The organism is Dysgonomonas sp. UBA7710, assembly GCF_002482385.1.
Classification (GTDB): Bacteria; Bacteroidota; Bacteroidia; order Bacteroidales; family Dysgonomonadaceae; genus Dysgonomonas.
In genome coordinates this window covers 1-57,671 of sequence record NZ_DLFW01000043.1, presented here as the reverse complement: position 1 = coordinate 57,671, position 57,671 = coordinate 1, and the positions used below count along the sequence as shown (strand labels likewise).

Annotated in this window: 44 protein-coding genes, 1 tRNA gene, 1 pseudogene and 2 riboswitches (1 of these 48 running past the window's edge); of the genes and pseudogenes, 26 read left to right on the top strand and 20 right to left on the bottom strand. The window is 40.5% G+C overall.

Annotation, left to right across the window (positions count from 1 at the left end):
* Positions 1–1,528 carry the 3' portion of a tetratricopeptide repeat protein gene (locus B3317_RS13820; protein WP_291112595.1) on the top strand. The gene continues 692 nt to the left of window position 1, outside the view, so the window shows 1,528 of its 2,220 coding nt (coding positions 693–2,220); its start codon lies beyond the left edge, outside the window; it ends in the stop codon at positions 1,526–1,528.
* 119 nt (positions 1,529–1,647) lie between these two features.
* On the opposite strand, the gene B3317_RS13815 is transcribed toward B3317_RS13820, so the two are convergent.
* From B3317_RS13815 to B3317_RS13805, 3 genes are all read right to left on the bottom strand, one after another.
* Positions 1,648–4,047 (bottom strand): family 20 glycosylhydrolase, encoded by a 2,400-nt coding sequence (locus B3317_RS13815; RefSeq protein WP_291112593.1) that lies wholly within the window; start codon positions 4,045–4,047, stop codon positions 1,648–1,650.
* Positions 4,048–4,210: 163 nt separating this feature from the next.
* A complete protein-coding gene (locus B3317_RS13810; protein ID WP_291112591.1) occupies positions 4,211–4,705 on the bottom strand; it encodes a DUF456 domain-containing protein in 495 nt (164 codons plus the stop codon).
* 55 nt (positions 4,706–4,760) lie between these two features.
* On the bottom strand, positions 4,761–6,059 hold the full coding sequence (locus B3317_RS13805) for a cobyrinate a,c-diamide synthase (RefSeq protein WP_291112589.1): 1,299 nt from the start codon (positions 6,057–6,059) through the stop codon (positions 4,761–4,763).
* Positions 6,060–6,180: 121 nt separating this feature from the next.
* Positions 6,181–6,492: riboswitch (cobalamin riboswitch) on the top strand.
* A gap of 49 nt (positions 6,493–6,541) precedes the next feature.
* On the opposite strand from B3317_RS13805, the gene B3317_RS13800 reads away from it, so the two are divergent.
* The 7 genes from B3317_RS13800 to cobM all read left to right on the top strand — a co-directional run bounded on the left by B3317_RS13800 (position 6,542) and on the right by cobM (position 16,569).
* A complete protein-coding gene (locus B3317_RS13800; protein ID WP_291112587.1) occupies positions 6,542–7,123 on the top strand; it encodes a carboxypeptidase-like regulatory domain-containing protein in 582 nt (193 codons plus the stop codon).
* Positions 7,124–7,132: 9 nt separating this feature from the next.
* On the top strand, positions 7,133–8,065 hold the full coding sequence (locus B3317_RS13795) for a sirohydrochlorin cobaltochelatase (protein WP_291112585.1): 933 nt from the start codon (positions 7,133–7,135) through the stop codon (positions 8,063–8,065).
* 17 nt (positions 8,066–8,082) lie between these two features.
* Complete coding sequence (locus B3317_RS13790; RefSeq protein ID WP_291112583.1) at positions 8,083–10,452, top strand: TonB-dependent receptor; 2,370 nt, start codon at positions 8,083–8,085, stop codon at positions 10,450–10,452.
* A gap of 7 nt (positions 10,453–10,459) precedes the next feature.
* Positions 10,460–11,962 (top strand): PepSY domain-containing protein, encoded by a 1,503-nt coding sequence (locus B3317_RS13785; RefSeq protein WP_291112581.1) that lies wholly within the window; start codon positions 10,460–10,462, stop codon positions 11,960–11,962.
* The gene (gene cobJ / locus B3317_RS13780) at positions 11,953–13,362 is read left to right on the top strand and encodes a precorrin-3B C(17)-methyltransferase (protein ID WP_291112579.1); all 1,410 of its coding nucleotides are present in this window, start codon (positions 11,953–11,955) and stop codon (positions 13,360–13,362) included. The genes B3317_RS13785 and cobJ overlap by 10 nt, the downstream gene beginning before the upstream one ends.
* Positions 13,363–13,437: 75 nt before the next feature.
* Positions 13,438–14,625, top strand: coding sequence for a precorrin-6y C5,15-methyltransferase (decarboxylating) subunit CbiE (gene cbiE / locus B3317_RS13775; RefSeq protein ID WP_291112577.1), 1,188 nt, complete (start codon positions 13,438–13,440; stop codon positions 14,623–14,625).
* A 126-nt stretch (positions 14,626–14,751) separates the two neighbouring features.
* Complete coding sequence (cobM, locus tag B3317_RS13770) at positions 14,752–16,569, top strand: precorrin-4 C(11)-methyltransferase (RefSeq protein WP_291112575.1); 1,818 nt, start codon at positions 14,752–14,754, stop codon at positions 16,567–16,569.
* Here the strand turns inward: cobM and cbiD are convergent.
* Genes cbiD through B3317_RS13745 form a run of 5 tightly spaced genes read right to left on the bottom strand, consistent with a single transcriptional unit; the run spans position 16,559 to position 22,257 of the window.
* A complete protein-coding gene (gene cbiD, locus B3317_RS13765; protein ID WP_291112573.1) occupies positions 16,559–18,382 on the bottom strand; it encodes a cobalt-precorrin-5B (C(1))-methyltransferase CbiD in 1,824 nt (607 codons plus the stop codon). The genes cobM and cbiD overlap by 11 nt on opposite strands.
* Positions 18,379–19,377, bottom strand: a complete 999-nt coding sequence (locus tag B3317_RS13760) for an ABC transporter ATP-binding protein (RefSeq protein WP_291112572.1) — start codon at positions 19,375–19,377, stop codon at positions 18,379–18,381. Before B3317_RS13760 ends, cbiD begins: the two co-directional genes overlap by 4 nt.
* 4 nt (positions 19,378–19,381) lie before the next feature.
* Positions 19,382–20,416, bottom strand: a complete 1,035-nt coding sequence (locus B3317_RS13755; protein WP_291112571.1) for an iron ABC transporter permease — start codon at positions 20,414–20,416, stop codon at positions 19,382–19,384.
* A complete protein-coding gene (locus B3317_RS13750) occupies positions 20,416–21,546 on the bottom strand; it encodes an ABC transporter substrate-binding protein (RefSeq protein WP_291112570.1) in 1,131 nt (376 codons plus the stop codon). The genes B3317_RS13755 and B3317_RS13750 overlap by 1 nt, the downstream gene beginning before the upstream one ends.
* A 6-nt stretch (positions 21,547–21,552) precedes the next feature.
* Positions 21,553–22,257 carry a precorrin-2 C(20)-methyltransferase gene (locus tag B3317_RS13745; protein ID WP_291112568.1) on the bottom strand — a complete coding sequence of 235 codons (705 nt, stop codon included), beginning with the start codon at positions 22,255–22,257 and terminating at the stop codon, positions 21,553–21,555.
* 114 nt (positions 22,258–22,371) lie between these two features.
* Positions 22,372–22,689: riboswitch (cobalamin riboswitch) on the bottom strand.
* A 513-nt stretch (positions 22,690–23,202) separates the two neighbouring features.
* Between B3317_RS13745 and B3317_RS13740 the strand changes: the two genes are divergently transcribed.
* Positions 23,203–23,670 carry a MaoC family dehydratase gene (locus B3317_RS13740; RefSeq protein ID WP_291112566.1) on the top strand — a complete coding sequence of 156 codons (468 nt, stop codon included), beginning with the start codon at positions 23,203–23,205 and terminating at the stop codon, positions 23,668–23,670.
* A 434-nt stretch (positions 23,671–24,104) separates the two neighbouring features.
* On the opposite strand, the gene B3317_RS13735 is transcribed toward B3317_RS13740, so the two are convergent.
* Positions 24,105–24,818 carry a S24 family peptidase gene (locus tag B3317_RS13735; RefSeq protein WP_291112564.1) on the bottom strand — a complete coding sequence of 238 codons (714 nt, stop codon included), beginning with the start codon at positions 24,816–24,818 and terminating at the stop codon, positions 24,105–24,107.
* 372 nt (positions 24,819–25,190) lie between these two features.
* On the opposite strand from B3317_RS13735, the gene B3317_RS13730 reads away from it, so the two are divergent.
* Positions 25,191–26,645, top strand: coding sequence for a hypothetical protein (locus B3317_RS13730; protein ID WP_291112562.1), 1,455 nt, complete (start codon positions 25,191–25,193; stop codon positions 26,643–26,645).
* Between the two features lie 200 nt (positions 26,646–26,845).
* Here the strand turns inward: B3317_RS13730 and B3317_RS13725 are convergent, their stop codons facing one another.
* Together B3317_RS13725 and B3317_RS13720 are read right to left on the bottom strand one after the other, a co-directional pair.
* Complete coding sequence (locus tag B3317_RS13725) at positions 26,846–27,745, bottom strand: AraC family transcriptional regulator (RefSeq protein ID WP_291112560.1); 900 nt, start codon at positions 27,743–27,745, stop codon at positions 26,846–26,848.
* A gap of 420 nt (positions 27,746–28,165) precedes the next feature.
* Entirely contained in the window at positions 28,166–30,262 is a 2,097-nt protein-coding gene (locus B3317_RS13720; RefSeq protein WP_291112558.1) for a S9 family peptidase, read from the bottom strand.
* An 862-nt stretch (positions 30,263–31,124) separates the two neighbouring features.
* On the opposite strand from B3317_RS13720, the gene B3317_RS13715 reads away from it, so the two are divergent.
* Positions 31,125–31,730 (top strand): TetR/AcrR family transcriptional regulator, encoded by a 606-nt coding sequence (locus B3317_RS13715; protein ID WP_291112556.1) that lies wholly within the window; start codon positions 31,125–31,127, stop codon positions 31,728–31,730.
* A gap of 74 nt (positions 31,731–31,804) precedes the next feature.
* The gene (locus B3317_RS13710) at positions 31,805–32,131 is read left to right on the top strand and encodes a DMT family transporter (RefSeq protein WP_291112554.1); all 327 of its coding nucleotides are present in this window, start codon (positions 31,805–31,807) and stop codon (positions 32,129–32,131) included.
* A gap of 166 nt (positions 32,132–32,297) precedes the next feature.
* Here B3317_RS13710 and B3317_RS13705 read toward each other — a convergent pair whose 3' ends face one another.
* The 3 genes from B3317_RS13705 to B3317_RS13695 form a co-directional block, all read right to left on the bottom strand.
* Positions 32,298–33,560: a hemolysin family protein gene (locus tag B3317_RS13705; protein WP_291112552.1), complete on the bottom strand. Its 1,263-nt coding sequence runs from the start codon at positions 33,558–33,560 to the stop codon at positions 32,298–32,300.
* 73 nt (positions 33,561–33,633) lie between these two features.
* Positions 33,634–34,299: a DUF2461 domain-containing protein gene (locus B3317_RS13700; protein WP_291112550.1), complete on the bottom strand. Its 666-nt coding sequence runs from the start codon at positions 34,297–34,299 to the stop codon at positions 33,634–33,636.
* Positions 34,300–34,695: 396 nt separating this feature from the next.
* Positions 34,696–35,736, bottom strand: coding sequence for an FISUMP domain-containing protein (locus B3317_RS13695; protein ID WP_291112548.1), 1,041 nt, complete (start codon positions 35,734–35,736; stop codon positions 34,696–34,698).
* Between the two features lie 521 nt (positions 35,737–36,257).
* On the opposite strand from B3317_RS13695, the gene B3317_RS13690 reads away from it, so the two are divergent.
* The 3 genes from B3317_RS13690 to B3317_RS13680 all read left to right on the top strand — a co-directional run bounded on the left by B3317_RS13690 (position 36,258) and on the right by B3317_RS13680 (position 39,068).
* Positions 36,258–36,827, top strand: a complete 570-nt coding sequence (locus B3317_RS13690; protein ID WP_291112546.1) for a hypothetical protein — start codon at positions 36,258–36,260, stop codon at positions 36,825–36,827.
* Positions 36,828–36,944: 117 nt separating this feature from the next.
* Positions 36,945–37,898, top strand: coding sequence for a TIGR01777 family oxidoreductase (locus tag B3317_RS13685; RefSeq protein WP_291112545.1), 954 nt, complete (start codon positions 36,945–36,947; stop codon positions 37,896–37,898).
* A gap of 153 nt (positions 37,899–38,051) precedes the next feature.
* Positions 38,052–39,068, top strand: a complete 1,017-nt coding sequence (locus B3317_RS13680) for a threonine aldolase family protein (RefSeq protein ID WP_291112543.1) — start codon at positions 38,052–38,054, stop codon at positions 39,066–39,068.
* Positions 39,069–39,327: 259 nt separating this feature from the next.
* Here B3317_RS13680 and B3317_RS13675 read toward each other — a convergent pair whose 3' ends face one another.
* The 3 genes from B3317_RS13675 to B3317_RS13665 all read right to left on the bottom strand — a co-directional run bounded on the left by B3317_RS13675 (position 39,328) and on the right by B3317_RS13665 (position 41,517).
* Positions 39,328–40,134 (bottom strand): metal-dependent hydrolase, encoded by an 807-nt coding sequence (locus tag B3317_RS13675; RefSeq protein ID WP_291112541.1) that lies wholly within the window; start codon positions 40,132–40,134, stop codon positions 39,328–39,330.
* A gap of 12 nt (positions 40,135–40,146) precedes the next feature.
* Entirely contained in the window at positions 40,147–40,686 is a 540-nt protein-coding gene (locus B3317_RS13670; RefSeq protein ID WP_291112539.1) for a hypothetical protein, read from the bottom strand.
* A 321-nt stretch (positions 40,687–41,007) separates the two neighbouring features.
* The gene (locus tag B3317_RS13665) at positions 41,008–41,517 is read right to left on the bottom strand and encodes an RNA polymerase sigma factor (protein WP_291112537.1); all 510 of its coding nucleotides are present in this window, start codon (positions 41,515–41,517) and stop codon (positions 41,008–41,010) included.
* A gap of 478 nt (positions 41,518–41,995) precedes the next feature.
* Between B3317_RS13665 and B3317_RS13660 the strand changes: the two genes are divergently transcribed.
* From B3317_RS13660 to B3317_RS13650, 3 genes are all read left to right on the top strand, one after another.
* On the top strand, positions 41,996–44,581 hold the full coding sequence (locus B3317_RS13660; RefSeq protein ID WP_291112535.1) for a hypothetical protein: 2,586 nt from the start codon (positions 41,996–41,998) through the stop codon (positions 44,579–44,581).
* Positions 44,582–44,609: 28 nt separating this feature from the next.
* Positions 44,610–45,104, top strand: coding sequence for a DUF2269 family protein (locus B3317_RS13655; protein ID WP_291112532.1), 495 nt, complete (start codon positions 44,610–44,612; stop codon positions 45,102–45,104).
* Between the two features lie 230 nt (positions 45,105–45,334).
* On the top strand, positions 45,335–46,399 hold the full coding sequence (locus B3317_RS13650; protein WP_291112530.1) for a glycosyltransferase family 9 protein: 1,065 nt from the start codon (positions 45,335–45,337) through the stop codon (positions 46,397–46,399).
* Positions 46,400–46,483: 84 nt separating this feature from the next.
* Here the strand turns inward: B3317_RS13650 and B3317_RS13645 are convergent, their stop codons facing one another.
* Genes B3317_RS13645 through B3317_RS13635 form a run of 3 tightly spaced genes read right to left on the bottom strand, consistent with a single transcriptional unit; the run spans position 46,484 to position 48,565 of the window.
* Positions 46,484–47,326 (bottom strand): M48 family metallopeptidase, encoded by an 843-nt coding sequence (locus tag B3317_RS13645; RefSeq protein ID WP_291112528.1) that lies wholly within the window; start codon positions 47,324–47,326, stop codon positions 46,484–46,486.
* A gap of 28 nt (positions 47,327–47,354) precedes the next feature.
* The gene (gene mscL, locus B3317_RS13640; RefSeq protein WP_291112526.1) at positions 47,355–47,765 is read right to left on the bottom strand and encodes a large-conductance mechanosensitive channel protein MscL; all 411 of its coding nucleotides are present in this window, start codon (positions 47,763–47,765) and stop codon (positions 47,355–47,357) included.
* A 56-nt stretch (positions 47,766–47,821) separates the two neighbouring features.
* The gene (locus tag B3317_RS13635) at positions 47,822–48,565 is read right to left on the bottom strand and encodes a hypothetical protein (RefSeq protein ID WP_291112524.1); all 744 of its coding nucleotides are present in this window, start codon (positions 48,563–48,565) and stop codon (positions 47,822–47,824) included.
* 106 nt (positions 48,566–48,671) lie between these two features.
* On the opposite strand from B3317_RS13635, the gene gldG reads away from it, so the two are divergent.
* From gldG to B3317_RS13595, 8 genes and pseudogenes are all read left to right on the top strand, one after another.
* Complete coding sequence (gene gldG, locus B3317_RS13630) at positions 48,672–51,065, top strand: gliding motility-associated ABC transporter substrate-binding protein GldG (RefSeq protein WP_291112522.1); 2,394 nt, start codon at positions 48,672–48,674, stop codon at positions 51,063–51,065.
* 386 nt (positions 51,066–51,451) lie between these two features.
* Positions 51,452–53,449 carry an NAD-dependent DNA ligase LigA gene (ligA, locus tag B3317_RS13625; protein WP_291112520.1) on the top strand — a complete coding sequence of 666 codons (1,998 nt, stop codon included), beginning with the start codon at positions 51,452–51,454 and terminating at the stop codon, positions 53,447–53,449.
* Positions 53,450–53,542: 93 nt separating this feature from the next.
* Positions 53,543–54,685, top strand: a complete 1,143-nt coding sequence (galK, locus tag B3317_RS13620; RefSeq protein WP_291112518.1) for a galactokinase — start codon at positions 53,543–53,545, stop codon at positions 54,683–54,685.
* 152 nt (positions 54,686–54,837) lie between these two features.
* Positions 54,838–55,347 carry a DUF6913 domain-containing protein gene (locus B3317_RS13615; RefSeq protein WP_414647502.1) on the top strand — a complete coding sequence of 170 codons (510 nt, stop codon included), beginning with the start codon at positions 54,838–54,840 and terminating at the stop codon, positions 55,345–55,347.
* An 83-nt stretch (positions 55,348–55,430) separates the two neighbouring features.
* Complete coding sequence (gene dapA, locus B3317_RS13610) at positions 55,431–56,324, top strand: 4-hydroxy-tetrahydrodipicolinate synthase (RefSeq protein ID WP_291112514.1); 894 nt, start codon at positions 55,431–55,433, stop codon at positions 56,322–56,324.
* Positions 56,325–56,414: 90 nt separating this feature from the next.
* Positions 56,415–56,488, top strand: a tRNA-Arg gene (locus B3317_RS13605).
* A 115-nt stretch (positions 56,489–56,603) separates the two neighbouring features.
* Positions 56,604–57,377 (top strand): phage integrase SAM-like domain and Arm DNA-binding domain-containing protein, encoded by a 774-nt coding sequence (locus B3317_RS13600; protein ID WP_291112512.1) that lies wholly within the window; start codon positions 56,604–56,606, stop codon positions 57,375–57,377.
* Positions 57,365–57,671, top strand: a pseudogene (locus tag B3317_RS13595) (site-specific integrase); the annotation flags it as partial. The gene B3317_RS13600 and the pseudogene B3317_RS13595, both read left to right, overlap by 13 nt.

The window sequence follows — 57,671 nt, the reverse complement described above, 5'->3', positions numbered from 1 at the left end:
ACTAGTCGTAGTAATGCAAATGTATGACGTACGCTGGCCGTTATATCCCGAATTACAGAATCAACTGGATACACTCTCCGAAAAGCCGGAGTTCCGGAAAGCCGTATTAAGGACTATCATACAATTGATCCGTTCCCGTGAAACAGAACAGATAACCAAAAAGATCAAGGAAGAAATACTTCCCGAGATGATGAAATTTAATAATCTGGCAGGAAGGAAACTCAATATGGATGAACTGATGGGAGGCGATACCGACTTCTCTGAAAAGAATCCCGAATGGCAAAAAGAACTGGAAGAATCCGGCCTGGGAAAAAAGCTACAGGAATATTCCAATCTGCAAATGGAAGGCGCCGACGTATTCCACTCTACATTTTCGGGATTAAAGAATTTTTCTTTCTTCTCCGATATGGGTAACTGGTTTTTACCATTTGATCCTTCTTACTCCGAATTTTCCACCTTATTTCCCGCGGAAAAGAAAAGCGCTCTGTTACAGGCTGCTGTTGTGGATTCGGGACATATGTGTAATTCCGATAAATATTCATTCTGTCTGAGTCTTTTGCAAATTCCGGCTACCCAGCGCGAAATGATGCTCGGACGTATGGGGGCCGAATCGGAAGAGATAAAACAGCTTCAAAAGGAAGCTAAAGAAATGAATCCGGCTGTTGATGAAGAGGTGGTGTCGAATCAATATATTCAGGATTTGTACCGCTTTTTCAAATTGAATCCTTACAGAAACAGTTTCTATGATATATTCAGGCTTAGCCTCAATTTTTATGATAAGAAATCGATAGCTCCGCTTATCTCAGATATAGAAGATATGAAGAAGATCGCATTGTACTGTTTTGATAAAAACAATTTCGGTGAGGCCCTGAATATCTTCAACAGGCTCATAGCTATAGATAATCAAAGCGATGATATATGGCAGAAGATTGGTTATTGCAGACAGATGATTAACGATCTGGAGGGCGCTCTCGATGCCTATCTGCAAGCTGATTTACTGAAACCCAACGACTCGTGGATAATTAAGCGTATCGCCCAATTATACCGTTCGCAGAAACTACCTGAACTATCACTCGAATATTATAAGAAAGCAGCGAAGCTGACACCCGATAATATAAATATAGAATTGAATATTGGCCATTGTTATCTGGAGCTGGATGATTACGAACAGGCGTTAAATACTTATTTCAAAGTAGAATTGCTCGATAGCAAAGGGACAAAAGCTCAGCGCCCGATTGCATGGACAGCTTTCCTGCAAAAAAAATATGATCTGGCCCAAAAATACTATACCCGGATATTGTCGGGCAAGCCGACAGTACATGACTATCTGAATGCCGGTCATGTGGAACTATGCATAGGAAACAAGAAGGAAGCTGTCGAATATTATAAGCAGGCATTATATCAGGACAATGATTTTGAATTGTTTCAGATGCTTTTCGATGCGGACAGAGGTACTCTCATTAACCATGGTGTCGACGAGAGGATATTTCCTTACTTATTCGATCAGATAAAATATAAAATGGGGTAAGTTTGAGATTAAATCTGTTAGATGATTTTTTAGCCGGTTACTTTTAATATTAAAAGAAAATAGAAAAGCCTTTGAAGAAATATTTCTTCAAAGGCTTTCAAAAATCTAACCAAAAGCTTTTATTTAAAATAAGAAGCGTCCATAAGAACAAATTCCGGCTGGTCGGCTTTGCGTATCGAAAGCATTACCGGATCCCATTGTGTAGGCCATCCTCCGAATATTGCTCCCAATCTTACTATCTTGATAGCATGAGGGCCTTTTGCCAGAGCGATGGATTTGTCACTGCGGGAGAAACGGCGGGCAGTACCATTATTATCCTTCTCATTAGAGATTAAGTATGTACCGTCGATCCATAATTCACTATCTGTATTGAAATAATATATTCCGTCTTCAGGAATATTTATATAGCCGGTCAGGATATGGGAATAGAAATCGTCGGCATACACTTCCACATAGTTTTTAACTCTGTATTTGGCATCCTGAGGTGCGGCTATCTGTTCGGTTTCAACCGGTGTTTTACCATTCAGTTCAGCAACCGTTCTTGCATACCCTTTGTAATACTCTGCTTTTAGTCCGGGTTTAGCATCTTTCTCCTTTTCTACTGCAGGAGCGAACGTTTGTTTCTCTATTGTAATAGTACGCACAGGGCTCATCTTATCGGAAAGCAGTACCGAGCGTATTTTCAGTGTCGTATTCTCAGTGAATGTCAACGGTTTTGTAAATACTTCCGATTTTAGTGTAGGTTCACTGCCGTCTGTCGTATAAACCATCCTGGCCGGTTCGGTTGTCTTGAAGTCAAGTGTCGCCTGATCTGTAAATGCTACGAAATTACACGAGAATGGCGCACTGACAGAGTCACCCCAATATTTTATCGTATAAGGGCCTTTATCCTCCGGCATAGGTATGTAGTAATCGATACCGTGCATATCGAGACGTACACGTTGGTTATCGATACGTCGTTCGAAATCCTGATAACTCTTTTTTTCTTTTGCAGACCATGTTAATTCAGACAGGGCTATAGCGCGCGGATACATATCGAGTTCCATTTCCTGTTCGGTGTAATTATATTCGTTCCACATATTCGCTTGAGCTCCAAGTATGTGGTGTCTTTTATCTTCAGCTATCATTTCGGGGATTGGTTCATAATTGTAGACCTTTTTTAATGTCAGAAGTCCGCCTATCGTTACTGTCTGAAGATTAGCATCTCCTTGATATTTATCCACATACAACCATGCTCCCGGGGTCATAATTACATCATGCCCCATGTTTGCCGAGGCAATGCCGCCTTCTTCTCCCCGCCAGCTCATTACAGTTGCGGATGGGGCGAGTCCACCTTCGAGTATCTCATCCCAACCTATCATTTTCTTATTGTGTTTCAACAGAACTTTTTCTATCCGCTGCACAAAGTAGCTTTGAAGTTTTTCCTCTGCACTGTGTTCTTTATTGCCTTTCAATCCAAGTTCCTTGATACGGGCCTGGCACTTAGGGCATTTCTCCCAGCGTATTTTCGGGCATTCATCGCCGCCTATATGAAAATATTCACTCTCAAACAAAGGAACTACTTCGGCAATCACATCTTCAAGAAACTGGAATACAGAATCGTTTCCTGCGCAGAAAACATCGTTTGCAACACCCCAGATATTACGCACTTCGATTGGTTTTCCGGTGCATGATAATTCCGGATAGGCATGCAGTGCCGCCACAGCATGGCCCGGAAGCTCTATTTCGGGTATTACCTCGATGAATCGTTCTTTGGCATAGGCTACCACTTCTTTCACTTGTTCCTGTGTATAGAAGAACGGCCCGTAGGTATTTCCTTCACCTTCGGTGCGAACGGCTCCCATTTCAGTCAGTTTAGGGTATTTCTTTATTTCGATGCGCCAACCCTGGTCTTCTGTCAGATGCCAGTGGAATTTATTGATTTTGAACATGGCCAATACATCCAGTTGCTTCTTGAGAAAGTCTACATCGGCAAAATGGCGGCATACATCGAGGTGCAACCCACGGTATTTGAAGCGGGGTTCATCTTTTACGGTTACAGCCGGAATGTTCCAAGCTATGTTTTTTACCAGAGTAGGGCTTTCTATTTCGGCCGGTAGCAATTGCATAACCGTTTGCATACCGTAGAATAATCCCTGAGGTGTTTTTGCCTGTATGTCTATGCCCTGATTAGTTATGTCTAATGTATATCCTTCGTCGTTGACATCCAGTTCAGGAGTGATACTCAGATCGATATAGCCGGAAGCTGGTTTATCTTTTACTGTTTTGATATCGTAGCCTGTCGAAGCCTTTATCTTTGCGGAAAAATAAGCAGCGACCTTATCTATATCTGCATTACCGGAGACGAAAACTATACTTTTTGAAAGTTTAAAAGTATCCTCCTTTTGTGTCAGTTCTAGCGGGATAGGAGTAATGTTTATACCTTGGTTGTAGGGTTTCTCCACAGTTGGTTCCGGGCCGTTACACGACGTTATCAGTACCATGGCTGTCAGAGAAAACAAAGGAACTAGTTTTTTCATTAGCATAATGATTTAATTTTAATTAAAGGTTCTCTATAATACATACAAATATAAGCATCGTTTAGCTTAGTTGTATTTTAAAACTGTTAATTAACATTTGAAAAGTATACCGTCTCAAATGTTAAAACCTGAGAAGGCTACCTATACAGACTCTATAAAAGCTTCAGAAAAAGATACCGATTACCTCTTTAAAAAAGTAAAAAGCAAGAATGAAAGCTACAGCCAGTTTCATTACTGTTCCGGCCATAAATCCAATGAAGGCTCCAAATCCGGCTTTAAGAGCGGGTTTCGGTTCTTTGCCGTCTATCAGTTCTCCGATGAAAGCTCCTAGAAACGGGAAAAGGATGATACCGAAGGGTTGAAGAAAGAACAGACCGAAGATAATTCCTATTGCACTACCCCAAATACCTTTCTTTCCTCCGCCGAATTTCTGGGTACCCCATACAGGAACATAAAAATCCAGTATTTGTACAATGATGACAACAATGGCCCATATGATTAGAAACCGGGTGGAAAATTCAACCTTCGATGTGAGGTGTAACAGGAAGATACCTGCATAACTGAGCGGAATACCCGGTAATACGGGCACGATACAGCCCACTATACCCGTGATAATGAGTATTGCACCTATTATGGTAAGAATGATATCGATAGCCATCCATTATATATTTCTACAAATATAGTAACTAAATAGATGTATAGGAGTCTCTTTTTTAAAATAGATCCATCAGATTATTCGTATCGGCCCAGTAAAGATGTGTATAGCCTGCGATAACATTCTTATAACGCAACAGTTTGGTATCTGTGGGTTGCCCTTTGGCTGTGTATTGTTGTACAACGCTTTGTTGCTCACTTTTTATGGAAGAATAGTGGAATTCGTGTCCTTTGAGTAATACGCCGTTATATTCGAATTGCCTGTAACCCAGTTTGAGCCTCATATTCTCCATTGTGGCTTTTTGGTCGAAAATGTTTACCATCGGGTATTCAATACCGTTTTCATCAGATATGGACGAGGAAAGGTACATCATGCCTCCACATTCGGCGAGTGCTTTACCTCCGGCTTCAACGTAATGGCGGATACTGTCCTGCATCGTCCGGTTATTACTTAGTTCGCTAAGATATAACTCCGGGTACCCTCCGGGCAGGTAAATAAAATCGGATTCAGGTAGCTGCTTGTCGTATAACGGGCTGAAATAAGACACTATACCTATCCTTTTCATGTATTCGATATTTTCATGATACATGAAGTTGAATGCTGCATCACGGGCTACGCTTATTCTTAACCCTTGTAAGGGCACATTAATTTCTTTTGTTATTCCTATATGCGGTTCTCTTCTTGCAGTAATGGACAGGAGTTTATCTATATCTATATACTTTTCTATCAGGGCAGCAGCCTTGTCCGCGAAGTCATCGAAGCGGTATTGTTCGTCGATATTCAATCCCAAATGGCGTGATGGTATTTCTATATCAGTATTCTTAGGCAGATAGCCCAATGGTTCAAGTCCTACATCGTGGCAGGCATCTTTTAAGAAATTGTAGTGACTTTCGGAAGCTACAAAATTGAATATGACGCCTGTAATATTTATCTTATCGGAGAAATTCTTGAAGCCATAGAGTAGGGCCGCCGCCGAATAGGCCATTGATTTTGCATTCAGGACTAATATGACAGGTATATCCAGTTTCTCTGCTATTTGCGCGCTGCTTCCATTCATGCGGTCGTATCCGTCGAATAGCCCCATGACACCTTCGGTGATACAGACATCTTTATCCGACGAATATTTATTATACAAATACTTTATATGGCTTTCTGACGATAAGAACAGGTCGAGATTGACAGATTCGTTTCCTGCCGCCAGGACATGATATTTCGTATCTATATAATCCGGCCCGCATTTAAAGGGTTGTACGTTCAGTCCTCTGTTCCGGAGTGCTCTTAATAAACCCAAAGTAACTGTGGTTTTACCGGAGCCGGAAGCTATCGCCGAGATAAGGAAATTGGATGTATATGTCATGATTCTTCTTTTTCTTCAGCAAAAGTATAAAATATGGGATATGAAACCCGTATCGATGTATAGAAAATAATATACTTACAAATTATTTCCTTAAATACTTTTTTCTGATATTTTAAAAAATTAACTTTGCTGCCGCTAAGGTGATGTAATCAGACATCCGTCTTTTTACATAAAAGGGAATCCGGTTAAAGTCCGGAACAGTGCCCGCTACTGTAAGCTCTTTTCAGTGAGCAGTTAACAGTCATCAGTTAACAGTTATGCAATCTGAAAACAGTTTTTGGACAATACTCAAACCACTGATTGACAGTCATCAGTCATCAGCTATCAGTTAATAATTTTTGTTAACTGTTAACTGCTCACTGTTAACTGAAGATTGGGAAGGATGTTCAAAAATGGAGTAAGTCAGGAAACCTGCCTGGTATGCATAAATTAAATATTCTCGGGGCCAAGAATATAATACTAACATTATACTTCGCATTTTAATGAGAAAAAAAGTATTGGTTACAGCCATCCTGTGCTGTATTGTAAGCATGACGTTTGCCCAAATGACCTTAAAGGGGAAAGTCGTGGATGAAAATGAGAAACCTGTTGCGGGTGCCAGTGTATGGATCGAATACACCACATTGGGAACTTCGACGGACGAGAACGGTGTGTTTAGTTTACAGAGAGTACCCGAAGGAAAACACACATTAAGAGCCTCTGCTCTCGACTACAATGGAGATAAGATTGATATTGCTTCTTTTCGGGGAGATATCTTATTCGTCTTGAAGAAATCCCCACTGAAACTCAATGAAGTAGTAGTGACCGGAACAGGTACACATAACCGGCTGAAAAATACTTCGGTGGCAATGGATATGATTACCAAAAAGGAACTGGAGAATATCAATGTTCCCACGTTCGATAATGCCATGATGGCTATCAGTCCGTCATTTGTTGTCGAACCGGGCTTCGGTATCGAAAATATTTTTGATTTCGTGGACGACAAGCCTTTCGGGGCAAATTACGCTACACTGTCTCCCGGACGGGTTTTCTCTGTGAGTTTGTCTTTAAAGTTCAGTAAATAATTAGGATATATGAAAAATATTTTAGCAACTATACTATTATATATTACAGTATTACCGATTCTTGCTCATGGTGGTGGAAATTATGAGCATTCCGATTTTTTCAAGACGATGAAGCCGGGGGATAAGGCTGCTATTCTGATGGTACATTTTGGAACTACACATGCCGATACCCGTGAGCTTACCATAGATGCAATGAATGATAAACTGAGGAAAGAATTTCCTGAAGTGGAACTGCGTGAAGCTTATACTTCGCGCATAATTATCAAACGCTTAGGCGAACGGGGCATAAACAAACAGAATCCGTTAGAGGCATTGAAACAATTACATTCAGATGGATATACTCATGTTTTGATACAGGCATCTACGATTATCGATGGAGTGGAAATGGAGTCACTGGAGAAGAATGTGAACGAAATGGAGTCTTTATTTAAAGATATACGTGTAGGTAATCCCTTGCTTTACACCCCTGAAGATTATGACAAGGTGACAGAAATACTGACAGACGATACTGACAGTAAGATAGCTTATGTCTGGGTAGGACATGGAACATACGATGCAACTACGGCCCAATATGCAATGCTTGATTATATGCTGAAAGCAAAGGGTCATAAAAATCATTTTGTAGGTACGATAGAAGGGTATCCCGCTTTCGAAGACATGCTGGCGCAGCTGAAAGCTTCGGGTCTCAAGAAAGTTGTGCTGACTCCTTTTATGTTTGTGGCTGGTGAACATGCAAAAAATGATATTGCCGAAGACTGGAAGAATGATTTGGAAGAAGAAGGATTCACAGTAGAACTACAGTTGAAAGGCTTGGGGGAAAATCCAGCGATACAGGACTTGTACATTTCCCATCTCAAATTTAAAACCGGTCACCGTAAAATAGGGATAATGAAGAAAAAAGCCATTTATGAAGTTACAGGGGAAGTAATGCATTCACATTAATAAAAAACAAAAAACAAATGAAAAAATATCTATATATAATCATCGGTACCATGATGATAGGCAATGTATTTGCCCAAAATAAAAAGATGACAGACACGATCTTCTCTATCCGGGAAGTAGAAGTTGTGGGTACTAACCTGAAAAAGAACGAAGTAGGCAAACTCAATGTACCTCTCCAATATTTGCCGCTTTCTGTAACCACAGTGTCGGCAAATACCTTGGATATGAGGGGTATTGTGAATATACAGGATGCTGTAAAGTTCTTGCCTAACACCCGTATGCGTACTACCTATGGTGCATATCAGCAATTTGAAGTTCGGGGATTCGATTTTACGCCGATAATGATAGATGGGGTGAGAGACGAACGTACTTCGATTACCAATTCAGCACCTTTACCCGATTTGTCTTCGGTAGAGTCTATCGAATTGCTCAAAGGTCCGGCTTCTGTTCTGTACGGCCATTCTACAGTTGGCGGTGTTCTTAACGTAATTAGAAAAGCGCCGACATCAAAGAATACATTGAATGCCCTGATGAGTTACGGGTCATGGGATAATAAGAGGGCTATGATTGATTTTGGAGGAAAATTTTTCGGACCGTTCAATTACAGGGCTGTCGTTAACTGGTCGGATAACGAAGGTTACAGATATACCAACGACAAACGTTTCTCCGGCTATTTCGCTTTGGGCGGACAATTGGATGCTAAGCAGGAACTGGATATACGGGCCGGTTTTAACCGTGACTGGTATGGAACGGAGATTGGCCTGCCCCAGTTTATGGCGAATGATGTTTATAATGCTGATGGTAGTAAATATTTGTCGAAAGGGGATATGCTTCCCGGCCTCAACAGGCGGTGGAGGTACAACAATGAATCAGATTTTATGATAAATAACGGCTCGAATATTTCTGTCCGCTACAGTAATAAGGTATCGGAATCATTGAAGATTGAAAACAGATTGGCCTATAATTACGATAATATAGACTACTTCAGTACCGAAACTTTGACATATCGTGAAAGTGGAGAGGATAAGCCTATATACGATCATCATTATATAAGAAAGAGTAAAGACGGATTACGTGACTCTACAGTCTATATTCAACTTGATACGGTACAGCTCACATATCCATTACGTTTTGCTTATACAGTGCATGTGATAAACGAACAGCTTGAGGCATCGGGGAAAATTGAGTTTGACAACGGTATGAAATATAATTATTTGGGAGGATACAATTTTGTTTATTTTCATCGCAATACTTATCGTGGTTATGGCGGTACAAATCCTCAAACAAACAAAACTTATCAACTTTCCGATTTAATTGACGGACCCGGTTTGAACTCTAAAGTTCCTGTTTATAATCCCCACAGTATGGGATATATGGACCCTCATTTTAGCGCGGGAACCGCGACACGTAATATTACAAATGGTGTTTATCTACAGAACTTACTGGAACTCTCGAATCAGTTTAAAGTCATGGTTTCCGGCCGTTTCGATCATTTTTTGTTTAAAACAGCTACAGCCACAATAAATCCAATATCTAAAGAACGGAAATATTCAGATCAACCTGAATTCGACAAAACTACAACTTCCGCATTTACATACAGGCTTGGCGCAGTTTATTTACCTGCTACAAATCTTTCTGTATATGGATCTTTTGCCAATTTCTTTATGCCGTACCGGGATATAGTAAGTTCTAACATTATCTATATCAATGCTGATGGTAACAGATTCGAACCCAAAGACGGAGATCAGGCATTCAAACCCCAGACGGGATATCAGGGGGAAATCGGTGTGAGATATTCTCTCCGTAACATCTTACAGGCGACAGCAAGCGCATTCTATATCCGCAAAAACAATGAGAAGAAAACATTGAAGACAGGAGTGGTCGAAGACGGAGTAACAAAAAGTGTAGTAGGAGTTGTCGGATCATCGGAATCGAAAGGCTTTGAGTTGGAACTGACCCTTACTCCTGTAGACAATGCAGCCCTGTCTTTCGGTTATGGCTATACCGATGCTACTATCCGCGATATAAAGAAGAATGAATACTTGGAAGAAGAGGTGCAAAAAGGAATGCGTCTGGCTGGAATTCCTAAAAATACATTTTTTGCGGCGGGGAACTACCGGATATCTAAAGGGGTGTTCAGCAATCTGGGTTTCAATCTGACAGTGTCATACACGGATAATGTATACAGAACAGTCGATAAAGGTGTCGTATATCCCGCATATTGGCTGACCGACCTGGGTGTTTCATATAAGCTGAAAAATGGAATACAGCTAAGGGCGAATGTCAATAATGTATTTGATGAGAAATATTATAATCAGTCTTTAGGTACACAGATGGTGCCGAGCATGCCTCGCAACTACCTGTTTACTCTGGCATACAGTCTGTAATCCGGATATGTTGAAAAATATACTATATTCTATTCACAGGATACTGGGGACAATCCTCAGTATCCTGTTCCTCGTTTGGTTCCTGTCCGGATTTGTAATGATATACCATACATTTCCAAAAGCGACCGAGCGGGATAAAAACAAGCATATGTATCCATTGCAGGGAGATATGCCGGCCCTTGATTCCATACTGGCTAATAATATCCCGAAGGATGAGGAAATATCCGCACTTTCGCTGAAATCCTATGCCGGAACTCCTTTTTTTGAAGTAAAAACATCCGATAGTATTTACCGGATTCCCGCAAGTCCGGACATGGAATTGAAAACCCCGCCGGATTATCAGGAAATTAAAGCCTATGCCCAACGTTGGTGTCAGGCGGAAATTGTCAGGGTAGATACTTTGCGGGAATTGGAGCAATGGATTCCTTTCGGGCCCTTACGAAAAGATTTTCCTATCTATAAATTCTACTTCGGAGATGAAGGGAAGTCGCAGTTATATGTTTCGTCCGTATCGGGAGACGCCTTGCAGTTTACAGACAAAGACAGCCGCTTCTGGGCATGGCTGGGCGCGATACCCCATTGGGTATATTTTACATCGCTCCGTCAGAATTCGCAGCAATGGATGGATGTTGTCATATGGCTTTCGGGAATAGGTTCCGTTATGTGTATTGCCGGGCTGATACTGGGCATCCGTTCGTATATAAAAGAATATCGCCGGAAGAAAAAGATGAAGAGCCCTTATCGGAAGTTTGCATATAAATGGCATCATATATTGGGCTTCATGTTTGGTATATTTGTTTTTACCTTCGTTTTCAGCGGCATGATGTCTCTGGCCAAAGTGCCCGGATGGATGGTAAAAGTACATGATCTATCGGCTGAGAAAAGGCTGTATTCAAAACAAAAAATAGAGTCCGGTACTTATACCTTGGATTACAGGCGTCTTTATGAGAAATATCACGGCCAGATAAAATCCATAGAATGGAGTTCTTTCGGCCAAAAGCCAATATACAAGGCTGTAATAGATGACCGTTTGCATACAATCGATGCTTCCGGTACATCTGTGCTTGCCATGCAGCTGGACGAAGCAGCTATTAAGAGCCGTATCTCATTGCTTCATAAAGAACCGGCGGTTATATCCTTAATGGACGAATACGACAACTATTATGTAGGATTGACAGATCACCTGCCTCTCCCTGTATATAAAGTACAGGTCGAAGATGCCGACAACAGTACATATTACATTAACCCGAAGAATGGGAATACACGTTATTTTAATAATAATACCAAAGTAAGACGCTGGTCTTATCAGGCTTTACATAGTTTTAAATTTAAATTTCTGGCAGAACGCCCTGTCCTTTGGAACATAGTGATGTGGACAACTATGATTGGCGGAACATTGGTTTCCCTGACGGGAGTGTGGTTAGGATTCAGGTATATAAAGAGGAAAATAAAGAGATTAAAAAAGTATATTTGTTCAAAGAAAAAAAACAATACGAATATATGTCAGTAGGAAGAATTATTGTTGCGGGGATAGGCCCGGGTTCGCGGGAGGATATTACTCCTGCCGTACTGGATGCGCTGAAGATATCGGACGTAGTTGTAGGTTATAAATATTATTTCCGGTTTGTAGAAGATATTCTCCGTCCCGGGACGCTTTGTATCGACACGGGAATGAAGAAAGAACGGGAACGGGCAGAAGAAGCTTTCCGCCATGCCGAAGAAGGGCGTACCGTTTGTGTTATCAGTTCGGGCGATTCCGGAATTTACGGAATGGCTCCTCTGGTGTACGAAATGAAAAAGGAAAAGCAAAGCGATATAGCCGTCGATGTCTTGCCGGGTATCAGTGCTTTCCAAAAGGCAGCGGCTCTACTTGGTGCACCAGTCGGACACGATTTCTGTATTATTTCCTTATCCGATCTGATGACACCGTGGGACAGGATAGAAAAGCGCATTATAGCCGCGGCCTCCGCCGATTTTGTAACGGCAGTTTATAATCCGAGGAGCAATGGCCGTTACTGGCAACTATACAGGTTGATAGAAATTTTTCTCCAGGAACGATCACCCGAAACCCCGGTCGGCTATGTACGTCAGGCGGGACGGGAGGAGCAGGAGGTGGTCGTAACCACTTTAGGGGAGTTGGACCCCGAGGAAATAGATATGTTTACCATAATTATTATCGGGAATTCCCAGTCTTATATTTTCGACAATCAGAACATTGTAACACCGAGAGGATATTATCGGGAGTCTAAAACAGATGATGTCGGTATCGGGCAGGATATAATGATCCGCAGTTTCAGAACCATAGAAAGCGAACTGAAAAAGAAGGATATTCCTTTGGATAAGAAATGGGCTTTGCTGCATGCGATACATACGACTGCCGATTTCGATATGGAGAATATACTATATACGGATGAAGGAGCTGTTGAGAAACTCCATAATCAATTTATATCGGGAAGGGTAAAAACGATTGTTACGGATGTGACTATGGTTGCCTCGGGTATTCGCAAAGGGGCATTGGAGCGTCTTGGCGTTGAGGTGAAATGTTATCTGCATGATGAGCGTGTTGCGCAACTGGCAAAAGATAAGGAGATTACCCGTACTCAGGCAGGTATCCGTCTGGCGGCGGAAGAACATCCCGATGCCTTGTATGTGTTTGGTAATGCCCCTACGGCATTGATGGAATTGTGCGAACTCATACGCAAGAAGAAAACGCATCCGGCAGGTATTATCGCTGCTCCGGTCGGTTTCGTAAATGTCCGGGAATCCAAGCATATGACCAAACCCTTTAAAGATGTGCCGAAACTGATCGTTGAAGGACGAAAAGGTGGAAGTAATCTGGCGGCGACACTGGTTAATTCCATTCTTACCTTCGATGATGCGGAGCAATTGAAACCGGGCAGGGATGTTTAACTTGATCCCCTAATCCTCCGGAGGGGGACTTGCAAATAGGGTAATAGATAATACATTAATTAGAAAATATGACGAATGAAATTCTATGTTATAGGTATTGACGATAACCAGTCTCAACATTTCTCTCCTGAAATAACAGATGTGATTAACTCGCATACTGTTTTTTCGGGTGGAATACGCCATCACGAAATAGTGAGGCCTTTCCTTCCGGAAGATTATTCGTGGATAGAGATAACTGTTCCCCTAAACAAGATTTTTGGGCAATACCGGACTTATGACGAAATCGTGGTGTTTGCTTCGGGCGATCCTCTTTTTTATGGTTTTGCCAACACCATTCGGCGGGAGTTACCGGAGGCTGAAATACTGTTGTATCCATACTTCAATTCCTTGCAACTACTGGCTCACCGCCTGTTGATGCCATATCACGATATGCATATCGTTTCGCTTACCGGACGCCCGTGGCTTCGTTTCGATGAGGCGTTAATCTGCGGATATAATAAGATAGGGGTGCTTACCGACAATAAGGAACATACACCTGCGGCTATCGCCGAACGAATGCTGTATTATGGGTATGATAATTACAAGATGTATATAGGTGAATTGTTGGGGAATAAAGAAAAGGAGAATGTAACTGCATTGGAATTATCCGATGTTACGGGAAAAACATTCTCGTTTCCCAATAATCTTATTTTGCAAAAGACATATGAACGTCCACGCCCTTTCGGCATCCCTGAAAGCGAGTTCGATTTGCTGAATGGCAGGGCTAAGATGATAACAAAAATGCCGGTGCGCCTGCTTTCACTGAGTTTGCTGGATTTGAGAAGTAAGTCGGTATTCTGGGATATCGGTTTCTGTACAGGTTCGGTATCTATTGAAGCTAAGATGCAGTTTCCTCATTTAGATGTTTTCTCTTTCGAAAAACGGGAAGAAGGACAAGAACTTATGGAAAATAACTCCCGGAAATTCGGTACGCCGGGCATAAATACCATCATAGGTGATTTTGTGGAAACGGATATTTCTGACTTTCCCCGTCCCGATGCTGTTTTTATCGGCGGGCATGGCGGACGCATGAAGGATATAATGTCGAAGGTATTTTCGGTATTAGTCCCGGGAGGAACAATAGTATTCAATTCTGTATCAGCCGAAAGCAAAGAAATATTTTTGGCAGCGGCAAAGGATAATGATTTGGTAATAAAGGAAAGCATCACTGTTGCTGTGGATGATTTTAATGCTATTGAAGTGATGAAAGCACAAGCCCCCTAAATCCCCCGAGGGGGACTTACAGAGATGGTATATGAAATTAAAAATTAAGAGTGAAATTAATAATTGCGCAAGCATCTTGTAACTTGTAACTGCCCATAGGGCGAAGTAACTCGTAACTGAAAACATATGAAATACGCTATAATACTAACATCTGAAACTAGCCTTCCTTTAGCTGAAACCATCAGGACAGAATTAGGTGAAACTAATATATACACAAAAGCCGGCTTAAAAGGAACGGATCGGATTTCTTCTATAAACGACTGTGTAAAAGACTTATTCGGCCAATCGGAGGCAATCATATTTATAGGGGCTATGGGTATTTGCGTCCGTAGCATCGCCCCTTATATCAAAGACAAGCATACCGACCCTGCCATTGTAAATGTGGACAGTACCGGGCGCTATGCGGTGTCCGTGCTTTCGGGACATGTGGGAGGTGCTAACGAACTGACAAAGAGGATCGCCAACATTACAGGCGCTGAAGCGGTTATCACTACCCAAAGCGATAATACCAACCTTTGGGCGCTGGATACAATCGGTGAAAAATATAATTGGGTAACGACTTCCAACGCAGATAATTTCAATGAACCGCTTACGGCTTATGTAAACAGAAAGCCCACCGCGCTATTGCTCGATATTGTGGACGAAGGAACTGAATTTATGGAGCGTACAGTTCCCGGGCATGTGAAGATATATTACAAGTATGAAGACATTGATTTACGGGAATATGAATTGCTGATAACAGTTTCTCCATACCTTTATCCTGATGCGGGCATAGCTGTTATCAGCTATCATCCGAAAGTACTGCATCTGGGTATCGGATGCCGCAAAGACTGTAATCCTGAGGGTATAAGCGGATATATTGCGGATACTCTGTTGCAAAAGCATATTGCTATCGCTTCCATAAGCAGTATTTCGACTATAGATATTAAAAAGGATGAGCCTCTGCTTCGTGAGTTACAATCGTATCTCGGGAATATCCCGGTACGTATATATAACGCAGAGGAACTGAAAGACATAGAAGTACCTAATCCATCGGATAAGGTGAAAGAAGTAACAACAGTTGCCGGAGTTTCCGAGTCCACAGCCATTAAAAGTTCTGACGGAGGACCTCTTATATTGGAAAAACAGAAAGGAGTACTGAGTCAGGGCAATGATTTTACTTTTGCTATTGCCGTCGGACGTATGGCAGTCCGGCAAGGACATATCGAGATAGTAGGCGCGGGGCCGGGTGACCCGGATTTGATTTCGGTGAAAGGCCGTTATTTTCTTGAAGCCGCCGATCTGATTTTATATGCAGGAAGCCTTGTTCCGGTGGAGCTTACTTATTGTGCAAAACAAGGAGCGGTTGTGCGTAGTTCCGCTTCGATGGATCTGGAAGAGCAATTTGATTTGATGAAAGAGTTTTACGATAAGGGTAAGCTGGTAGTACGTTTGCACACGGGTGACCCGTGTATTTACGGGGCTATTCAGGAGCAGATGGCTTTTTTCGATAAATATAATATGTCTTATCATATCACTCCGGGCATATCGTCATTTCTGGCTGCTGCAGCTGCTTTGGAATCACAGTTTACGATACCCGAAAAGGTGCAGACTATCATACTGACAAGAGGGGAGGGGAGGACTCCGATGCCGGAAAAAGAAAAGCTTCATTTACTGGCGCGCTCACAAAGCACGATGTGTATCTTCCTGAGTGCAACTGTCGTAGAGCAGGTACAAAAGGAACTGATGGAACATTACCCGCCCGAAACCCCGGTAGCAGCCTGTTATAAGCTCACATGGAAAGATGAGAAAATATACCGTGGGCAGTTAAAGGATCTGGCTAAGATTGTCAAAGAAAATAACCTGACGCTGACTACCATGATTGTAGTAGGTGACGCGATCGGAAACAGGGAAGGATTGTCGAAATTATATTCTCACCAGTTCAAGCATCTGTTCAGAGGATAATATTCCCATCTTCGTCTATGAGCATAATTGTCAGCTTTCCGTTTGGTAAAAGCGGAACGCACGTATCATAACATCGTTTGATAAGAAGTGTAAAAAAAACTTCCTCTTGGGTAGTAATAATATCCCATAACTGCCGGGCTAGAGTCATTTCCTGTATCGCTGCAATTGTTCTTTCGGAGCAATTACTTTCGTAAGCTAAGCCGGTAAGGAACTCTTTGTTCATCACCGTTTTTTTACTGTGTGTATCCAGTGAGCCTTCGGCAAGTTTCACGGCCTTCCCGAGCATAATACCCAACGTCAGGCTTTTGAAACCGAGGTCAGACGCTATCTTTATTGTTTCGCCGATGAAATTCCCGTAATGGATAAATGCCTGTGCAGGCAGATTAGGATATCTTTGTTTCACGAAACGTTCGCTCTTTGCTCCCGAGTTAATCACTACCCGCTCGCATCCCAGGGCTTTGGCTACCTGCATTTCGCGGCGGATGGAGTTGATGAATGCTTCCGAAGAAAAGGGTTTCACTATTCCCGAAGTGCCGATAATAGATATTCCGCCTGTGATACCCAGTTTGGGATTGAATGTTTTCAGTGCGATTTCTTCTCCGTTGGTAACGGAGATAGTGACATCTACACCTGTCTTTGAATCCCCGTCCGGCAATTTGTCCTGATTATGGCGCAAGACTTTGAAGATTTCCCGCTTTATCATCATACGGGGCGTCTTGTTGATGGCCGGTTCACCAATTTCTATATCCAGTCCGGGAAGTGTTACTGTACCCACACCTTTTCCCTGTAAAAAACGGACGCCTTTATGAGTATCGCAGAGTTGTACCGTAGATACTATTTCGCATCCGTTGGTAATGTCCGGGTCATCTCCGGAATCTTTTATGACTGAACAACTGACTGTATTTTCTGAAAACCGTGTGGTAGCAATAGGAATGCGTATCCATTCGCCGTTTGGCAGTGTCAGGCCGATTTCTTCCTGTATCTCATTGGTGAGCAGGGTTGTGAGCGCCGCTTTAGCAGCAGCAGTGGCACATGTTCCTGTAGTATATCCTGTCCTTAAATCGAAGAATCCGGGTGCATATTTTTCAATTTCTTTGCGTAGTCCGTTTTCGCCATAAACGGAAATGAAAGAAGGGGATAGAGGGGGCCGTTTGACGACTAAAAAGGGTATATTCAGTTTGCGGGCAGCATCCGCTTTTTCGTTAAATCCACCGGAGTCGCCACTTTCTTTTGTTATAATTGCCTGTGGCTTTATTCTTTCGAATAAGGGAGTTTCATCCTCTCCCTGTCTGTAATATAATATTTTGTCATATGGAAAATTGTTTGCCTGTGCAATAGTGCGGGATTCTTCCCTGTCCAGAATTCTGAACCAGCAGTTGTGACGTTTCCAGTACGGTTTAAGTTTTGCTATCGTATTTACTCCTGTCAGCGCAAGCAGGTTATCTATCTTATTACTTTCGAGATAATGGATTGCATCGTTGTAAGAATCGAACCAGAGCAAATCGTCCGTATGTTCCGGATAACTGCGTTCATACCTGACTACGGGTATTTCCAATTTTGCGGACGCGGAAGCTATATTCCCGTGCAGGTTCCCGGCAAAGGGATGCGCTGCGTCTATAATAAGCTTAATGTTATTCTCCTTACAGCATGTAATCATAGACTCTTCATCGAGGCCTCCGGAGAGAAGAATAGCATACACACTCTCCACTTTCTGCAAATCGCCTTTCGTGGAATAATAATATGGTTTGGCCGCTCCATCGCACACCGATAGGGCTTTGCGTCCTTCTGTTGTTCCTCCGAATATAAGTATCATAGCCGATGTATATTGTCCAGTAATTCTTCAATGCTGGAAATTAATAAGTCCGGTTGCTCCGGTATACAAATTTTTATCCCGTTATCTGTAATATCAATGTAAGAATCGGTGTTAAACTGCCGCGAAGCCAGTATTCCATTCCGTTGCAGCGCTTTTCTGACCATTGTATATTTTTGTCCGTGCCCAAGTAGTTTTATCTGTCTGTCGGATTCATTTTCTATTCTAAACAGTCCGGTGTCCTGGTCGAAAATAATCCCTTTTCTGGCAAAGAAACTACTCAGACTGCCATCCAGGGACAGATCTTCGGGTGTCCCTGTCTTTATTCCGCTCTGCTTGTCCATCAGCCATATTTTATCAGCTATCTGGAGCGCCAGTTCCAAATCGTGAGTGGAAAGGAAAATAGTTTTATTCGTCTTGCGGGATAGTTGGTGCAGCAATTGCATGATTTCTACTTTGCTCGGGAAATCGAGAAAAGCAGTAGGCTCATCCAGAAGGATTATCGGTGTTTCCTGCGCCAGCGCTTTCGCAATCATCACTTTCTGCCGTTCCCCGTCACTCAGTGTATGAACCATCCTGTGCGCCAGATTTTCTATTTTCACCATCGCGATGGCCTTATCTACGATCTCTCTATCTTCTTTATTCAGTTTTCCCCAGAATCCTGTATATGGGCTGCGTCCCAAGCCGATAAGTTCGCGGGTGCTCATGTTTTTTATATCAAACTTTTCGGTCAGGACTACACTGGCGAGGGTAGCAAATTCCTTTTCGCTATATTCTTTTATTTCCTTTCCGCGTATATAGATACTGCCCGACAATTTGGGCTGGAAAGCCGAAAGCGTCCGCAGCAAAGTAGACTTGCCTATCCCGTTGGCTCCGAGCAAGCAGGTAAGTTCCCCGCTGAAAATGGATGAAGTTATACTTTCGGCGACAGTGATGATATTCTTTTTTGAAGAATATCCTATCGAAAGATGCTGTATATCGATTGTCTTTTGTTTCATCTTTCTATTCCGTTATCTCATTCTTACGTTTTCCGAATAATACCGATATAACTATCGGCGCACCTATGAGTGCCGTCACCGAGTTGATAGGTAATGCCCCTTCAAATCCCGGCATGCGTGCTATAAGGTTGCACAGCAGGGCAAGGGATGCCCCTGTGAGTGTGACGGCAGGCATCAGTATCCGGTGGTCGGACGAGACAAATATTGTACGGCACAGATGAGGTACGGCCAGTCCCAGAAAGACGATAGGCCCGCAATAAGCTGTGATAATAGCTGTGATGACACACGAACAGCAGATTACATACAGGCGGGCACGTTTTATATTCAGCCCTAAATTACGGGCATAACCATCGCCGAGCAGCATAAGGTTCAGTGTCTTGATAAGCAGGAATGAAAGCGGGATAAGTACGGCCATTATGAGGACAAAAGTATAGACCTGATTACCCGATACTTTCGCGAAACTGCCCAGTCCCCATATTACATATGCCCTGACATCTTCATCGTTGCTGAAAAATTTAAGGACGCCGATAATGGCGGTCGCTATATAGCCTATCATGACTCCGATGATAAGGAGTATGACATTTCCCCTTATCCGTTGCGAAATGGCTATTATGATTGCCATCACAGCCATAGCCCCGGCAATAGCCGCCACAGATACAGCCACTTCCCCGAAAAAGCCTAAAGTACTCAATGCCGTTCCGGCAATGCTTCCCGACAGAAGGATAATGAAAGCTACACCAAGGCTTGCTCCCGAACTGATACCCAGTTCGGAGGGACCGGCCAGGGGATTACGGAATACGGTCTGCATCTGCAACCCGCTTATGGATAAGCCTGCTCCCGCAACCAAAGCCGTCAGTGTCTGGGGAAAACGGGATTTCCAGATTATATTCTGCCATATCAGCGGTTCATCTCCTGTTCCGGATAATATATTCCAGATAGAACCTACGGGTATGGAGATAGTTCCCAATACAAGGTTGAGTATGAAAAACAGCAGGATAGAAACAAAGATAAGTATAAGTAAAAATATATGACGTTTCATTATTTCAATAGTTCATAATATACAGGTGTGTGTTCGGGTAACAGCTCGGGGTGGAATATCTTTATCAGGTCGGCCAGTACAACTTCCGGTTCTACAGGCGTATTTTCATAGAAGGGCTTTTCCCTGAGATTGCAATAGATAAGCTTTTTGTCTTTGTATGCTTTGAAGTCGGCGTAACGTGCGTCGCTTTGTTTCAGCGCTTCATAGCTGAATGTTCCGTTGTGGCTGTTTACCATACGCCAGTATTCGGCATTCGCGCCCTGAGAATATACAGTTTCGAAATCCACATAAAATCCGCCCGATTCATCATCGTTTTTCATAAAATAGGATGCTCCCGCATCGCGGAAGAGTTGCGCCAGATAACTGTTTCCTCCTACGACATACCAATTGCCCGAATGCAGTTCTCCGCTAAGCACCGCCGGCTTATGCGCCACCGGTCCGGCCAGTGATTTCAGTTTATTATATTTTTCTTCTATTTCATCGAATTGTTTACCGGCCTGTTCTTCCATTCCCAATAAAAGCCCTGTAAATTTTATCCATTCGGCCTGCCCCAGAGGAGACGATTCTTTATATCCTAAAAAGCTGATTAAAGGAATATCCAGATTGCGGATAGCATCATAACCTCCACGCTTGAAGGGCGAAACAAGGATAATGTCGGGATCGAGAGCCATAACCACTTCGTTGTCAAACTCGCCTTCGATACCGATTTTGCTTGTTTTCCCGGTTTTTAATTGTTCGTTTAGCTGAGGATTAAACAGGAAATGGGTGCTGGTTATCCCCGCTATTTTGTCTACAGCGTTTAATTTGATAAAATTGGAAATTTGCAGGGTGGTCATACATACCACGCTTCTTACGGGGACTTCTATAATCTGGTATCCGGCAGGTATGCCGGTTTTATCTTCCCCTCTTTTCAATAAAGCATATTGATATTTGGTATCGCTTTCGCCGGAAGGATCGTGTATATCCACCAGTTTGTAATTTCCATGTTCGGATACGGTAAAGCCTTTTGCATATTTGATATTTAAAGTATCGTGCGAGCCGGAAATATTGTTGCTGTCTTTCTTATTCGGGTTGCATGCTATGAAGCAGCCAAAAGCAAGCAGGATTATTGAACGGGTAAGGATTTTCATATTTGTTTATTTGCGGATTATAATTAGTGAAAAGTAAGGGAATTTACGATTGAGTATTTCTTCCCTATTCTGAGTATAGACTTCTTTGCCGGAGATTCCTGCATTTTCAAAATAGTGGAAAGTGATGTCCTGAATATTTTCTAATGCTTCCTTTATTACCTGTTCGCACTGGGAAGCCTTCATCAGTACAACGGTTTTGCCGGTTTTGATCTTTTCTTTCAGGCTGTTTAATGTTATGATACCCGGAATAACTTCGAGTTCTTCCTCTTGTTTCACAATATGAATGTTGGCCAGAGTGCCACAGGCTATAAACGCAGGCACGCCTGCGATGCGGCTGACCGGTATATTCTCCTGTGTAAGATATTCGCTTATGTAATAGATGGTAGAGTAGAATCCGGCATCGCCTTCGGCTGTAACAGCTATTTTATGCCCGGTTTTATACTTATCCGATATTTCTTCCGCCACTGCCTTATAACTCTCAATGGCCAGTGAACGGTCTTTGTTCATAGGTACATTGAATATGTTCAGCTTTGATTCGCCGATGCCCAATTGCAATAAGACATCCTTTGCCCGTGAGGAACTTTTTCCTCCGGGAAGGGCGGTTGACGGACAAAATATTAAATCTGCTTTTTGCAGGGCTTTCAAACCTTTCAAGGTTATCAGTTCCGGGTCTCCGGGACCGAGAGATACGAACATAACAGAATCAAACATCTTTAAGATTCATTTTATAAGAGTTAGAATCAGATGCCTTTAGTGTAGGACTAAAATAGACGAACAGGTATGTGTGTTGTCTGTAAATAGTATTTAAGCCTAAACCTCGAGCTTTCAACTAATAATGTTCCGGCAGGTTTTCTGACTTGCTCCATTTTTGAACGGCCTTCCCGACATTCAGTTAACAGTGGGCAGTTAACAGTAAACAGTCAAAAAACTGTTAACTGATAGCTGATGACTGATAACTGTCAATCAGTGGTTTGAGTATTGTCCAAAAACTGTTTTCAGATTGCATTACTGTTAACTGATGACTGTTAACTGCTCACTGAAAAGAGCTTACAGCAGCGGGTCTGTTCAGGATTTGCACCTGATTCCCTTTTAATTACTCGTCCGGCAACGCGGATCTGTAACACCAAAACTTAGTGCAAAGATATGGAAATAACTTTATAAAGATTTATATAATGTATATGAAATAACTTTATCTATGTATTTAGCCCTTAACTGATAGCTTATAGCTCTTTGATGTATTGAAGTAGAAAAAATAGGGAGGAAAAGTGGACATATAAAAAAAGAAGAAAATAGTGTCAGGTTTGTCAAGTTTTAACCTCTCTAACTTCCTCGCGGGACTGGATTGTAAAGACCTATGAATTACCACGTCTTTTAAGATGTGAATAAAAGGTTCCTTGAGACAGACTTTAGCCGGAAAGGATTTGGCTAAAGCCTATTAAAATTATCAATCCTATCCTCTATTTAAAAGTGGAGAGAATGAGGAAAAGTTGTCAGGTTTGTCAGGTTTTATATTTAATAATGTTGCCTGAAACCGATTATAATAAAGGCAGCGAGCCAATCGATTAAAATATAGTTAATTTTATAATCCTTATTGCGTTTATTTGGTAATATCGTTTAATATAGATATTTTTATGCCGTATTTGTTAATTAACTATTATGGCTAAACTTATAATTAATTCCTATGCCGATTTTGAGCAGTATGTAGGAAAAGAACTGGGAACTTCTGACTGGCTGAAGATATCTCAGGACCGTATCAACAAATTTGCAGAAGCTACGCTTGATTATCAATGGATTCATGTGGATGAGGAAAGAGCGAAGGTGGAGAGTCCTTTCAAAAGTACAATTGCGCATGGTTATCTCATGGTATCTATCCTGCCTTATCTTTGGGACCAGATAATAGAGGTGAACAATATAAAGATGCTGATAAATTACGGTATCGAAAAGCTGAAATTTAATCAGGCAGTAGTTGTCGACAGTGAAGTACGTCTGCGGGTTACTCTGGCATCGCTTGTTAACCTGAGAGGAATAGCCAAAGCCGAATTGAAAGTTGTTCTGGAAATAAAAGACTGTCCGAAGAATGCATTGGAAGAAAATGTAATATTTCTATACCACTTCAATAGTTAGCAAGAAATCTTACAGATAATATAAGGGAGGGATACTTTAAACGATATAGGGTATCCCTTCTTATGTGATAGAGTATGAGTTTTCGTTTTTTAGGCATTTTCTCCGGATGGCAGGGCTGTTAAGTTCTGATTTTTTTTACCCTCTGTGTCATGTTGAACGGAGTGAATTGAATTGAAAATCGGCGGAGCCAAAATCGCCGAAGCGAAGGCGAGGCAAACATCTCCTTAATCGAAAGAGATCCTTCGTTCCACTCAGAAACAACGTTCGGCAGAGCGAAGCGGAGCCAATGACAGCAGAAAATAACAGAACAAAGTAGAGAACTTAATAGCCCTGCCCCGGACGCGTATCCCGTCCATGAAACTAAGGGCGCAGGCTGACGCGCGGCAAGTGAAGCCTCCCCGATAATTACGCGGATAAATGTTTGATTGATTGCTTTATATTATAGTATTGTAGTTGATACAGGCCTTCACTATCGCTTTCCATTGTATACTATCTATGGGTACATCTTTTGGATGATATTTCTGATTGTATCCGGAAAGCCGTATATAGTCATCAGCCACATCGGATTTATCCAGATTCTTAATGGTGAGAAATTCTTCTCCATCGATGGTAAGATATACGATATACATTTCACCCCAATATATGTCGTTGGTGTGATTTGCTGTTCTATAACATACGATATCTCCCGGTTTAATCAATGGGTACATGCTGTCTGTTTTCACAAATCCGGCGCCATCACATGAACTTAAATTGGGTATGGATAGATATCCATGGCATTTATGCGATCCTTTATAGGAGAATATGGGTATAAACTCCAGAGGAGATTCTGCCTTGAGCAGATTTTTGTCAGAGACAGTCGCCGGGTCTATATTCATTACAGCGGCATACTGTTCCCGTACCGATTGTAGGTTGTCGTATAACCAGAATATCGACGATTTTATCATTTCACCTTCACCCGAAATAAGCCATTCCAGATTTATTTCAGGGTATGCAGCATATATTTTAGCTATTGTGTCGCCGGTTATGCCGCTTTTCTTGTCGAGAGTACCGTTAGAGACTCCAGTCTGGTTGTAGAACTTATTTTTACTAATCCCCCGTTTGTCTATAAACTGTATAATTCTGTCCTTTTGAGTTAGGTTTTTGCTCATTGAGTGTAATCGATAATGAATTATGGCTATACCTATTGAGGTATAATTGCAATATAGTTTGTAAGATTTCTAACAAAAATAACTTTAATTCTTGAAATACCAAAAAAGTTAATTTTTTTTGCTTGTGAAATAAAGATAAAGCAAAAAATGGTTAATGTAGAATTATTTCATATTATTTGCTTTTAATTGAGAAATATTTCTTTAAATTTGCGGAAATTTTAATAGGAAATCACAAAATATACAAATACGCTTCTTAGTTACTATGCAAAATAATAACTTGTATTTTAATGGGTTATCCCATGGCTAGGAATATTTCTATATGGAGAGGAGCTACATACATAATGATGCAAACGAAAATAATTTTATTCATATATGAAAACTTGCTCAAGAACACTCAGATTCACTTTATTGGGGTTTGTTACATTAGCACTTCACACAATTGATCTGCAATCGCAGGTTACAATAGGATTGGGAGAGGCGCCCGCCAAAGCAGGACTATTGCAGCTAAAAGAACAGGAACCGGATGCCGATAATGTAACATGTAAAACAGGAGGCTTTATTTTGCCTCGAGTGGCATTGGTAAATTTGAAAACCTTAGAGCCGTTTGTTAATCCGACAGAGACAGGGTATGATAGTGAGAAATCGAAAAATATAGGTCTGCTGGTTTATAATATGACTAAAACAAGTCCTTTCATTCCCGGGCTATATTTATGGGACGGGGAGAAATGGGGAATGTTGAAAGCGGCTTCGGATAGTATACCTACCAGGGATAACCCGGGTAGTGTTCCTGTAGAGACTGCTCCATCCAGTATGACAGATCCTGCCGGCTTAAAGCTTTCTAATTCTTTTATTGTTGGCTTTAATAAAACAATTGATATTCCTGTTATGAAGGCCTATGCTGTCTGGAATCAGTTGTTGAATCTGAATGAAGTCGGGTTGCAGGGAACCGTTAGCGTTGAGTTATTATGGGAAGATAAAAAAGACTTGATAAAGGAAGTTACTCTTGCATCAGGGGATAAAGGCGCAGCCTCAATGCTGAGGGTTACAACCAATAGCAATAATCTGCAGGGGAATGCGGTCGTAGCTGTGAGAATAAATGATGTAATACGCTGGAGCTGGCATATATGGGTAACGAATTATGACCCTGAAGTATTGGCCGGAGAGAAAGTGTATAATGATATAATATTCATGGACCGCAACTTAGGTGCGATAAATACGACGCCGGGCAATATCGGTTCATTAGGCTTGCTTTATCAATGGGGAAGAAAAGACCCGTTCCCCGGTTCTTCAGCTGTAGATGATAATTTAGAAATCGCACTTTATACTTTTTCCGGAGGTAATGTTGCTATAGGAAAGAGCAAAGTGAGTAATAGCCTTAATATGCCGGCTTCTATTATTAATCCATATACATTTTATTATAGTACTGAGGGTAATCAGGATTGGTATAGTAACTCGGGTACAACTAATAACTATTTGTGGAATGATACAGATAATACTAAGGGTACTTATGACCCTTGCCCGAAAGGCTGGCGTGTACCACGCAGCGGGACGGGAAGCAATTCTCCCTGGAATGGTTTAGGGGGCAGTGGCCCTGCTTTCGATAAAGGTAAGGGAGAGGAATGGCCTGTAGCGGGATATTATCCGGCGGCCGGATACCGTGACCCGGCTACCGGGAATCTGACAATGGTGGGGCTGGAAGGGTATAACTGGTCGGCAACGGCTTTTTACAGTACCGTATATAGACTGTTTTTTAAACCCTATTACATTCAGGTCGACGCAACAGATAATAGGGCTAAAGGAAGTTCGGTACGTTGCATAAAAGAATAATTCAGTATAAATATTATCTACTCTGTGTAGTTTTTTTAATTTGTCTTAAGGTTGGGATGGCATATGCGTGAGCATGTGCCTTTCTGTTTTCAGAAACAATTTTTAGCTGAAAAATAATGAGTCCTGCGAATCTCTCGACTCACAGGACCCAACCTTAACACAAACTTTACAAAACTACATATATATTATATTGTTTATTCTTATTTATCCATCCTGTATTGTGTAGGAGACAGACCTGTATGTTTCTTAAAAAATCTACTTAAAGAAGTCTGATTCGAAAAGTTGGTCTTTACGGTTATCTCCTGTATATTCAATGCCGGATTCTTTAACAGCGATTTTATCTCCATAATGCTATATTCTACGATCCAATCCTTTGCCGGCCTGCCACTAACATCTTTTACTACCGAAGTCAGATATTTGGGCGTTATATGAAGTTTCTCTGCATAGAAAGCAATCTCTCTGTTTTCTCTGAAATATTGCATTATCAGAAGAAAGAAATCGTATGTGATCTTTTCTTTCCGGCTATCAATATCCCTAATGGCATTTTTAGATAGTAGATTGTTCCTGTAATTATTATAAAGATCAAGATAGAAAAGCCTCAGCAGATTGACTATATATTCCCTCTGGAATAGATTGTCGGCCGGTTTCACCCAGCTATATATAAGATTGTAGTATTCAGAAAACCGGTATACTTCATCTTTGGATAGCTTATAGTGATACTTCCTTCTCATATGTATAAAGAATAAAGGAGAAAGGCGTGCGACTCCACTAAGAACATCGTTTATTAACAGATGCGATACCGTAAAATAATTGATCGAAAAATCAGGGCTCTTACTTTTCAACGAAACTATTTGTCCGGGGAGAATCACCATTAACTCACCTTTCGACAAACGGTGTTCGTGCATATATACATCTATTATAGCGGATCCTTCTGTACAAAGTCCTAAGATTCCTATGGGAAGATATGTCTGGGTATATGTAACGGGAAGAGCGCTCTCTCCCATACAAATATTAAAGTCATATCCAAAAGAATATACAGAGTTTTTCTTGTCCTTTGACAGAGATCTTTTTTCTCCGTACATTTTCGTCTTGTCTTCCATCTCAGTCTTGTCTCTCCTCTAATATCGGGTGCAAATATATAACATCATTCTTTACAATTTTCATCTAGTGGAAATATGGTATAACATTTAGGAAGTATGGTATCCTTTTTGTCTAAAATCTCTACAAAAGATATCCTTATTGACTCGGAATCGGCCAATCGTACTATAATTATATCCATTTTCCATCTCTATTCTTAGTGTAAGTCTCGACTGCAAATTTAGTAAAACAAGAAGAATGATATATAAATAATAGGATATATTATGAAAATAATATAGATTTTATTTAATATGGAAAACGAATGAAAAGAATTCTTATATCTATATCCTTTATATCGTAGTTCAAGTCTGTATTTCTATAAAAGCAAAAGCTTATCAGACCACCTGTCTGATAAGCTTTTTTATATAATGAATCTTAATATTCTATTTCAGATAAGTGTCGAACCAACGGAAGAACTCTCTTTGGAATAATATACCGTTTTGAGGCTGTGCTATCCAGTGGTTTTCATTAGGATATATAAGCATGCGGGCAGGAATGCCTCTCAACTTAGCAGCATTAAATGCCATCATGCCCTGGGATGCCAGTATGCGGTAATCCAGTTCCCCGTGCGTAATCATTATCGGAGTATCCCATTTCTCCACAAATTTGTGCGGAGAGTTAGCATACGAACGTTGTGCGATAGAATTGCTCCTGTCCCAGAAAGAACCTCCCAGATCCCAATTGGCGAACCACATCTCTTCTGTCTCGAGATATTGTGCTTCCACATTGAAGATACCGGCATGGGCGAGGAATGCTTTGAACCGTTTATTGTGGTTGCCCGCCAGCCAATATACGGAGAAGCCACCATAGCTTGCGCCTGTACAACCAAGTTTGTCTGCGTTCACAAAAGGCTCTTTAGCCATAGCATCTATAGCCGAAAGATAATCTTTCATATTCTGTCCGCCATAATCTTTACTGATCTGCTCCAGCCATTCCTGTCCAAAACCCGGAAGGCCTCTGCGGTTAGGGGCTACGATAATATATCCGTTTGCAGCCATCATCTGTAGATTCCAGCGATAGGACCAAAATTGGCTCACTGTACTTTGAGGTCCGCCCTGACAATATAGAAGGGCCGGATATTTCTTATTCGGGTCAAAGTTTGGCGGATAAACAATCCATGTCAGCATTTTCTTTCCATCGGTGGTGGCTATCCAACGTTCTTCTACTTTGCCCATTTTTAGCTGGCTTAGTATTTCTTTATTCTCAAAGCTCAATTCGGTAGCTTCTCCATTGGATGTATTTACCGAATATATTTCATTTGGCGCCGACAGTGAATGGCGTATTGCGATCAGTTTGTCTCCGGCTATACCGAAAGATTCATAATCGTAGTCACCTTTTGTTATCCGGTTTATTTCTTTAGTATGTACAAAAGCTTTAAACAGGTGAGTTTTAGCCTCTACGCATGATACAAAATAGATACTCTCGTTATCGTTCCAAGCCAGATAATCTGTATTATAATCAAATTTTTCGGTTACATAGATCTTCTCGTTGGTAGCCAGATTCATAACAAACATCCGGTTCTTGTCGGATTCGTATCCGTCACGCTCCATGCTTTGCCATGCAATGTATTTGCCGTCGGGAGAGAAAACAGGATTGATATCATATCCCATCATACCTTCGGTAAGATTCTTTGTTTCTTTGGTATCTATATTATAAAGATAGATGTCGGAGTTGGTAGACAAGGCGTATTCCAATCCTTTTTTCTTACGGCATGTATATGCTATCGATTTGCTATCGGGGCTCCAAGCCAACTGCTCTGTTCCTCCGAATGGAAGCATAGGGCATTCGTAAGGTTCATCACCTAATATATCTGTGCCCTCCGTCATTTTTGTACCATCATAATCGGCAACAAAGCTGTGAGGGATTTCTTCTACCCATTCCGACCAGTGTTTATACATCAGGTCATCTATAATACGTCCCGATGCCTCGGGCAGATCGGGATATTTATCGGCAGTACGTTCTCCAAACTTTATGTTTTTAATGTATAGAATTTTCTTTTCATCAGGCGAATAAGAAAAACCGTTGACACCGCCTTCTATATCGCTTATCTGCACCCGTCCACTGCCATCGGAATCCATTTCCCATATCTGCGAAGAGCCGCTTTCGCTACTAAGAAACGCTATTTTGGAGCCTCCTTTTATCCATATAGCATTATTCTCACTTTTGGCAGTTTGGGTAATCTGCTTTTTGTCCGAGCCATCGATATTCATCGTAAATAACTCCCGGTTAGTCTTGTTTTGCTCGATACTTACATAAGTAACTCCGTAAAGTACTTTTGATTTATCAGGAGAAACCTGTACATCCGAAACGCGCCCAAAACTGTAAAGTACTTCGGGGGTCATGATGCCGTTTTCTACTTTTACGGTCGCTTTGCCGATCAGGGGTGCATCTTTTTCCGTGTTTTCTATTTTTGCGGAAAACTTACCGCCACACGAAACTACTGATGCGCCGAGTAATAATGCCATAATTGATTTATTCATATAGTTTAATTAATTTTATATGTTCAAAGATATTTGTTTTTTACAATACACACAACATATAAGACTACAGACATGGGGCAAACTCACGAAAATTGGCAACTATAATTACCTGTCGTCTTTTTGCATCAATTAACTGTATAATGTTAAAACCTTACACTTCTGACACATTTTCCATTATTTTTTATCTTGTCTGTTTTTATTCATTAACTATGTATAGTTAAAAGGTAACAGATATATCAGTCAACAGTTATCAGTTAACAGCTAACAACTCGTATCTTGTATCTTGTTTACTCGTATCTCATATAACTTAAAACTTACTACTTATTCCAATACATCACCCGCTCGCGCAGACGTCCCGTCTGTGTGTTGCGTAGCAAACATTTTTGCCCTGGCAACAAGACACGACTGGAAGTCCGTGCCGGCAGGGCCGCAGGGCACAGAAATAACATTTGCCGAAGCGAAGGCGAGGCAAACTCGTAACTTTCAAAAAAAGGTAACACATGTAACAGTCTTTTCAACCTTTGTGTCCTTTGTGATTCCTTCGTGTACTTAGTGGTTGAATCTCTTTATCACAAGGGGCACAAAGAGTTACACAAAGAACACTATGTAAAAACCTGACAAACTTGACAACTTTTCCTGCTTTTTACTTTTTCCCGATCTTTAAATTGTTAAACCTTGAATCTTTAAATCCTCATATCAATCTTTGGCTCCGCCGATTTTCAATTCAAAGAACTATAAACTAACAGCTAAAGGCTATAATTATATAGATAAAGTTTTCCTCTTATGATAGATATTATAGTTAAAGTTTGGTCAATCATTTTAAATATTATATTTTTGTTGAACAATTGTTCAATGAAATAGTATGAATACAGAAGAGCTTATATTGAAAAAAACATTTGGACTCTTGTTATTAAAGGGTTTCGATGCTACTTCCATTACCGATATTCAGGTTGCTACCGGTTTGTCGAGAGGGCTTCTTTATCATTATTTCAAGAATAAGGAGGAGTTATTTATACAGGTGACGGAGAAGTTTTTCATTCAGATATTTGATTTCGATATCCGTAAGGCTAAGGATTACACAGTGACTGAATTTATTGGTTTTATGTGCGATCGCTTTTGTAATATCAGCAAGGTAATATCCGGCATCGTGGAGGAAACCGGTAGTATCAAAGATGTTTCGATGCTTAATTATTACTTTTTATTTTATCAGGTGATGCAACGGGATGCCATTTTCAGAAATAATTACAGGACAACAACCGAGAAAGAGCGTACTGGGTGGGAGTATGCTCTGAAAAATAGTATCGAAAGGAATGAAATACGGATAGATATAGATGTAGATGTTTCAGCGAACCAGTTGTTTACGCTTACGGATGGTATCTGGTTTCAGGGTATTTTTTCATCAGACGGGCAAAGTGTTATCCGGAATCTGGAAAACACTCTGAGACACTATATTACATTATTAAAATAAGGATTGTATATTTTTTTATAATTACATTGAACATTTGTTCAATGTATTAAGGAACGCTTTAATATAGATTTAATATGAGTTGGGTTTATTTATTACTGGCAAGTGCTTTCGAAGTAGGTTTTACATTTTGCATATCAAAAGCAAAAGTCGTGCCTGCGCCGCAATCCACATATTGGTATGCCGCATTCGGAGTCTGCTTGGTATTGGGAATGGGATTATTGGTAAAGGCGACTCAAACAATACCGATGGGTACGGCTTATGCCATATTTACAGGTATAGGTGCAGCCGGGACTGTGCTTCTGGGAATAATTGTGTTTAAAGAGCCAGCCAATCTGATGCGGATATTTTTTATCGTCACATTGATAGCGTCGGTAGTTGGATTAAAAGCAGTATCTCATTAATACTACAGGTATGTACTGATAGTATCCCGCAAAGAGGTTAAAGCGCAGGAAAGACCATAAGCACGCAGCGTTCCGATTATCCTGCTTTCGACTATTTATTTTGCGTCTTCGCATCTTTGCGGGAGTGAGAACCGCCTGATGCTTACCTGTTAATTTTAGACAGTTGCTATGGCCTCTTCACCAGTACTTTGTCGATACGTGCGCCGTCCATATCTACTATTTCGAAAGAGAATCCTTTCCAGGTCAATAGTTCGCCTGTTTTCGGTATATGTTCCAGCAGGTCGAGTATCAAGCCGCTAAGTGTGTTGTATTCATATTTGGAATACAGATCGCCTTTCTTGAAATAAGTAAGGAAATCATAGAATGAACATTGTCCGTCCACAAGGCAGCTTCCGTCCTGTCGTTGCACTATGTCGGGTTCTTCGTGCGGATCGAGTATTGTTCCTACCAATGCTTCCAGAATATCTTTGAGGGTGACGATACCGCGTACAATACCGAATTCGTCACAAACAAGGGCGTACTGTACATGCTTCATCTTCATCTCTTCCAAAGCACTGTAAACTTCCATATTTTCGTGGAAATAATGGACGGGACGAACTACCTGCATGATATCAAAATCAGGGTCTTCTATTTTTCCGAACATATCTTTCAGGTGAACGACACCTTCTACATGATCCAAATCTTTATGCCCTACAGGATATTTATCGAACGGATTATTATGTATAATCTCAATTATTTCCTGATTGGTCATATCGGTGTCTATCCATACTATTTCACCCCGGTAGGTCATAATAGATTCCAGATCCCTGTCACCAAGCGTGAAGACGCGCTCTACTATATCTTGTTCCACTTCCTGCACCTCCCCTCCTTCGGTTCCTTCCTGGATCATCGACTTTATCTCTTCTTCCGTCACCTTTGTGTCAGTGTTTTTAATTCCCGACAGGTTAAATATCACGGAGGTACTTTTGGAAAGGACCCATACGAAAGGAGATACAATAATGGAAAGATAGTGCATCGGACGAGCTATAAACTTGGCTATCTTTTCGGCGGCACTTAAGCCGATCCTTTTGGGAACCAGTTCACCGAAGACAATCGTAAAATAGGTAACTACAATGACAATACTAACCTTTGCGATGGTCAGTACATACTGATGCGGAATACCTGTGCTGCCCAGTACTTTGGCAAAATCATCAGCTAGTACATCTCCCGAATAAAGACCGGTCAGAATCCCTATTAATGTAATTCCGACCTGCACAGTCGACAAAAAACGGTCGGGATGATTCGCCAGATTTAGAGCGGCCTGAGCAGCCTTGTTGCCTCGTTTGGCTTCGTTACTGAGGCTTGACTTACGGGCAGATACAACTGCTATTTCCGACATTGAGAAGATACCATTCAATAGTATCAGTGCAATAATGATTGCGATTTCCATATATATTCTTTATTGATACCGTAAAGATATTGGCTATCGCTATTTTTTCCAAATTAAGAAAAAGGAATATTTGTTAATCCTCCGTTATCAAATCGTTCAGAAACTCGCTTAAAGGTTGCATCAGTTTATACATGTCTTTGATGTATGGTATCAGGTCGTCACTGAATAGCTTCTCCGTCGGGATCGGCTTATACGCATAGAAATGTTTCAGTTTCAGGTATTCGGCCGCAGGATGGTTCTTATCGAATCCATTGGGTACACGTTGCAAGGCGTCTTCGTCCCGGTAAAGATCTCCGATCTCCTTTTTGAAGCGCTTTTCGTTGAGTATTTCCTGAAACAGTTCGAAATCGTCGTATATACCCCGCCTTACTTTTTTCAATTGGTCGGGCATCAGCATATAATGTCCGCACGAAATAAAGCTTTCTTCCGGGTCGATATGCAGGTAATAGCCTGATGATTTATCCAATGCACGCGGGCGGAATACTGCGCCGAAGTGTGTTTTATATGGTGATTTATCTGCGGAAAAACGCACATCCCGGTAAATACGGAAGATACATTTCTTCGGTTCCGGTAATCCTATTTCGGGGTCGAATGTGGCTATTACCTGTATTGTCTGCCCGACCAGTTTTTCGAAGTCAGCACGTGCACGGTCATACCATTTCTTATTTTCAGTAAACCATTCGCGATAGTTGTTTTCCTTTAGTGCGGCGAGAAAATCGAGAGTATCCTTTTTCAGCATGATCTATATTGTTTCGTTTGAGAATATATGTATACGGTTTTTTATAGGATGCAAGATACTTATTTTTTACATAGCCGACTCCCGGTATTGAATCTTTTTTAGGGTAAACACGCGAAAATTGGCCGCTATAATTATCGGTTTGTTTTTTGTATTTGTTAACTGTCTGGTGTTAAAATCCGATAAATGAAGGTAGGCTCCCGACACCTTATAGGGTAGTAGTGACATCCGCCTTGCCGGGCTATTTTTACAGCCGTTTATTTATGCCGGATTGTCTAAGGGGTATCTTTCTTACATCTAACTGACAACCGAGCCATGTTATTGCAAGTAGTGTGCGAGACGTTTGTTCCGTTACCCCAGATATACAGCGCGCACGCCTGGTCCCCCGGCTGCCCCCGGCTAGACGTGACGAAAGCGGCGTCTTGGATTAGTAAGGGATGTGAACTGATACCAGTTATCAAAACGCTGAAGCCCCCCTTCAGGACAAATCGAAGTTCCCTGATTCTGGGTACCACCTGTAAATGGTTCGCCCGGACTTCTCATGGCAGCGCCAATCCGGTCATCCACATTACCGGCTTCGTACGCGTATTCAAGGGTATTGGTCTTTATCTCTTCGGTCAACTGTCTCCACTCATAATCGCTTGGCACATGCCAGTCCGGCGGGCACACACCCCGGCGTACCGGCTGGGTTGAACTTCCGGTCTCATTGACAGTCGGATACGTGACAGTTATTCCTGAACCATCCCCTGCATTGATAACGGCAGGGAAGTTATACCAGATACCGTAACGTTTGTATTTGCTCTCCCATATGGTCTGGGCTGTGGACAGGTCGTATGGATCGCTAAACGTCACAAATTGGTAATATTTGGCCTCCGGAATTGTGTTAAGCCCTTCGATATAATCCGGATAACCGTCCGCTACATTTGGTATATAGCGGAGGTTCTCAAGCATCCACTCCCCGGCAGCGCCAAAAGTGCGGTAGAGGTATTTTTCCCCGTCACGCGGATCGGTGAATTCATGGACGTCAGGAGATAAAAGGTTCGTGCCTTCTTGTCCCAGATATTTCCATTCAGTTCCCGTCCATGTATATGCTCCCTTCTGTATCATAGGACGGGGACATACATCCATATTCACATTATATACTGTCAACCCCGTATGGGCTGATAAATCCCAGATTTCCGAGGCTGCTGCGCCTATAGAGACGGGCAGGCTGTTTGCCCCTGTGGCAGCGGTGGGTTGCAGGTTAATCAGCTTGACACGGGGAAGCATTATGCCTAATGTGGAGGTTACACCGCCGTCAGCGGCGTCTTTCTGCTTGAGGTCGAGAATAGCGCCATCGAGGGGCTCCTTGCCTGCGCCGATGGTCACCTGTCCGTGCAGGCTGATTAAGGCGGAGAGCAGCAGCATAAAAATCGTAATTTCAAGCCTTTCTTGTTTCATAATTTATTGTTTAAATTTATTACCTGTGAATAAAAAGTTGTACGGCCGAAGTATAAGCCGTACAACCGGAGTTTGTGTAAATATTGGAAGTATTAGTTCCTCTTTTTCTCTCTGGCAGAATAAGGCTGATGCCCAAATTTTCAGAGGGGAAAATAGAGGAAAAGGTTGTGAAATTATTTTCGGCATCATTGAGCACATGAAAAAATATACTTTTATTTCACAAAAATATATGGCAATTTTGTAGAAATTTTGAATTTTTTGAATTAAGGTCTGAGCAGATGGCAAAATTTTCTTTTTACCCGACCAAAAGTTACATCTCTTAAATAGAAAGAGGTGCTTCATTCCTCTCAGAATGACAAGATACGGGGAACGGACAGTTTTTTTCTTAACTTAATGACATATTAAATGTATGTAAAAATAAGTTTTATTTTGTTATACAGTCTGATAATCACCGCCTTTTTCCCTTTGTAATGAAAGCATTTTCCATACATTTATCTGTTAAACGATAAAATGATGCCGCCATGGAACTATTAGAACCAAAAAGACTATTTATTCTGACTTTATCTCTCTTCGTTTTCACTGTTGCATACTCCCAGAATAAGGATGATGACCGCATATATTGGAGTGATAGGCAAAAACTGATTGTCGACGATTTCGGCATCAAAACCAGAAACCTCGAAAGTGGGGCAACTTCGGCAGATTTCGCTATCGACTATGATGTAAGCCGTTTCAACTTCGTAAGTAAGAATTTCAATAAGAATGTTCGCAACTATATGATTAAATCGACTTCTCAAATTGATACTACCGGCAACGTGCAGCAATATTTGCTTTACCAGCAAACACTTTTCAACTTGAGCGAAATATATGCCCGCGAACTGAGAAAAGCATTAAAAGAAAATCGTAAACTACTGATTTCGGGGACTAAGGTTGCCGATGAACTGAACTGGAAAGTGATGTCGGAATTTCTCGATCGCAGGAGTAAATACACACAGGAAACCAATTCGGCAAGTGATCCGGTTAAACAAAAAGAATGGGAAGACCAGATTGCCTATGAGCTGAACGAACTGAAAGATTTTGCCTATGGGAAGTAGAAATGCATAATCAGAGACGGAATAAAAAAGAAAAACATTAACGGGTTCCGCTAAACATTAAGATGTATATTGCTGTTTTATAGTAGATAAGTAACTTATTGCTCAAAAAAGACAGCTATGCATATTTTTATTACCGGGGGCACAGGGCTGATTGGTACGGCTTTGATTAAGACACTCATCAGGCAAGGGCATGATGTTATGGTTCTGAGCCGTAATCCTCTTAAAGCTGAGAAAAAACTTGATAAACAGGCGAAGTTTTGTACTTCAATACAGGCTATGAAGTCTCTCGACGGATATGATGCTGTCATAAATCTGGCGGGAGAGCCTATTATCGGGAAACGCTGGACTAAAAAGCAGAAAGAGCGTTTATGTAATAGCCGCTGGAGTATAACCCGCCGGTTGACAGAGTTGATAAAAGCCAGTGATATACCTCCTAAAGTATTTATTTCAGGTTCTGCTATCGGGTATTATGGCGCGCAGGATAACAGTATACTGACTGAGAAGTCAGGATTTAACGATGAATTTACCCATCGATTGTGCAAAAAATGGGAAGAACTGGCGTTGGCTGCTCAAAGCAACAGGACGAGGGTTTGCATATCACGTACGGGAGTCGTTCTTTCAAAGGAGGGGGGGATGTTATCCATTCTGACTCTGCCTTTTCGTCTGGGTCTGGGATGTACACTCGGTAAAGGTACCCAGTATATATCGTGGATACATATACAGGATATGGTAAATGCCATTATTTACCTGATGGATATGCCTGAAGCCCGGGGTATATTCAATCTTACAGCTCCCAATCCGGTGACAAACAAGCGTTTCTCAAATATATTGTCAGCCACTCTCTACCGGCCGCGTATATTTCGTATGCCTGCATTCATAATGAAACTTGTTATGGGCGAGGCGGCCACGATGGTGGTTGACGGGCAGCGGGCAATACCTCAGCATCTTACCGATTTGCATTATCGCTTTACTTTTGAACATCTGGATGAGGCATTGAGCGCATTATTAAAAGGGCGAAAGTATAAAAAACAACTTGTCGGGTCCGGTTCCCCAAAGGGCATAAATGGTTAATTGCCATTTATTGAATGTGCGATTTATTTCAAGCATTACATTCTGTTTTTTCCTGTTAAGATATTACATTTGTAGTCAGTTAAGTAAAAGTGAGTATCTAATGATTTAATAGATCAACAAATAGGTCTGCGACCTTAATAACTACAAATAAAGATGATATACAGTTTTGCAAACGATTATGCGGAAGGATGCCATCCTTCTATATTAGAGGCCTTGACAAAAAGTAATTATTCTCAGCAACCCGGATATGGTGATGATGAATATAGCCGTAATGCTGAAAGGATAATCAGGAAATTGACCAATAGCGATGCAGATGTGCATATGATTTCGGGAGGCACTTTAGCTAACCTTACAGTATTGGGTTCTATTCTTCGCCCTTTCGAATCGGTAGTAGCCGCCACCACAGGGCATATTTACGTCAATGAAGCCGGAGCTATAGAAGCTACGGGACACAAGGTTGAAGCTGCTCCCACAAGTAACGGGAAATTACGTCCCGAAGATATAAAACCGTTTCTGAATAAGATAAGAGGACATCATGTGGTGCGTACGAGGGTCGTATATATATCAAATTCCACAGAGCTGGGGACAGTATATACAAAACAGGAACTAACTGATTTATATATGTTCTGTAAGGCTAACGATCTTATCTTATTTATGGATGGAGCCAGATTGCCAATGGCTTTGACCGCTCCCTCTAATGATATGACTTTGGCCGATATAGCAGCACTGACCGATGTATTTTATATCGGAGGCACTAAATGCGGCGCATTGCTCGGTGAGGCGGTTGTAATAACAAATCCTGAATTGAAGAAAGATTTCAAATTTCATCTGAAGCAGCGGGGGGCACTTACCGCAAAAGGTCGGGCAATGGGAATACAATTCGATCAGCTATTGCGGGATAATTTGATCTTTAATCTGGCCGGCCATGCCAACCGTATGGCGGCAAAAATGGCCGCTGCATTCAAAGCGAAAGGATTTTCCTTACTTATTGATTCGGATACGAACCAGATATTTCCAATATTACCAAACGAATTATTAAAGCATATGCAGGATAATTACGGATGCCTGGTATGGAGTATTGTGGACGAAAAGCAAACGGCTGTAAGATTTATTACCTCATGGGCTACTCCGGAGGGTATAGTAGATGAATTTGTTGAACAGCTAAAATGAAAGGTGGATTATCCTGACTTATATAAAACGAAAAAGTCCGCAACATCACATCGCTGACTTTCCCAACCTTAACACAAACTTTACAAAACTACACAAACATAAAACCATTATAAGGGTAAAATGTTCGCTGTATACTTTGATTTAACAGTGTTAAAATATTGGGAGATTATTATTATGCTGTAAATCAGATATTCGTTTGGTAAGGCTATTTTTGTTTTTAATCTCTGTTAACATTATGTGGCGCGTTGATGGGGCAAATTTAAAAGTAAATTTTTAGACTGCTGTCGAATTTGTCCATTAATTTATAGAGGTGTTTCCCCAGAATACGTTCCTGCTCTTTTTTCGAGTTTCGTTCCATTTCGGCATAAGTTGCTGCTGTACTTTTTGTATAGGCATAATCATATTGCCGGCTATTTATCTGTATAAGTATCAATATAAAAGTAAGAGATAGGATTATTGAGTTAATTATCTTCGATTTATTCCTTAGGACTTTGAATACAGGGACAGTAAGATTAATGATAATACAACATATGATTAGCAGAAATATGTCATAATTGTTCCACCACCATATCTTTCCGTATCCTCCGGTATAGTTTTCCCCCGGCCACCAAAGCGCTATCCCTCCCCATGCCGAAGCGGGAGTAGGCAGGTCTCCGGCCAGATGTGCCCAGAAACCCAGAACAAAGGTTATGAAATAAATTGCATGGTCTTTCATAAAACCGGCAAAGTGTTTATCTGTTTTCTTTAATGATTTTCGTATAAGGTAAATGCAGAGTATAAATAATATTCCTAAAATGATACTGGCTGGCAAAGAATGGAAGAATGCATGGTGCGAATACCAGAATTTACTGCTATAAACAACCTTGCCGGTATCTGATAGCCCGAATAATTTACTAAATGTAGCATCGAAACGCGACCACATACTGATAGCATCTATATCGGGGAGTATACCGCCGATAGTACCCGTCAGTATTATTTTTACTTTTCGTAATGGTGTGGTCTTTACGAAAGTTGAAGCGCAGGTCGCTACGGCTGCTCCGGACAAGGCGTGGGTAAGTATGTCCATAGGGTGGGGTGGTTATTCGGATTGAGTTGGTGCTGATATTTTGCTTACACGGTCATTTATACTTTCTAAGAGAGCCTCTTTGTTTGCAAGCGATAAGAAACTGTTTATATAACCTAGGGGTACAGGCACTTCATCGTTACTCTCTATAATCACCGTCGAACCTGTGAATTTATTCTTTTTTATATATGCACGGCCTATATTAGCATATGATACATAGTTTTTATGCATTTGCATTTGTCCCTTCATTTCGGAGAAAAACAGACCTTCATCCGCCAGCCGGGCTATTTCTATCTTCTTGAAAAGATTGGCATAAGCTCTTATTCCAAACAACATTGTTATTATTACAAATAATAAGGAAATAAGCACAAATCCTGCTATAGATCCAATTGTACTTTCTTCTGCCGATCCGGTACGAAATGCTTTGATACCGTCTGAAATGAAAAGAAATGAAAAGATAATGAAGGCACATGTAATGAATAAAAAGATAGTACCGAAAATATAGTCCTGCCTTTTGTTCGAATAGTATATGATATCGGTTTCTCTCTTTTTCATTGACATAGGTTTGTATCTGATGATTTTTCAAATATACGATAAATTTTTACTTTATACTTTATCGGCGTATATCGTAATATGAATATAAGCTTATATATAGATATGAATAAGCGCAGATTCCATATTTTACTCTGAATTTTTTGTTGTAATTACGAAGGTTTAGATGATAAAGATTTAAATCCGGATTCTAATTCAACGAGAGAGCGCAGAACAGATCAATCAGAGATGTATATAAAAATTAATGTGATAATTTTTTTTTGCGGGAATGAAAAAAGCCTTCCGTATTTACCGGAAGGCTTCAATATTTATTCATTTGCGAAATTATTTATAATCTTTCAGTATCTCCTGTAATCTTTTGCGCGCAAAAAATATCCGGCTTTTTACTGTTCCTAGTGGTAAGTTTAATGATTTAGCTATTTCATCATATTTGAAACCTGCAAAATGCATAGAAAACGGCGTTTTATAATCGTCATTGAAAGTGTCCAGTACATTCATTATTTCATGGTATGTGAAAGAACCTTCCGGTGAGCCGAAGCCCGATTCCTGCGGCAGATTTAATTGGTATAGATTGTCTGAGTTTTCTAAAACAGTTTGAGTGCGTACGACACGACGGTAGTTGTTTATAAACAGATTGTGCATTATGGTAAAAACCCATCCTTTAAAATTGACATTATCGTAATACTTGTCTATATTACTCAAGGCTTTCAGTGTAGTTTCTTGAGTAAGATCTTTAGCTTCATCACGGTTGGTTGTCAGGGTTAATGCATAATTTAGCATGTTGCTTTGCATTAGTACCAAGTCGTGTTCCAGTGTTTGTTTGCTAGTTTTCATTACTCTTCTGGTTTTGTAAATGTTTTGTAATTTTTTCGTTTTTGATATTACAAAGATATATGTTTTTTTTTGCAATTGATTGCATCGACAACTAAAAAATATATATTTCAATTGTTAAAATATATATAAGAATAAATTATTAATAATCAATGATTAAATTGATTTATATATATGTTAACATTTGTATTGTGTTGCAGGTTTGTTGATTGCGTTAATTAACATACAGTTTCTCTCGTTGTCGTTCGTTTCTATAAAAATATGATGTATTAACTTGCAATGAGAGAACAAGGAATCGTGAATTTTTGTTCTCTTAATGCGTTTCGTTTAATAATTGTTGAAAGATAAGGTGGATGCAGCTTTATTAGAAGGTTTGATTTTAATGCCGAATAATTGTTTGAATTTTTTGTCGGGGCAACTAGGGGATAATCTGTATTAATAGTAACTTTGGTCATTTAATGTGTAAAGGAAATACTTAATCGTGAATAATTTGTCGAGATACAATAAGAAATATACAGCTATATTATTTATCTTTTCGATATGCTGGTTATTGCAGCCTGCAATCCTATTGGCACAGACTGGAGGGACTAATAATGATACAATACCGTTATATTCGGGTGATACGATACGGAAGTCTATTTATTCGCAGCAGAAGAAAAATCGAAGTTGCGTCTATGACTTTGTTTGGGGAAAACACTACAGAGAATTGTATACTATTCCCGTTTCGGTGGGGTCGTCGACGTTAAATTCCTTTTTGGGAACCCTCGAAGTAACAGGTCAGGCTCCTGAATTCCACGGGCTTTATATGGTTGATAAACGTGGGCGGAACTATCTGGTGAAGCCTTTGGGTGGTTCGTCCAGTTTTCTCCAATCTGAATTCTTTCAGGAAATGTATAATAAAAATGACTTTAAGGATACATATCTCGATAGTTTTATAGGAGATGCATATACTATCGTAAATCCATATACATTTATAGCTTCCGACTACATGGCTAAAGTTCTGGATTTGAATTCAAATAACCCGCGCCTTTATTATATTGCCCGGAATGCTACGCCGGATACTATTGTAGATGGCACGAAGATTCAGGATAAGCTTGTAAGTATAATGAATGTTCCTGATCTTGCCATAAGAAAAGATATTATAGGGACGCACGATTTGCTGAAATATATGCAGGATGACAAGTCTCATGTTGTAGACCAGGATCTTTATATCCGTGAACGTTTATTTGATATGTTGATCGGAGATTGGAACAAAACTCCTGAGAATTGGAACTGGCAGAGAAGTGTAGTGGATGATAAGATCGTGTATAAACCTATTGTGATAGATCGCAGTCATGCTTTTATGAAAGTAGATGGCTTACTGACAGGCCAAATGTTGAGTGTGCTTTCTCTCGGTTTTATATCTGACTATAAAGATCATATCAGTAACCTGAAGAAGTTTAATAAATTGGGCTTTACACTTGATGTGGCCCTGACGGCCCAAAGTGAACGGAAAAACTGGCTCAGGCAGGCGCAATATCTGAAAAACCTATTGACAGACAGTGTTGTAGATTATGCTTTTACCCGGTTGCCTAAAGAAATACAATGCGAGGAAATAAACAAGATCAAGCAAAAATTGAAAAAACGAAGAGACGATCTTGGAGAAATTGCTGTGGAGTATTATAAAGAACTGCAATTTAATCCCGTAATCACCGGTACGAATAATAATGACAGGTTTGTAATAGATAAATTTCATCGCGACAGTATACAAGTCAATATATATGATAGAAATACCGGTAAACTCGTATTCAGGCATAGGTACACGAAAAGAAACTCAAAAGAAATATGGTTGTATGGAATGAATGGAGACGATAGTTTCGAAGTGAGGGGGAATGAAAGGAATAAGATACCATTGTATGTATTGGGAGGAAGAGGAGATAACAGATACAGTATACAACCTGAAAGCAAAATAAAAGTATTCGGATATAATTCTCAGAAACAGATATTAGACTCTGTGAAAGAGGCGAAGGTGATTATTACTGATAATGATAAAATACATGATTATGATTACGAAAAGACGCGCTACAACAGTATCTCGTTCAGCCCGTGGGGGGTGTATGACTCTGACTGGGGCCTGAGCCTGGGCAGTTTTGTGACATATACCCGCTATGGTCTGAAACGTTCCCCTTTTTCGTATCAGCACCGTATAGGCTATAATTATTTGAAGGGGTTTATGTATAAAGGTATTTTCCCGATGTATGACGATCGCAAAAGTATTTATTTAGATGCTTTTGTCGGTTCTCCTACAAACTTCTCCAACTTCTTTGGATTTGGGAATAATACGGATGGGTTTAAAGATGAGAAGAAAGTATATAACCGTGTGAAGGTGGGGCAGTACTCATTAGCGCCGTCCTTTCATTATATATTGGCGAAAGATCATCAGCTCATATTGTCATCCTCATTCGAAATGTTTAAAATCAAACAGGTCGACGGCAGGTATATCAATGAATTTTACAATAACGATTATTCAATATTTGACACCCGCTACTTTGCTGATTTAAGTGTGTCGTATGAAATAGATAAGGAAATTTCCAATATTGTTCCCACTTTTACGGGATCGCTTACTGCCGGATGGAAAATGAATATACTCCATCCCGAACGAAACTTTCCATATGCAGAACTTGATCTGTCTCTGAATGTAAAACTTACAGACCGGATTACCTGGGCTACAAAGATGAAAGGGAAAGCTATATTTAACGATAAATACGAGTTTTACCAATCGGCTTCTACCGAGTTGCGGGGATATCGCGACAGCCGTTTTATCGGTCGTCAATCTTATTATCAATATTCAGATTTACGCATAGATATGGGGAAAATAAAGAATCCCTTCACTCCCCTTAAATACGGTTTATTCGCAGGATTCGATTTTGGCCGGGTGTGGTATCCGTACGAGTCTTCGAAAAAATGGCATGCATCTTATGGTGGCGGTGCATGGGTGACCATTATCAATAAAATAACCACTAAATATTCATGGTTTGGCTCGGGCGACGATTTCCGTTTTATGTTTGGCTTGGGAATGGGATTTTGATATCTTTGGGTAAATAAAGGATATAACCATGAAAACACTGGGACCAAAAGGTATAAAGTACCTGAAAATACTGCATCTTCTTCTGGCTATCATGTGGATTGGCGGAGCATTGGCAATGTCGGTTCTTGCTTTGACAGGCAAGCCTGAAACGGGTGATGACCTGTATATGTTTTCGCGCATGCTGCAAATTATAGACGATTACCTGATTATTCCCGGTGCAATGGGAAATATACTGATAGGTATCGTTTATGGTATATGGACAAAGTGGGGATTCTTCAAACATCGCTGGCTGACTGTGAAATGGATACTGACTATTGTTCAGGTCTTGTTCGGCACATTTGTATTAGGCCCCTGGATAAACGGGAATGTAGAACTTGCACAGACGCTGGGCCAGGATGTACTATCCGGTTCCGACTATTTCCACAATCTGGAGATGACACGTATATGGGGGACGGTGCAGACAACTATATTGCTTAGCTTTATTGTCATATCGGTTTTGAAGCCATGGAAAAAAAGCAGATAGGGCAAATCGGAAATCGTATTGATAATCTTAATGGACTCTGACATTTACTGTATATGTGACATAAATAATAACAAATAAATACGTTTTTGCTAAATAATCTCAACTTGTTTAGACGTAAATAGCTTTTTTTTGATTTTTTTGTCCTTTTTATTCAATTTTATGGCAAAATATGACATGCATTGTGCTGTTTGTCTATATATTTGCTGCCAGAGAGTTTGAGTAAAATACATATGAGCTTTAAGAGCATTGTAAATGGCAAAAGACGGGCCATTATGCGTGGATTAACCAGAAATATAGGTCGTTCCGCGCTTAATAAGGATGCCCATGGTATATCTAATTCTGATATTAGAAGAGTTTTAATCTCAAGGCCAAACAGCCGGTTGGGAAACCAACTGTTGATAACACCTTTGGTGCAGGAAATCTCCGGCACATTTCCCTATTGTAAGGTAGATTTGTTTGTCAGGGGAAATATCTCTTTTATTTTATTCGAGAACTATAAAAGCGTTGACCGGATAATTAAGTTGCCCAAAAAACCTTTCAGGGAATTGTTTAAATACATGAAAGTCTGGTTCTCATTGAAGAGATATAATTATGATATTGTAATAAATGTAGATAAGAATTCTTCATCCGGAAGGCTTTCCACACAATTTTCGAATGCCCGGTTTAAATTTTTCAATGATGTGGACGAAGATCTTCAGATGAAGTATGAAGATTATGGGCATATGGCGAAATTTCCGGTGTATAACTTTCGGAGTAATCTTATCCGGTTGGGATTCAACGGGATAGATATTGATAAACCGATACCCGTTTTGAACATAAAACTGAGTCCTTCCGAAATTGCTACGGGGAAAAAAATATTAGATAGTCTCGTTGATAAGGGGAAAAAGACAATCTCTATTTATACTTATGCTACAGGTGATAAATGTTACTCAAAAGATTGGTGGCTCAATGCTTATGAGAGACTTAAAGCCGAATATGGTGAAAGATATAATATTCTGGAAGTTTTACCTGTCGAGAATGTTTCACAGATAGACTTTCAGGCTCCATCATATTATAGTAGAGATCTCCGTGAGATGACCGCTCTTATTAATAATACGGAAGTCTTCATTGGCGCCGATAGTGGTATTATGCATTTGGCAAGCGCGGCACAAACTCCTGTTGTGGGATTGTTTTCTATTACAAATACGGATAAGTATAAACCTTATAATGAGGGTAGTATGGCTATAGATACCAATGCGATGGATATTGATGATATTGTGAATGCAATAGATAAAATTCTTGCGATGAAGAAATAAGCTACTTTCCTTATCGGATTAAAAACGAAGGAGCCGGAGATAATAAATTCTCCGGCTCTTTTTGTATTTATTATTGGTGCATTATCAGAAACTCCATTTCTCCGATGTTTTAGCCGCCCCCGTTTTGCTTGTTCCCCCTTTGTAATATTTCAGAGCTTCGGGGAGGTCTTTCTGTATTTGTTTGATACGAGTTTCGTCCGAAGGGTGGGTACTCATAAACTCCGGCGTACTGCTTCCGCTTTGGGACATGCGTTGCCAGAATGCAGATGCGGCACTGGGGTCATAACCGGCCATAGCCATAAATATGAGCCCGAGTTGGTCAGCTTCAAGTTCTTGCTTGCGCGAATACGGCAACAGAATTCCATATTGTGCCCCTAATCCTAATGCCGCCGCCGCTACCTGTTGTGTAACCGCGGATGTTCCTCCAAGGGCTGCCCCGACAGCCGCAGTACCATACTGCGTAGCCATCTGGTTGCTCATACGCTCGTTAGCATGTTTTGCAACGGCATGTGCAACCTCATGTCCTAAAACTACGGCCAATCCTGTTTCGTTCTGAGTGTATGGTAATATGCCTTCATACACTACGATTTTTCCGCCCGGCATACAGAATGCATTTACATCAGCACTTTTTACCAGATTAAACTCCCACGAGTAATCTTTTACCTGATCGGCGTAACCGTTATTTTTCAGATAAGTTTCTACAGCATTAGCTATATTGCGGCCTACTTTCTGTACCAGAGCCGTATTGGCTTTGTCTGTAGATATAGGAGCCGACTTTATAAATTCGTCGTATTGTTGCAGGCTAAGAGTAAGCACTTCACTGTTCGAAACCAGGTTCAATTGCTTCCGTCCCGTTACCGGAACACTTCCGCATCCTGTGAATAGCATCGTATAGCCGAGGAATAATATGAGACATTTCTTTATCATAATAGCTTGTTTAGTTTGATAGGTTAAATTATTTATTATTCTGTTCTTTCAGTAAATCCCTTATTTCTGTCAACAGGGTCTCTTCTTTAGTCGGAGCCGGAGGTGCAGCCGGTTCTTCCGCTTTTTTGGTTTGTAAAGCATTTATTCCTTTGATGGCAAAGAAAATAGCTGTTGCAATTATTACAAAGTCCAAGATAGTCTGTATAAAAGTACCATAGTTGATACTTACTGCCGGAATATCACCTACCGCATCTTTAAGCACGAATTTTAAATCTGTAAAATTTACTCCGCCTAAGATAATCCCTATTGGAGGCATTATAATATCACTTACCAGAGATGATACTATCTTTCCGAAAGCTCCACCGACAATGACACCGACAGCCATATCCACCACGTTGCCGCGCATCATGAAATTCTTCAATTCTTTTAAAACTGCCATATTCTTTTTATATGTTTTAGTTTGTTAAATACTACAATTAAAATTAAAACACAAACTTAATATATTTTGTTTAATTTAATTTTAACGGTCATTGGTTTATTTTCATCCGATATTGTATAGTCTTCTACACATATACTATCGGGCAGATTTATCATGAAAGGAATCAGGTTCGGATTTGGGGTAAAAGAGCCATGTCTGCCATGGTTAAGTATGTATCCTTCCATATGTATGGTATCGTTATGTACACTATAGTCTATGGCCAGCATATTACCCGGCAATTTCATATACATACATACAGGCGCGCTAAGTCTTACTTTTTCTATAATCTCTTTATGCTCTTCTCCGGAGAAGAATGTGTTTTCGGGATCAGAATCCAGAATATTTTCAACAGGCATATAATGATGGCTTACAAAAAACAGCCCTTTATAAAAAGAATATACAAGAAATTGATTATTGGCTAGTGCGTGTATATATATTTCTGCATCTTTATATTTTACTATTTTAGGTGGAAAGGGTAGGGATATCTGTTTATCGATATGTTCCCTTATTGCATATTCCTGTTCATGGCTGGTCTTCATTGCCAACAGCATTTTTCCGTTGGCATACTTTGATATTATGACCGGATAATGGATGCTGCCTCCTAAGATTTCTATCAATTGGTACAGGGATGGGTCATACAGAAACAGCTTTTCGAAATTGTAACCCCTGTTTATATTTATTACTTCTGTGGCCTGAGGTGATACATAGCTGTACAGGTCTGTGTCGAAAGATTGCTTGTTATATTTCAATCTCTTGTACATCTGCCATCCGCCAATAAGAATAGTGATTATCAGAACAAATAAAATAACTATCTTTATCCCCCGTTTAGTCATAGATAAGTAAAAGAATGTATTCTTACAAAGATATATGAAAGCTTTAGTATTAAGAGAATTTAAGTCTGTTTTTTGCTCTCCTGCGGGTGCTTTTTTTGCTTTGGCTTTTCTTTTAATAACAGGAGTGATGCTCTGGGCATTTTCGGGTAGTTATAATCTGATCGATGGCGGGTATGCCGATCTGAACCGTTTCTTCGGTTTGGCACCCGTGTTATTTGCAGTTCTGATTCCGGCACTGACTATGCGCCTGTTCTCCGAGGAAAAGAAAAACAAAACGCTCGATATTCTGAAAACGAGACCGGTGAAGGCTTCGGAAATATATTTCAGTAAGTTTCTGGCTACTGTTATTTTTGTATTGGTTACTCTCCTGCCTACTACCGTTTATGCCTGCTCTTTATATCAGCTTGCAAATCCTGTGGGGAATATCGATTTGGATAGCATAACGGCTTCATATATTTCTCTGATATTAATAGCTTCGGTATTTATTTCCATCGGCTTGTTCGGATCGGTGATTACAAAGAATCAGGTGGTTGCGCTCATCGTATCCGTTTTCCTTTGTTTATTTTCTTTTTATGGATTCGATCTGCTATCGGGCTTTTTTCTTTCTGGAAAAATACAGGCTTCGGTAGCTTCTTTCGGATTGGCGGGTCATTATAAGTTGATGCAGCGTGGGGCGATAGAAATCAGGGATTTGGCGGTTGTGATTAATTATCTGGTACTATTCGTTTTGTTGGCTGTTTTATGTTTGAGGCAGAATAAACCGCGGCTGCTGATTGCTTTGGCGTCGGCAGTATTGATCTTAAATATAGTATTTTTCTTTACTCCAAATTCCAGACTAGACTTCACCGCGGATAAACGTTACACATTGAACGATTATACCAAAGATATATTAGAGCGGGTGGGAGACGGGAGTTTATTAAAGGTGAATGTTTATCTGACCGGCGACTTAAATTATGGCTTTCAGCGATTAAAAGATGCTACAACAGATTTGCTTTCGGATTTTAACCGCTTTGCGGATGATAATATCGATATCAGATATATAAATCCATATGAGAGCGGCAAATCATTGGATGAAACATTTAAATCCTTTGCCTCAAAAGGAATGACCGGTATTATACTGAATGAAGTAGACCGTGAGGGGAAAGCCAGCAGGAAGATGATCTATCCTTACGCGCAGGTTACAAACGGGAGGGATACACTGGTAGTCTCTTTGCTCAAAAATGTTGCAGGCAATACGGCTGAAGAAAACTTGAATGCATCTGTTGAAAGTCTTGAATTCGAATTTATAGATGCTATACGGTTGCTAAGCCAGGAGAATCCTAAAACCATAGCTTTCATTGAAGGACATGATGAATTGTCCGGAACATATGTATATGATGCCGAAGAATTACTGTCTAAATATTATTCCGTCGATCGTGGTGAAATAGGCAATGATATACGGATACTGGACGAGTTTGCTGCGATTATTATTGCCGGCCCTCTATCAAAATATACCGAGGCCGAAAAGTATATTATCGACCAGTATATAATGAATGGGGGGAAGGTATTGTGGCTGGTAGACGGCGTGTACTATTCGCATAGGGATTTGGCCTTGACGGGACAATCGGCTACAATGAAAAACGATGTAAACCTTGACGATCTGCTATTTACCTACGGGGTGCGTATAAACCCCGATCTGATACAGGACAGGCAATGTGTATCCACATATCTGATCACGGATGAAAAGACACAGGCCGGGACACTTTTACCCAGCTTTTTTCAACCCTTGCTGATTTCGTCTCCAAACCATCCTGTAACTAAGAATATAAGGGATGTAAAAGCCGGTTTTACGAGTTCGGTAGATGTGGTAAATAATTCGCCTGCTGTGAAAAAGACCATATTGCTGACAAGTTCGGCTAATGCCCATTTGATGCAGGTACCTGAAATGATCGATTTTGATGTGGAACGTGTACAGGATATACCGGATTATTTTAATCAGCCGTTTGTGCCTGTAGCGGTGAGCCTCGAAGGTACATTCGCTTCGGCGTTTACAAACCGGTTGATCCCCGATAGCATAGAGGGAGGGGATAAAACTATAGGCCGGAGTAAGGAGACTAAGATGATAATCGTTTCGTCTTCCGATATTATCAGTAACGAAGTACAGGGACAGGGGCAAAACTCCCGGATATTGCCAATGGGATATGACCGTATGTCTCAGCAGCAATATGGTAATCGTGATTTTATCGTGAATGCCGTTAACTGGTTGACAGATGAGGACGGATTGATGGCGTTACGCACAAAGCAGCAGCGACTTTATCTGTTAAATAAGAAAGAAGCCTTTGAGAGCAGAGATATGTACATGGTGCTGAATATCGGATTGCCTGTTCTTTTTATGGCTTTCCTGATGGGAGGGATTTATTTCTACAGGAAAAGAAAGTATGAAAAGTAAGCAACTTTACTGTTGATTAAAATAGAATTGATTTATCTATAATAGTATGGCTGCTGGCCGTTAATTTATTGAAATATTGAACGGAAAGCGATAAATGAAAAAGTACAAAAAGTGTCAGGTTTGTCAGGTTTTTAGTTCTGCGGAGAGGTTATAGCAAAATCGAAAAATGGAGAAAAACTGACAGATGAAAAAAAAGTGTGAAATGTGTCAAGTTTGTCAGGTTTTTAGAAAATAGTTACGAGTTAAGAGGTGAAAATTACCTGAATGGAAAATGTGCATTCACTGTTTATTGCTAACATATATCCATCAATTCTGAAAAATAACTAATTATTTGTTTGATAAACCTATTTCTTTCTATATTTGTATATACACTTTTAGCATTAATAATGGATCATATAAAACAGCAAATAGAGGCTCTCAGAGAGGAGCTGAATAAACATAATTACGACTATTACGTTCTGTCTGCACCTACAATATCTGATTTCGAATTTGATAAGAAATTAAAGGAATTATCTGAGTTGGAAGCTTTGCATCCCGAATATTTCGATGCTAATTCCCCGACTCAGCGTGTAGGTAGTGATATAAATAAGTCATTCAGGCAGGTGACACATAAATATCCTATGCTTTCGCTGGGAAATACTTATACCGAATCCGAAGTGACGGATTTTTACAACCGTGTAAAGAAAGGGCTGAACGACGAATTTGAAATAGTATGTGAGCTCAAATATGACGGTACATCCATATCCCTGACATATATAGATGGTGAACTGACACAGGCGATAACCCGCGGTGACGGAGTACAGGGGGATGATGTGACAGCCAATGTGCGTACTATCCGCAGTATTCCATTACGTTTGCGTGGCAATGATTACCCTGCCGAATTTGAAATACGCGGTGAGATACTGATGCCCTGGTCTGTATTTGAAGATCTTAATAAAGAAAGGGCGGAGCAGGAAGAGGCGCTTTTTGCCAATCCGCGCAATGCAGGTTCCGGTACATTGAAGCAACAAGATCCCAAAAAAGTAGCTGCCCGTAAGCTCGATTCTTACCTTTATTATATGCTGGGAGAGAATCTGCCGACTGATGGGCATTATGAAAACCTGATGAAAGCCAAAGAATGGGGATTCAAAATTTCGGATGCAACAAAGAAGTGTAAGACTCTGGACGAAATATTTGCCTATATTCATTATTGGGATATCGAACGCAAAAATCTACCTGTAGCTACCGATGGAATAGTATTGAAAGTGAACTCGCTTACACAACAACGGAATCTCGGATATACCTCGAAGTTTCCACGTTGGGCAATAGCGTTCAAGTTTCAGGCCGAAAAGGCGGTGACTACCTTGGAATCTGTCTCTTATCAGGTGGGTAGGACAGGGGCTGTTACTCCTGTTGCCAACCTGAAGCCAGTAAAACTATCGGGTACGACAGTAAAGCGTGCTTCCCTCTATAATGAAGATTATATAAACCTGCTCGATTTACATATTAACGATCAGGTATATGTGGAAAAAGGCGGTGAAATCATACCCAAAATAACAGGGGTGGATATATCGAAAAGAGGAATATTCGATGAAAAGGTAGAATTTACCAAAAACTGTCCTGAATGCGGTACTCCATTGGTGAAGGACGAAGGAGAAGCTATTTATTATTGTCCGAATGAATCATCTTGTCCTCCACAAATAAAAGGAAGGATAGAACATTTCTGTACCCGTAAGGCGATGAATATAACCTGTGGCCCCGAAACTGTAGAACTCTTCTATAATGCACGCCTTATACATAATATAGCCGACCTTTATACGTTGAAATGGCAGGATGTATCCCGTCTCGAACGCTGGGCGGAAAAAAGCGCGAAGAATTTGACAGATAGTATTCAGGCTTCTGTTTCGGTTCCATATGCGCGGGTTTTATATGCACTGGGTATCCGTTATGTAGGCGAAACCGTTGCTAAGAAGCTGGCTCTTGCATTTCCTGATATCGATGCGCTTATGGCGGCCTCGGTAGAAGAGCTGGTGCAGGTAGACGAAATAGGTGACAGGATAGCGCAAAGTATTGTCAGATATTTTGGTGAAAGCAGTAATGTGGAGGTGGTAAATAGACTAAGGGAGTTTGGCATACAATTTGAACTTAGTGAAGACATCGTTTCTCAGCGAACCGAAAAGCTGAAGGGCCTGTCAATTGTTATCAGCGGTACCTTTGAAAAACATTCACGGGACGAATATAAAGCCATGATAGAACAAAACGGAGGAAAGAACAGCGGTTCTATTTCTTCAAAAACAAATTACATACTCGGCGGTGATAATATGGGCCCGGCTAAACTGGAAAAAGCCGGAAGTCTGGGTATACCTATTATAAGTGAAGAAGTATTCCTGGAAATGATAAAGTGAAGAGTGAAAAATGCGTAAACAACTCGTATCTCGTACCTTGTATCTATAACAAACAGAAACTTATTTTTTATAAACCTAAATAAAAAAACAACCATGGAATTGAAACCAATCCAAGAAAAATTTAAATCTCTTTACGGGACTGATGGTGCAACATATACATCGCCCGGGCGTATCAACCTTATTGGAGAACATACTGACTACAATGGTGGTTTCGTACTACCCGGAGCAATAGATAAAGCTATGTATTGCGTAATTAAGCCGAATGGTACACCGGACCGTATCAGGGCATATGCTATGGACTTGTCGGAAATGGACGAATTCGGATTGGACGATATTCCAATCAAACAATGGGGTAAGTATATATTCGGTGTGTGTAAAGAAATGATTAAGCGCGGAAAGAAAGTTGAAGGATTCGACTGCGTATTTGCAGGCGATGTGCCTCTGGGCGCAGGTATGTCTTCTTCTGCTGCTTTGGAAAGCTGCTTTGGTTTTGCTATCAACGATATGTATAACTTAGGTTTCGACCGTTTCGAACTGGCATTGATAGGTCAGGCTACCGAGCACAATTATGTAGGGGTGAAATGTGGTATTATGGACCAGTTTGCTTCATGCTTTGGTAAAGAAGGTTCACTTATCCGTCTCGATTGCCGTTCTCTGGAATACGAATATGTTCCATTCAATCCGGTAGGATATCGTCTGGTATTGCTGAATACTTGTGTGGCACACGAATTGGCTTCCTCTGCTTATAACAAACGCCGTGAATCGTGCGAAAATGCGGCTTCTTATATCCGTAAATATCACCCGGAAGTAGAATTGCTTCGTGATGCTACATTGGATATGCTGAAAGAAGTGGCGAATGAAGTAAGTGCGGAAGATTATATGCGCGCTGAATTCGTAATTGAAGAAATACAACGTTTACAGGATGCCTGCGAAGCATTGAAGAAAGGCGATTACGAGACAGTGGGTAAAAAGATGTACGAAACCCATATCGGACTTAGCCGTAAATATGAGGTGAGTTGCGACGAACTTGACTTCCTGAACGATGTAGCCCGCCAATGTGGTGTGACAGGCTCTCGTGTGATGGGTGGCGGTTTTGGAGGTTGTACAATCAACCTTGTGAAGAACGAGTTGCACGATAGCTTTATCAAGCGTGCGACCGAAGCTTATGAACAAAAGTTCAAAATCAAACCTAAAGTATACGATGTCGTAATCAAAGACGGCGCAAGAAAACTTTAATAATCAGGCCGGATTTTAGTGGAAACTGGATATAAGGCCTTTGATACTAATATTTATAATTCCCCCGTTTATATTAAACGGGGGAATTTGATACACAACACACAAAGACTATACCAATAACAAAGATAATATTTTACCATATATTCGATCATATGTTTGGTTTTAAGGTTAAAAAGAAGATACATGCCGCCCTTGAGAGCAACAAACGTACACATATCTTTCATAAACTGGACGATATGAAAAAAATTCTCATACTATTTACCCGTGAAAATTGGACTGAAATCTTTCAGATCAGTCAGGATTTAAAAGAGATGGGTAAAGAGGTTGTTTTATGGACGGTTCAATCTGGAAAAGATGGAGGAGATCAGGCGTATCCACCAGAAGTGAGGGTTATTTCTCAAAAGGATGTTTCCAAATGGATGGGACTGTCTTCCCAAGTGATTGATGAATTTGAGAAGCTGCCTTACGAAACGTTGTTGGACTTAACTACAAAGAATGATAAGACATTGCTATTTCTGCTCGCAAACAATTCAGCCGAATTTTGCATTGGTATCAGGGAGCAGGATTTTAAAGTTTACGACCTTATTATTCTTAAAGAAGAAGATGCAAATCTTCTTGAAACATATAAGCAGATAAAATTTTACCTGAACAATATACGCTGAGGAATAAATTAATTCTTAATTTTGCACAAACAAAATGCAGAAAGTCTTTTTGGAAGAAAAGACAAATGTCTTGAACTATTTTTATGCCTAGAATAAATCTCAGAGGAATGGGAGTTGCATTGATAACTCCTTTTAAAGACGATGAAAGTGTAGATTACGATGCACTGCTTCGTCTTGTCGATTACCAACTGCAAAATGGTACTGATTATCTTGTGGTGCTGGGAACTACAGCCGAAACCCCTACACTCACCGAAGATGAAAAGAAACAGATTGTGGAACTGGTAGTAAGCCGTGTAAATGGTCGCATTCCTGTTATTTTGGGTGAAGGTGGTAATAATACGCGTGCCATCGTAGAAAAACTAAAGAAGAACGACTATGCAGGTATCGATGGTATTCTTTCCGTTGTGCCATACTATAATAAGCCTTCGCAGGAAGGTATCTATCAGCATTATAAGGCAATCGCAGAGGCTTCGTCCCTGCCTGTTATATCATATAATGTACCGGGCCGAACCGGAGTGAATATGACTGCAGATACAACATTGCGTCTCGCAAATGATTTTCCGAATATAGTTGCAGTGAAAGAGGCTTCGGGTAATATGAGCCAGATGGACGAAATCATCAAGCGTAAACCCGAGAATTTCGATGTTATATCGGGAGATGACGGGGTTACTTTCCCTTTGATAACTTTAGGTGCTATAGGGGTTATTTCCGTTATAGGGAACGCATTCCCTAAGGAATTTAGCCGGATGACACGCCTGGCCCTTGAGGGTGATTATAACAGTGCTCTTACGATACATCATAGCTTCAACGAATTATTCAATCTGCTTTTTGTGGATGGTAATCCGGCAGGAGTGAAATGTATGCTGAATATGATGGGATATATTGAAAATAAGCTGCGCTTGCCTCTCGTTCCAACGCGCATTACCACATATGAGCAAATAAGAAATGTTCTTATAGAGTTGAATATCAAGTGCTGATCAAGGTTTAGGTATTTTTTTGCGAAAAACTGCCTTTCAGATTTGGAGAATATATAAAACTATTTTACCTTTGCATCGCAATTAAGCAATGGCTACGTAGCTCAACTGAATAGAGCATCTGACTACGGATCAGAAGGTTGCAGGTTTGAATCCTGCCGTGGTCACACTGAAAATAAAGCACTTACAGAAGAAAGTAGGTGCTTTTCTTTTTTTGGAGAATATGGTTTTAAAGGTGGTTTTAACGCTAAAGTTAAACCAAGCGTTAAACCAGTTAAACCAATGAACGCAACAGTTAATGTAGTGTTATTCAAGTCAAAAACACTTGCTAACGAAGAACACCCCTTAATGATTCGCATTTGCAAAGACAACAAGAAGAAATACAAAAGTCTTGGCATATCAGTTCACCCTCAATATTGGGATTTTGAAAAGAACAAACCTAAACGAAACTGTCCCGATAAAGAGCAAATTCTAAAGCTAATATCAGATAAGATAAACGAGTATTCAGCGCAGATATTAGATTACAAAGCCGAAAATAAAGAATTTACATCATCTAATCTGATTGAGAAAGTTAATTCATCCACTATCAGATGCACCATAGGAGAACTTCTTGAGAAGGAAATAGAACGTTTATGCAACGAAGGCAGATTGAAGTATGCATCTACTTATAAAGAGTTAAGAACTTCTCTATTAGATTTTAATAAGCATCTTGATAGTTACTTTTCAGAAATAGACGTTGATTGGCTTAAACGTTATGAAGCCTTTTTAAGAACGAAAGGACTTGGCGATAATTCTCTTGGCATCCGTTTCAGAACGTTTAGAGCATTATACAATAAGGCTATCGGCGAGAATTTAGTTAAAGCAGATTATTACCCTTTCCGTATTTATAAGGTATCTAAGTTGCATAAAGAAACCGTTAAACGTTCCATACAGAAATCAGATGTGGAAAAGATTATAAGTTATAAGACAGATAGATCTTATACGCAATTAGCTATTGATATGTTCTATTTCTCTTATTTATCTGGGGTATCAATTTTGTCGATATGGCACACTTGAAAGCTATTCATATTGTTGATAAGCGTTTGGTATATAATCGAAAAAAAACTAAGAAACTTATTAAAATTCCATTACAGGATAAAGCTATTAAGATATTGGATAAATACAAGGATGCTGAGAACCCTTATTTATTCCCTGTATTATCTTCTTTCCACAAAACAGAGATTCAGAAAGCAAATAGAGTGAATAAAGTTTTGCATATTATAAATAAGGCTTTAAGAGATATAGGTGAAGAACTGCAATTGCCTATAAATATAACCACCTACGTAGCAAGACACAGTGAAAACTTTTTTT

Coding starts and splice junctions, on each gene's coding strand:
- B3317_RS13815 (WP_291112593.1), bottom strand. CDS start 4,047: ATGAAAAAACTAGTTCCTTTGTTTTCTCTGACAGCCATGGTACTGATA.
- B3317_RS13810 (WP_291112591.1), bottom strand. CDS start 4,705: ATGGCTATCGATATCATTCTTACCATAATAGGTGCAATACTCATTATC.
- B3317_RS13805 (WP_291112589.1), bottom strand. CDS start 6,059: ATGACATATACATCCAATTTCCTTATCTCGGCGATAGCTTCCGGCTCC.
- B3317_RS13800 (WP_291112587.1), top strand. CDS start 6,542: ATGAGAAAAAAAGTATTGGTTACAGCCATCCTGTGCTGTATTGTAAGC.
- B3317_RS13795 (WP_291112585.1), top strand. CDS start 7,133: ATGAAAAATATTTTAGCAACTATACTATTATATATTACAGTATTACCG.
- B3317_RS13790 (WP_291112583.1), top strand. CDS start 8,083: ATGAAAAAATATCTATATATAATCATCGGTACCATGATGATAGGCAAT.
- B3317_RS13785 (WP_291112581.1), top strand. CDS start 10,460: ATGTTGAAAAATATACTATATTCTATTCACAGGATACTGGGGACAATC.
- cobJ (WP_291112579.1), top strand. CDS start 11,953: ATGTCAGTAGGAAGAATTATTGTTGCGGGGATAGGCCCGGGTTCGCGG.
- cbiE (WP_291112577.1), top strand. CDS start 13,438: ATGAAATTCTATGTTATAGGTATTGACGATAACCAGTCTCAACATTTC.
- cobM (WP_291112575.1), top strand. CDS start 14,752: ATGAAATACGCTATAATACTAACATCTGAAACTAGCCTTCCTTTAGCT.
- cbiD (WP_291112573.1), bottom strand. CDS start 18,382: ATGATACTTATATTCGGAGGAACAACAGAAGGACGCAAAGCCCTATCG.
- B3317_RS13760 (WP_291112572.1), bottom strand. CDS start 19,377: ATGAAACAAAAGACAATCGATATACAGCATCTTTCGATAGGATATTCT.
- B3317_RS13755 (WP_291112571.1), bottom strand. CDS start 20,416: ATGAAACGTCATATATTTTTACTTATACTTATCTTTGTTTCTATCCTG.
- B3317_RS13750 (WP_291112570.1), bottom strand. CDS start 21,546: ATGAAAATCCTTACCCGTTCAATAATCCTGCTTGCTTTTGGCTGCTTC.
- B3317_RS13745 (WP_291112568.1), bottom strand. CDS start 22,257: ATGTTTGATTCTGTTATGTTCGTATCTCTCGGTCCCGGAGACCCGGAA.
- B3317_RS13740 (WP_291112566.1), top strand. CDS start 23,203: ATGGCTAAACTTATAATTAATTCCTATGCCGATTTTGAGCAGTATGTA.
- B3317_RS13735 (WP_291112564.1), bottom strand. CDS start 24,818: ATGAGCAAAAACCTAACTCAAAAGGACAGAATTATACAGTTTATAGAC.
- B3317_RS13730 (WP_291112562.1), top strand. CDS start 25,191: ATGAAAACTTGCTCAAGAACACTCAGATTCACTTTATTGGGGTTTGTT.
- B3317_RS13725 (WP_291112560.1), bottom strand. CDS start 27,745: ATGGAAGACAAGACGAAAATGTACGGAGAAAAAAGATCTCTGTCAAAG.
- B3317_RS13720 (WP_291112558.1), bottom strand. CDS start 30,262: ATGAATAAATCAATTATGGCATTATTACTCGGCGCATCAGTAGTTTCG.
- B3317_RS13715 (WP_291112556.1), top strand. CDS start 31,125: ATGAATACAGAAGAGCTTATATTGAAAAAAACATTTGGACTCTTGTTA.
- B3317_RS13710 (WP_291112554.1), top strand. CDS start 31,805: ATGAGTTGGGTTTATTTATTACTGGCAAGTGCTTTCGAAGTAGGTTTT.
- B3317_RS13705 (WP_291112552.1), bottom strand. CDS start 33,560: ATGGAAATCGCAATCATTATTGCACTGATACTATTGAATGGTATCTTC.
- B3317_RS13700 (WP_291112550.1), bottom strand. CDS start 34,299: ATGCTGAAAAAGGATACTCTCGATTTTCTCGCCGCACTAAAGGAAAAC.
- B3317_RS13695 (WP_291112548.1), bottom strand. CDS start 35,736: ATGAAACAAGAAAGGCTTGAAATTACGATTTTTATGCTGCTGCTCTCC.
- B3317_RS13690 (WP_291112546.1), top strand. CDS start 36,258: ATGGAACTATTAGAACCAAAAAGACTATTTATTCTGACTTTATCTCTC.
- B3317_RS13685 (WP_291112545.1), top strand. CDS start 36,945: ATGCATATTTTTATTACCGGGGGCACAGGGCTGATTGGTACGGCTTTG.
- B3317_RS13680 (WP_291112543.1), top strand. CDS start 38,052: ATGATATACAGTTTTGCAAACGATTATGCGGAAGGATGCCATCCTTCT.
- B3317_RS13675 (WP_291112541.1), bottom strand. CDS start 40,134: ATGGACATACTTACCCACGCCTTGTCCGGAGCAGCCGTAGCGACCTGC.
- B3317_RS13670 (WP_291112539.1), bottom strand. CDS start 40,686: ATGAAAAAGAGAGAAACCGATATCATATACTATTCGAACAAAAGGCAG.
- B3317_RS13665 (WP_291112537.1), bottom strand. CDS start 41,517: ATGAAAACTAGCAAACAAACACTGGAACACGACTTGGTACTAATGCAA.
- B3317_RS13655 (WP_291112532.1), top strand. CDS start 44,610: ATGAAAACACTGGGACCAAAAGGTATAAAGTACCTGAAAATACTGCAT.
- B3317_RS13650 (WP_291112530.1), top strand. CDS start 45,335: ATGAGCTTTAAGAGCATTGTAAATGGCAAAAGACGGGCCATTATGCGT.
- B3317_RS13645 (WP_291112528.1), bottom strand. CDS start 47,326: ATGATAAAGAAATGTCTCATATTATTCCTCGGCTATACGATGCTATTC.
- mscL (WP_291112526.1), bottom strand. CDS start 47,765: ATGGCAGTTTTAAAAGAATTGAAGAATTTCATGATGCGCGGCAACGTG.
- B3317_RS13635 (WP_291112524.1), bottom strand. CDS start 48,565: ATGTACAAGAGATTGAAATATAACAAGCAATCTTTCGACACAGACCTG.
- gldG (WP_291112522.1), top strand. CDS start 48,672: ATGAAAGCTTTAGTATTAAGAGAATTTAAGTCTGTTTTTTGCTCTCCT.
- ligA (WP_291112520.1), top strand. CDS start 51,452: ATGGATCATATAAAACAGCAAATAGAGGCTCTCAGAGAGGAGCTGAAT.
- galK (WP_291112518.1), top strand. CDS start 53,543: ATGGAATTGAAACCAATCCAAGAAAAATTTAAATCTCTTTACGGGACT.
- B3317_RS13615 (WP_414647502.1), top strand. CDS start 54,838: ATGTTTGGTTTTAAGGTTAAAAAGAAGATACATGCCGCCCTTGAGAGC.
- dapA (WP_291112514.1), top strand. CDS start 55,431: ATGCCTAGAATAAATCTCAGAGGAATGGGAGTTGCATTGATAACTCCT.
- B3317_RS13600 (WP_291112512.1), top strand. CDS start 56,604: ATGAACGCAACAGTTAATGTAGTGTTATTCAAGTCAAAAACACTTGCT.